This window comes from Rhodoferax lacus, assembly GCF_003415675.1.
Classification (GTDB): domain Bacteria; phylum Pseudomonadota; class Gammaproteobacteria; order Burkholderiales; family Burkholderiaceae_C; genus Allorhodoferax; species Allorhodoferax lacus.
On sequence record NZ_QFZK01000001.1, the window covers coordinates 1 to 55,870 of the forward strand.

Below are 55,870 nucleotides of genomic sequence, written 5' to 3' on the forward strand. Positions count from 1 at the left end.
GGCAAAAATACAGAAAGGGGAAGCTCCAGATGTAGACTTATCCACAATCGAGTAGCCAAAAATACCTTTAAACCGTGTGGCTCAAAATTCGACTGCAAACTGGCTCAGATTGACGCTGGAATCAACAAACCGGTTGGTGGCAATGGGCTTAGGGCTGCGTTGCTCACTCAAACCCAAGATCACATCCACGCTCACACCCAGCACCTGCGCCATCTGCGGCAGCAAATGCGCCGGTGCCTGGGCATCGGGTTGAATCGCCCCGGGATTTGAGAAGGGAAGCTTTCTCGAATTGGACTGCTGTCGGCTTTCGTGAAGTGTTTGTGCACTTGCAAGTTGATTGTCAAATCCGGTGCACGAGAAATGGGTGGCGGTGCGCATCTTGTGTATGATATTTTGAAAAGTAAAAAGCAGTACGAAACCTTTACTGGTTCGATCTGTACCCCAATCAACAGACGCACATCGGCGACTGTTGAGCTTCAAGCCCGAACATAAATCCATACCCCCTGCGAGTGTCGCGGCAGCAGCGCGTTGTGCGTTCCTGCTTGCGTAGCGCTTGCTGCCCATTCGTTTCATTTTCAGGTGTAGTCATGCGCAAATTAGTTGTTACTTCTTGGGCCCTCTGCGTGGCCTGGTTTTCTGTTCCAGCCGTAGCACAAACGGAGCTCGCCCAGTCCAAAAACTGCGTCAATTGCCATGCCAACGACAAGCAATTGGTGGGCCCTACTTACGTGTCCATTGCTGCCAGGTACAAAGGTGACAAGGAAGCCAGAGACCGTCTGGCAATCCATATTGCACAGGGCAGCTCCGGCATGTGGGGCAAGTACGCCATGCCGGCAAATCCGCAGGTCAGTGCGGAAGAAGCCAAGAAGTTGGCGGCCTGGGTGCTGGAACAGAAGTAGACGCAGGTGAGGCAGTTTGCTTTGCTAGCGGTAGGAGATGTCGGCGTTGTCGCCATCTCCGCCAGGTTGTCCGTCTTTGCCCAGCGACTTCAGGGAAAAGTCACCGCTGGCGTCTTGCAGGGTGTAGAGGTAAGCGCGTCCCCATGTGTCAAGAGGAACCTCTTTTTGCAGATAGGGGCCCTGCCATTTGGTCTCGTTGCCAGGTTTTACCGTCAAGGCGCTGAGCCCCACATCGTTGCCCGGATAGTGGCCCGTATCCAACCGGTAAGTGTCCAAGGCCTTGGCCAAGGCTTCAATTTGGGCGCGTGCGGCGCCTTGTTCCGATTTGCCAATTTGCGCAAAGTAGCGTGGCCCCACATAGGCGGCCAGCAGCCCGATGATGACCATCACCACCAGCAACTCCAAGAGGGTGAAGCCATTTCGTATGAGCCGGGTTTTTTGAGGGGTATGAATCGTCTTGTGCATGCTCATTTTTTCTTCTTGTTGGTATTGAACAGGCGGCTATGGTAAGCCGTGGCGTTGAAATGGTGAACCAGATCTTTGCTGGGGAACTTGGCTTGCCCAATGGCGGTCAGCGGTCTATTCTTTTTTTGGAAGCAGATCTTCCCGCACGCCGACAAGGCTCAAGCACATGGATCGGCATTGAGAAGCATGAATAATTCCACCCACACCCTGCTGCAGTTTTTCTATGTGCCGATGGGCCGCTGGCCATTGCGTGCCCATCTGATTCTTTCAATGCTTTTGTTGTTGTGCATGGCTGCGTTGGGTTGGAATGCAATACAGCTTGCTGAAAGGCACTTGCTTAGGTTGCGGGCAGAGCATGCGGACACACGCATGGCGTTGGGCGCCTTGCAAGACCGAGGCAGTGTTTCGGTACGGCCTGACTTTGTGCAGACCTTGCCCAGCACGCGCCAGGCCGATGATGTGCTACGTGACATGGGGCGCTATGCGCAGGATGCCGGCGTTCAAATCAACACGGTCGCCATCGACACGCAGGCGGCCACCGCTGCACAACTCGGGCGTGTGTATTTCACTATTGCTGCCGCCTCGCCCTACAAGTCTTTGAAGGCCTGGCTTGCGGATTTGCTCGGGCGCTATCCGGCGCTGGCTGTTGACTCACTTAGAGTCCAGGCGCAGCCCAATGATCCCATCCGGCAGGACGTTCATCTCAGCCTGGTTTGGTATGTCAAAGATTAGCGCTTGGCTTTTTCTTCTGATTTGAAGCCATGAAGCTCTCTCATCAAAGTTCACCGTATCGCTTGGCGCTGCTTGCAGCGGTGGCCTTGGGGTTGATGTGGCTCACCATCAGAACACCACCTGTTGGCAATGTGGTGCCAGCGGTTGAGCGTGCCGTGCAGGCAACGATGGCACCCGCAGGGACCACGTCTGCCGCCTTGCCCGAAGCTTTGGATCGGCCAGCGCTGGTGCCAAGCGATGTGGACCCGTTTATGCCGGAGGCGCCAAAGGCTTTGCCGCTTGCCAAGCCGCCGCAAGCGCCCCCTGCGCCTGTCATGGTGGTGGCGCAGCCACCGGCACCACCAGAGCCCCCCCCGCTGAATCTGGCGTTTGCCGGGCGCATGACAGCACCGGACGGCAGCAAGGTGGTCTATGTGACCATGGGCGAGACAGCGCTGGTACTGGCGCCGGGCCTTGAGTTGCCCAACGGCTACAAGGTCACGCAGATCAACGCGCGTAGCGTGGAGTTCAGCTACGCGGCCTTGAACCGAACAGCTCGGCTGGATATTCCACCGGCCCAGAAATACGAGACGAGATGAAGCAGCCTTGTCACCCATACCTTCCCAGCAGCCACTCCAGAAGGCTATTGCCACGCAGCTCTTTGGTGGCGACATTGCTGGTGACCATTTTGCTTTGGGGATGCGCAGAGCAGCGGCTGCGCGACGATGCAACGGCCAATATGCGGGACGGCAATTTTGAAGGTGCCATCCAGTCACTCAAGGATGGCTTGGCCCAATACCCAGAGAGTGCCACCTTGCGAGCGGGCCTGAGTTCGGCCAAGTCCGAGGCCATGGGGCGGCTGGTATCCGAGGCCACCCAGTTGCGCACCAGTGGCAAGTTTGACCAGGCGGACAAGGTGCTGGAGAGGGCGCTTGCCATGGACGCTGACAACCTCCGGCTGCTGGACCTGCGGGGTGACCTGAACTTGGCGCGCAAGCAGCGCAATGGCCTGGAAGAGGTGAACGCCTTGCTGGCGCAAGGCAAGAAGGAGCCGGCGCTACGCAGGCTGGATGGCCTGTTGCAGGCGACCCCCAAACAACCGGACCTGCTGGCCCTGCAAAGGCGCTTGCAGCAGGACCTGCGCTTTGAGGCAGGTAGTACGCAGGGTTTGGGTGAAACAAGGCCTATCACGCTGGACTTCAAGAATGCGCCACTTTCAGCGGTGTTGGACGCCATTACCCGCGGCAGCGGCGTGAACTTTGTGCTGGACAAGGATGTGCGTCTGGACAACCGGGCCACCGTCTATCTGCGCAACGCCCGGGTGGGGGACGCGATTGACCTGGTTACCGGGGCCAACCAATTGGCACGCAATATTGTGGACCCGCAAACTGTTTTTATCTATCCCAACACACCGGACAAAAAGCGGGAACACCAGGAGCAGGTGGTGCGGGTTTTCTACCTGAGCAGCAGCCAGGCCCAGACCACAGCGGCCTTGTTGCGCTCGATGTTGCATGTCAAAGACCCGTTTGTGGATGAGAGGGCCAATATGGTGGCCATTCGGGAGGCGCCCGAGGTGGTGGCGCTGGCCGAGCGTTTGGTGGCGCTCTATGACTTGGGCGAACCGGAGGTGATGCTGGAACTGGAGGTGATGGAGGTGAGCTCCACCATCCTCAACAACCTGGGGCTGGATTTCCCGAACAGCTTTACCTTTAACCCGTTGGCTGAAGTGGGGGCAGCCGGTTTGACGGTGAACAGCCTGGGCACCTTGAACGGGGACCGCATAGGCGTGAGCTTGCCCAACCTCGTGTTGAACCTGCGCCGCGAGGTGGGGGACACCAATATTTTGGCCAACCCCAGGATCCGCGCCAAAAACAAGGAGAAGGCCCGCATTCTGATTGGCGACAAGATACCCATCATTACCTCCACCAGCAGTGCCAGCGGCTTCGTAAGCCAAAGCGTGAATTACCAGGATGTGGGCTTAAAGCTGGATGTAGAGCCCGTCATTTCACCCGATGATGATGTGACCATCAAGCTGGCCCTGGAGGTCAGCACCCTGGGCAACCCGGTGAGCACGTCGACGGGGACGGTGGCCTACCAGATTGGCACCCGCAACGCGAACACGGTGCTGCGCCTGCGCGATGGCGAAACCCAGTTGCTGGCCGGGCTGGTGAACAAGCAGGACGTGTCCAATGCCCACCGCTTTCCGGGTCTGGGTGACTTGCCAATTGCAGGTCGCCTTTTTTCAAGCCAGCGCGACGATAAGTCACGCACGGAGCTGGTGTTGGCTGTGACACCGCGCATCTTGCGCAGTGCACCCAGGCCTGACATTGCACAGGCGCAGATGTGGGTGGGGAGTGAGCTGTACACACGCTTGCTCTTGCCACCCGAGCAGCGCAATCCCGTTGGAGCCAATCCTCCGGTTGCGGTGCAGGCTCCGGCCAAGGCAGTGGCCCCTGCTGTGGTGGCAGCCAGCGCGCCTGAGGGGCCTGTCATGGCTTCTTGGAAGGCGCCAGAGGTGGTGAAGGTGGGTGAGGATTTCAAGGTGAGCCTGGTTCTGGATAGCGGTGGCCTGCTACGCGGAGCTCCGTTGGAAATTGGCTTCTCCAGCGCCGAGGTGGAAGTGCTTGAGGTGTTGGAGGGTGACTTCTTTCGGCAAGGGGAGGGGGTGACCAGCTTTTCGCAGGCGGTGAATCCTGCGACGGGCCGCATTGGCGTAGGCATTTTGCGCAGCGACTCCAGCGGCGCGATGGGGCGCGCATCGGTGGTGGAACTGCGGCTAAGGGCGCGCTCTGCCGGGCCCGTGCAGCTGCAGGTCACCAGTCTGCAGCCCATCGGCATGGGCACTCCCGTGACTGTGGGCACTTTGCCGGTGCTGAAAATGCAGGTGCAATAGTGGGCAAATTCAAGCGATCCTACCAGCGGGGTTTCAATATGGTGGAGCTGCTGGCCGTCATGGCCATATTGGGTGTGCTGGCCGCCGCCGTGATGCCCTTGGGCGAGACACTGCTGGTGGCTCGCAAGGAGCACGAACTGCGGGCGGCGCTGAGGGTAATCCGCTCTGCACTGGATGAATACAAACGCACCGTTGGGCAAGACGTGTCTGTTGCAGGCAGCGGGTCTGGCTATCCTGCCAGTTTGCAGGTGCTTGTGATGGGAACACCAGACCCGCGCACGCAGAACAAAGGGCAGTTGCTGTACTTTCTGCGGACTGTGCCGCGCGACCCGTTTGCCGACCCCAAGTTGCCGCCTGAACAAACCTGGCAATTGCGTGCCTATGCCTCGCCCGCAGAGCGCCCTGAGCCTGGGGCTGATGTGTATGACGTGCATTCGACGTCCAAGGCCACGGCGCTGGATGGAAGTCTGTATGCGCAGTGGTAACCGTTCTTTTCGCGATATGGCGCATGGAGGCCGGGCTGGGCCAGCCAATGGCTTTACGCTGATTGAACTGCTGGTGGTGATGGCGGTGCTGGCGATCCTGGCCAGTCTGGTGGCGCCGCGCTATCTGGACCGGGTGGACACGGCCCGTGAGACCGTACTCAAGCACAACTTGGTGGGGCTGCGCAGCGCGATTGACCAGTTCTACAGGGACCAGTCCCGCTACCCGGAGACGCTCAACGAACTGGTGGAGCGCCGCTATATCCGTGAAGTGCCCAAAGACCCGGTCACCGGGCGTGCGGACACCTGGTTGGTGCTGCCACCCAAGGACGCTGCCAAGGGCGTCTTTGATGTGCACAGTGGCGCCACCGGCCGCGCGCGTGACGGGAGCGACTATGCGCAGTGGTAAGTCGGTGCAGCAGGGCTTTACTTATATTGCCGTACTGGCAGCCCTGGCCTTGTTGGCCCTGGCCAGCAGTGGCGTGATGCGCTATGTGTCACAGCAGGCCCAGCGTGAGCGGGAGCAAGACCTTTTGCAGACCGGACGGTACTTTGTGCAGGCCATTGGTGACTTCTATGCAGCGTCACCCGGCAGCGTCAAGAAATTGCCGCAAAAGCTGGAGGACCTGCTGGACGACAAGCGTCAGGTCGGCATTCGGCGCTACCTGCGGGAGGTATACCGCGACCCCACCACCGGCAAGCCCGATTGGGACCTGATTCGCGACGCGGACGGTGGCATACGGGGCGTGCGCAGCAGCAATGCGCAAGCACCGATACGGACTGGGCCTGTCGTGCTGGATACTTTGCCGGCGATTACTTTGCAAGCCGCTGCGCACTACAGTGACTGGGTCTTTGCGTTCTACCCGGCTCAGGCCACACAAAGCCCCGGAGCGCCAAAATGAGCGCAGCGGATCCTCTGTTTCGGGTTCGCTATTTGCGCATGGGTGATGCAGTGGTGCGCGACGAGGTTCTGCGCGGTACAGATGAAGCCGCACTGCGGGCGCGGTTGCAGCAAGCCGGGCAGATTGTGTTGCTGGTGCAGCCACAAAGAACCGTAGCAAGCGGTCTCTGGCCCCTTTGGCGCAAGCCCGGCATCCGTAGGGAGGCCTATGCACTGTTTTGTCGGGAGGTGCGCACCTTGTTGCGTGCGGGCATGACCGTGGTCGAAGCGGTGGACACCTTGTCTGCCAAAGGTGGCGGCCTGGCTGCCCAGCTATTGGCGGGCCTGCAAAAAGGCCAGGCGCTGTCCACTGCGCTGTCTGCACTTCCACAAACCCCGCCGGTACTGGTGGCTGCAGTGCGGGCGGGTGAGCGCACCAGCAATTTGCTTGAGGCCCTGGACGATTACCTGCGGTTTGACACGCTGATTGCCTCCCTGCGCAAAAAGATTGTCAGCGCAGCCATCTATCCGGCACTGGTGAGTGGGGTGGGGCTGGCCATATCGGTCTTCCTGTTGCTGGTGGTTATGCCCAATTTTGCAAGCATGTACGAGAGCGTGCGCAGCACCGGGTCTGGGGGCATCTCTGGGGGCGCTGCGTTCACCGTGGAAGTAACCCACTTTATTGGCAAGAATCGCGCGCTGGTGGTTGGAGCGTTGCTGACTGTGGTGGCGGTCTTGACTGTCTGGATTGCCAGTGGAACAGCCCGTGCGCATTGCCAGCGCTTGGCGCGCAGCGTGCCTTGGATTCGGACAAAGGTGGAAGACTTTCAGCTGGCCATGATGTACCAGGCCCTGGCACTGCTGATCAAAGGCGGTTATGCCATGACCGAGGCCATGCAGGTGGCGGCAGATTCCGCGCTGTCGCCGCACCTCAAGCAGGCGCTGCAGCAGGTATGCGCCCGTGTGGAGCAAGGTGGTCTGGTTTCGCAAGCACTGTCGCAAGCGGGCTTGTGCGACGAAGTGGGCAGAAGGCTGATGGGCGCGGCTGAGCGCAATGGCGAGTTCCACCTGGCTGCGGATGTGGTGTCGCGCCTGCATGGCGAACGGTTCGAGCTGTTTGTGGAACGCCTGACCCGCATCGTGGAGCCCTTGCTGTTGCTGGCAGTGGCGCTGCTGGTCGGCGGCATTGTGATACTCATGTACATGCCGGTGTTTGACATGGCAACCCAGTTGCTCTAAGCCATGGCAACTTCCCAGTCCAGTCAACCTCAACCATCCACGCCCGTGGCAACGACTTCGCTTTCCAGCGCGGTGCTGAACACAGCGCTGCTGCAGCTTCGTGGCAGCGCGGCCGCCTCCAACGTCGGTTTGGTGGGAGACCTATGGCAGCAACTGTTGGATGCTTTGAAAGTGAATGAAGCGGAGCTTTCATTGGCTTTGCTGGAACAGCATGGCGTGGCTGTTTTAGACGACAGCCAGTGGAGCCGGGCGCACGTCTTGAGAGACGGCAATGCACTGCACGTGGAGCGCATGGGATGTGTCGTTGTTGGTGTCGACGGCCGGACTTATCTGCTCACTCCTGATCCGTGGCACCCCAATGCGATAGCCGCCCTAAACCATAGCCGTTTGCAGGATGTGCAACTGGCTTTGGCCAAGGCGGGGCAATGGGAGCATGCCTTGATCGAGGCACGGGGGCTGGATATGAGCCCGCTCACGGGATCTGGGGGCGGGGACCCAACGCTTGCGTCGGCACAACCGACCAAGGTGCTTGAGCAAACCGATATCGTGCAGTTCGTGGATGACATCATCTTGCAGGCATACCAGGAAGGCGCCAGCGACATTCACTTTGAGACCCACAGGGCGGGCCTGGCCGTCAAGTACCGCTTGGACGGTGTCATGGCGCAAGGGGCACGCCTGAACAACCTGCAGCAGAGTGAAGAGGTGGTTTCGCGCATCAAGGTCATGGCCCAACTCGACATCACCGAGCGCAGGCGGCCACAGGATGGGCGCATCCATTGGAGCCGACCGGGGCTGGCGGCGTTGGACTTGCGCGTGTCGGTCATGCCCAGCATTTTTGGCGAGGATGTAGTGCTTAGATTGCTGGACAAGGCGCAGCTCAAGCAAAGCGCACCTGGCGATGCGCTGGCCGGTTCGGTTCATCCCGTAGCGGAGCAGAACCTGACATTGAACATGCTGGGTTTTGAGGGCGAGGAAGCAAGCCAGTTGCGTGAGCTGGCAGCGCGCCCACATGGCATGCTGCTCATTACCGGGCCCACAGGAAGCGGCAAGACAACCACGGTGTATGCGGCCATGTCCGAGGTCAACGATGGCCTGGAAAAGATTGTGACCATTGAAGACCCCGTGGAATACGAGTTGTCGGGTGTGTTGCAAATACCGGTCAACGAGCAAAAGGGCTTGACCTTTGCAACCGGTCTGCGCTCCATCTTGCGCCACGATCCCGACAAAATTTTGGTGGGCGAGATACGGGACGCAGAGACGGCACAGATTGCCGTGCAAAGTTCACTGACAGGGCACCTTGTGTTTACCACGGTGCATGCCAACAGCCTGTTTGATGTGCTTGGACGCTTTCAACACTTTGGTATTGAACCTTTTGCGCTCGCTTCGGCACTGAACGGTGTTGTGGTGCAGCGACTCATGCGCAAGCTCTGTCCGCATTGCCAGGATTTGCGTGCACCAACTGACGCGGAAGTGCAGAAGCTCAAGGCATTGGAACTGCAGGTGCCGACTCAGTTTCCTGTGGCAGTGGGCTGTGAGCAATGCAGGCACACGGGCTACCGGGGGCGTTTTGTGGTGGCAGAAGTCCATGTACTTACCGATGCCGTGCGTGATTTGATTGTGCGCCAGGCTTCGATGCTGGAGTTGCGTTCTGCTCTATATGCTAATTCTTCCGCGCGCCTGTTGGCGCGGTCTGTCGCGCACGTTGCAGCCGGGCACACAACTTTGGAGGAGGTGAGCCGTGTGGTCGGGCTGGTTTGAACGGGTGGACGTTTATATGGGCCGTGGATTGACGATGGTCCGGCGCAGTGGCACACCCGTGAAGGTCTTGGAGCACCCTATCACTTGGCCTTTGAAACGGGTATTGGCCGGTGTGCTGGAGCCTATTCCAGCTGGTGTGAAACCCGGGCTTTTTAAGAGGCGCATCCGGCTTCACATCACGCTTAGCACCAATGTGTGTGAGCTGATTTCCTTTGCGGTCCCACAGGGGGTGCGAAAGTATGGTGAATTGCAGCAGCTGGCGCAGGCCGCCGCAGCGCAGGCACTGGACAGTGCTGCCGACATAGTTGTTGCGACGGACCCATTCACCCCTGAGCTTGTGGCGAGCCTTGGTGTGCGCTTCTTGGAGGACTTGCATGCATGGGCAATGGGCTGCGGTGCAGTGGTGGCGTCATTGCAGCCGCTTTGGACAATTGCCAGCCACTGCGCTCTGGCCAGGCGGCCGCAGATTGAAGGTCTGGCATTGGTGGAGCCGGACGGTGTCACGCTGATTGCATGTCCTGCGGCCAATTGTGCTGTGGCTAACGGCCGTTCACTGAGTGGCATGGCGATTTCTTTGGAGCCTGGCGAAGAAGCCCGAGCATCGATACTGCGTTGGATGGTTAGCAATGGCTTGAAGGATGATGCCGTTCTGAGTTTGAAATTTGCATTGCATGGGACAGGCAAGGCCCAAGGTGGTATGCCACGGGTTTGGCCAGAGTATTGGAGTCGGCTTTGATCCCGGTGCGAATCAATTTCATACAAGACAGGCATTGGCGGCTGGTCTGGGCGGGTGCGTTGCTGCCAATTCTGGCCATGCTGGGTGTGCTCGGTTTGCAGTGGGTTGACGTGCGGCGAGAGATGGAAACGGAAGGGCGCGCCATTGCGACAGCACAGGCTGAGATGCAACGTCTGCGTGCGCCTGCGATTGCCAAGCCGGATCCGCGTTACGCAAGTGCCATGCAAGCTGCACAACAATTGCAGCTGGATCTGAACCCGGCATTTGCTGCTGTCGAGAACCTGAAAATTGCCGGCGTGCGGCTGACTGGTATGAGCTTGGACACCAAGGCAGACATTCTTCGGCTGGACTATGAGATGGACTCCCTGGCCCAGGCCACACAAGTCACAGAACAACTCAATGCGGGCTTTGAGTCAAAGCCCTGGAAGTTGGGCGGAGTGTCGGCTGCCCAGTCATCCCTTAAACCCGGGCCGGGTAATTTGGCATATACGCTGGGCGGCCAAACCCAGATTCAGCAAGGCCAAGTCTTCAAGGCGCATTGGAGTGTTCGTGTCAGTGTGATCGTGCAGTAGTCAGCGTAGCCAAGTGGGGCATGCCTGTTTTGATTTCACCTGACCGGCTGCCGGGCCACACCAAATGAAGGTGTCGAGAATCATGCCCATAGATCGGACACCGTATCGCTAAAACCTTCCCGGCTGTCCTTCAGCCACGTCTTTGCTTGTACCGCGGTCAGTGCTGGAAACGTCAAGCCGGCGAACGCCTGGGCGGCTGTCAGGGTCTTTTGCAGCGGCATGATTTGGGCAATCAAGGTGTGGTTGCGCTCTATCGTGACCGTCTCACCACGCTTGAAAAAACGGTCCAGAATTTCACGGGTATTTCTGGTCAACTCGGTAGCGCTAATGGTTGGCATAGCTCGGGCCTCTTTTCATTGCGTACAAGTGCGAATTCTATGCATTCGATGCACGTATGGGGCAGGGAGAACGCCAATACGATCCGCGAAGGCCGCTTGCCAATGAACGCTTAGCGGTGCCATTTGCTGGTGAAATAGCGGTATGACAAACCAGCCCTTTCAACTCCCCACCAGCGCAGTGGCCGACTACCAGCGCGACGGTGCCGTGGTGCTGCGCGGCGTGCTCAACGCGGCCCAGGTCGAACAACTGCAGCAGGGCATAGAACACAACCTGGCCCACCTCAGCCCGCTGGCCCAGGTCGCCAGCCAGGGCGATGACCCCGGCAAGTTCGTGGAAGACTTCTGCACTTGGCAAAGCAATCCAGACTACGAGGCGCTCATGCGCCACTCGGCCTTGCCTGCTGTGGCCAAGCAGCTGATGCAAAGCGAGACTGTGCGCATTTACCACGACCACTTGCTGGTCAAGGAACCCGGCACCCGCCAGGCCACACCCTGGCACCAGGACCAGCCCTACTACAACGTCAGTGGCCGCCAGAACGTGAGTCTATGGATCCCGGTGGATGCGGTGAGCCTGGAGAGTACGTTGCGCTTTGTGGCGGGGTCCCATGCAGGCACTTGGTACATGCCGCGCACCTTCCGCGACAACCAGGCCAAATGGTTTCCGGATGGCACGCTGGCCGAGTTGCCCGCCATCGACGCCAACCCCCAGCAATTTCAGCAACTGGCCTGGGCCTTGCAGCCCGGCGATGCGGTGGCTTTTCACATGCTCACGCTGCATGCCAGTGGCGGCGTCAGCCCCCAGCAACGCAGGCGTGTGTTCTCGGCGCGCTTTCTTGGTGATGACGCCCGCCACGCTGTGCGGCCCTGGCGCACCTCACCACCATTTGCGGGCTTGGACCAACGGCTGGCCGATGGGGCGGTGATGGAGGATGCGCTGTTTCCCCTGGTAGCGTGAGCCCAAGGCAGAGGAGGGCGGACCACCGCGTCAGTGCACAGGGTTCGGCACAAAACGTTCCAGCACATGGTCCGTCATGCCCTTGGCCAGCTCTTCCTCGCCAAAAAACACCATGCCCACCTGTTCATTGCGCAGCAACTGCGACTCTTCCTCGCTGTGCGTGCGCATGATGATTTCGATGCCAGGGTTCAGTGTCCTGGCGGTATCGGCCATTTGGCGCACATGCAGGGCGTCTGGGGTGGCAATCACCAGCATGGCGGCATTCGCAATATGGGCCTGGATCAGCACAGCTGGTTCGGCGGCGTTGCCGGAGACGGCGGCCCGGCCGCTCTTGCGCAGGTCTTCCACCACATCGCGGTTCTGTTCGGCCACCACATAGGGTATGCCGTTGGACTCCAGGGCCCGGGCAATGCGTTTGCCCACGCGGCCGTATCCCACCAGCACCACCTGGCCCTCCAGGTACTTGCGCTCGGTGGTGCCGGGCAACTCGGCATAGGGGTCCTGGCGCTGTTCCAACTGGCGCGCCAGGCTGGAGCGCCTGAGAATCCAGCGGCGCAGCGGCTCCACCGCGCGGAACAAAAAGGAGTTCAGCGCAATCGAGATCAGCACACCGGCCAGCACCAGGCTCATGCCCTCTTTGGGCAGCAGCCCCAGCGATACACCGAGGCCGCCCAGAATGATGGAGAACTCGCCGATTTGTCCCAGACCTGCGGCAATGGTCAGCGCTGTGTTCAGGGGGTAGCGCTGGAGCAGCACCAGGGCCAGCGACACTAGGGGGTTGCTCACGGTGACGATGGCCACCACGCCCAGCACCCGCAGCGGCTGGTCCAGCAGCACCATCGGGTCCACCGACATGCCCACGGACACGAAGAACAGCACCGAGAAGGCATCCCGCAGGGGCAGCGATTCCTGTGCTGCGCGGTGGCTGAATTCCGACTCCCGCATCACCGAGCCGGCAAAAAACGCACCCAGCGCAAACGAGACACTGAACAGGGCCGAGGCACCGTAGGCAATGCCGATGGCCGTGGCGATCACCGACAGCGTGAACAGCTCGCGCGAGCCGGTGCGCGACACCTGCCAAAACAGCCAGGGCAGCAGGCGCCGCCCGACGATCAGCATCAGCGCGATAAAGGCCGACACCTGCAACAGCGTTTGCCCCACGGTCATCCACAGCGGCTTTGCATTGCCAACCAGCGCAGCGGGCCCTCCGAGGGCTGTGGCCAGTGGCGGCAGCAGCACCAGCACCATGACGGTGGCCAGGTCCTGCACCACCAGCCAGCCCATGGCGATGCGCCCGCTCATGGTGTCCATCTGCCCGCGTGCCTCCAGTGACTTGAGCAGCACCACGGTGCTGGCACAGGCCAGTGCCAGGCCAAAGATGAGCATGCCGCCCACACTCCAGCCCCATTGCCAGGCCATGAACATGCCAAGCCCGGTGGTGACCGCCATTTGCACTACGGCCCCGGGAATGGCGATGCGCTTGACCGCCAGCAGGTCATCGGGCGAGAAATGCAGGCCCACGCCAAACATCAGCAGCATGATGCCGATCTCCGACAGCTGCGAGGCAATGCTGATATCGGCCACAAAGCCCGGCGTTGCCGGGCCAATCACCACCCCTGCGATGAGGTAGCCCACCAGCGCAGGTACCTTGATGCGTTCGGCCACAAACCCCAGTGCCAGGGCGACACAAAAACCGGCGGTCAGGGTGGTTATCAACGAGATGCTGTGATCCATGCAGGGCCTTGTGGGAACTTTCTTGTGATGATGGAAAGCCCATGTTACAGGCCCGGTGCGCAGCCGCAGCCCATGTGGGGCCACTTGTCGCTGCACGCAAGTGCAGTCCCGCTCCACAGTGTCAGCGCAGCGCCCAGTGCTTCAACAGCGAGTGCGCCACCGCATACGCCGGCGGCGCCAGAAATTTGGCATCAGGTGCGCCCGCCAGAGCCGCCAGCACCTCATCGCGCGTGACCCAAATTGCACCCTCCAGCTCATCGGTGGCAATGGTCAGCGCATCGCTGTCCACCTGCGCAATGCAGGCCAGCATCAGTTGCGCCGGAAAGGGCCAGGGCTGGCTGGTGACGTAGCGCACCTGGGTTGCGCGCACACCGGCTTCTTCGAACAGCTCACGGGCCACTGCTTCCTCCATGGTTTCACCCGGCTCCAGAAAGCCGGCCAGCGCCGAATAGCGGCCTTCGGGCCAGCTGGCCTGGCGCCCGACCAGGGCGCGGCCCGCGTGTTCGGCCACCATGATGACCACCGGGTCCACGCGCGGAAAGTGTTCGGCCGCGCAGCCGCCGCAACGCCTGCCCCAACCGGCTCTTTGCACGCTCGTAGGCGCACCACATTTGCCGCAAAACCGGTGCTTGCCGTGCCAGTCAATGAGGCTTCTGGCCGTGCCATAAATGGCCATCTCGGCCGGGCCCAGGGTGGCCAGCACCTGCATCACGCGGGGCGAGCGGAACAGGGGCGCCTCGATAGTCTGGTTTTCCAGCACAACGAAGCAGGGGGCTCCATCCACCAGGCCCAAAAGGATGGCGTCCGCGCGTGCGTCGGTGGCAGGGGCTGTGGACCAGTCCAGCGCGCCGTCTTCGGTCAGCACCGGGTCAAAGCCCTGCATGTGCAACCAGCGCGCGCCGTTGTGGCACAGCAGGTCCGCAAGGGCTTGCGGGTCGGCACGCAGGTGGTCGGCACGGTCCAGGGTGTTGCCGCTAAAGCCGGGCGTCTCAGGTGTCATGCGTTTGCCTTGTCTGGTGGTAGCTGCCTTTATAACGCCGACTGCAGCGCGCATTTCGTGTGGGGCAGCTTTGGAAATGCGTGTCACAGCAATGACATATGGGTGTGCCCCAATGGTACGGGCACAAGTGTCGCATTGGTCTTGGACAGAACCTCACCTTCTCAAAAAAATGAATACACCCTCTCCCCTGAAACGCCTTGCCCTGGTAATTGCAGTGGTCTCGGCCCTCAGCGCCTGCAGCGTCATGCACAGCAAGCCGGACGCGCAAGCAGCGGCTGCGTTTACCGTGGCTGTGATTGGCGACGTGCCCTATGGCACCTCACCCACAGATACCCGGCAAATGGTCTTGCATCCGCGTTTTGTGGCGGCCCTGAACGCCGACGCCGATGTGTCCTTGGTGGCGCACATTGGCGACATCCATGCGGGCAAGCAGTACTGCACCCAGGAATACAACACGGCCGTGTATGAGCAATGGACGGCGTTCAAGAAGCCACTCGTCTACACCCCTGGCGACAACGAGTGGGCCGACTGCCACAAGGCCAAGGAAGGTGGGGGCAGCTTCAACAAGGCCACGGGCGTGATTGACTACGTGGTGGATGCCAGCGGCAAGTTCGTGAACCATGCCAAGGGCAACCCGGTGGCCAACCTGGCGCTGGTGCGCGCCCAGTTTTTTGCCAAGCCCGGTCAGACCCTGGGCGCGCCCCTGCAGGCGCACAGCCAGGCAGTAGAGTTCAACCCGGCAAACCCGGCGGACAAGGCCTTTGTGGAAAACGTCTGGTGGGAAAAGTCCGGTGTGCTGTTCGTCACCCTGAACATCCCCGGCGGCTCCAACAACGGCACCGATCCCTGGTACGGTGCCCCGGCCATGGGCGCCGAGCAGCAGCAGGAAGTAACAGAGCGCACCGCCGCCACGCTGCGCTGGATTGATGCCGCCTACAACCGCGCCACGACGCAGGGCTATGTCGGCATGGTGCTGTTGACACAGGCGGACATGTGGGACGTGGACGACGCCGCCAGCGGCGCGGCGCACCTGAGCGGCTACAAGCCCTACCTGGACAAGATTGCCGAGGGAGCCAAGGCCTATGGCATGCCGGTGCTGATGGTGCAGGGCGACTCGCACACCTACCGCTCTGACAACCCGCTGGCCAAGGGTGCGCTGTGCGCCATTGAAGTTGAATCCGGCAAGCCCGCAGTGCCCTGCACGGACAGCCGTGCCGAGGCGATGATCACCGCGCGCAAGAGCCCGGTTGACGCCTACATGGCCCAGGCCCATGGCTACAAGGTGCCCAACTTTCACCGCATCGTGGTGCATGGCGAAACCCAGCCCCTGGAGTGGCTGAGCCTGCGCATCGACCCGGGGGCCAACGCAGCCCATGGCCTGGACGCCTTTGGCCCCTTCAGCTGGAAGCGCACGCAGCCTGCCCTGTAAGCGGCCGCGGGACCCGCGCTACAGCTGGGTGCGCAGCGTCCAGATTTCGGGGAACAGCACCACGTCCAGCATCTTGCGCAGGTAGCTCACGCCGCCTGTGCCACCCGAGCCGCGCTTGAAGCCGATGACGCGCTCCACCGTGGTGACATGGCGGAAGCGCCAGAGGCGAAAAGCGTCCTCCAGGTCGGTGAGCTCTTCGCCGAGTTGGTACAGATCCCAGTGCTGTTCGGGATTGCGGTAAACCTGCAGCCAGGCCTGCTCCACGTCAGCACTGGCCGCATAGGGCTGGGTCCAGTCGCGCTGCACATGGCTTGGGGGCACGGCAATGCCGCGCCGGGCCAGCAGCTTGAGTGCTTCGTCATATAGCGAGGGCGCCTCAAAGGCCGCCGTCACCAGCGCCAGGCGCTCCGGGCTGTGGGCATGGGGCTGCAGCATGGCCGCGTTTTTGTTGCCCAGCGAGAACTCGATGCAGCGGTACTGGTAGCTCTGGAAGCCGCTGCTGTGGCCCAGGTAGGGGCGTATGGCCGTGTACTCCGGTGGTGTCATGGTGGCCAGCACGTCCCAGGCGTGCACCAACTGCTCCATGATTTTGCTGACGCGCGCCAGCATCTTGAAGGCCGGTGCCATGCGGTCTTCTGCAATGTGCGCAATGGCGGCCTGCAGCTCGTGCAGCATCAGCTTCATCCACAGCTCGCTGGTCTGGTGCTGCACGATGAACAGCATCTCGTCATGCGCGGGCGAGAGCGGGTGTTGCGCGCTCAGGACCTGGTCAATGTGCAGGTAGTCGCCATAGCTCATGTCATTGCTGAAATCGAGCTGCGCCTTTTCTTGCGCGACGATGTCTTCGGGGGACAGGGCCTCACCCTGTGCGTTGTCTGACACGTTGTGTGGAACGGCGCCGGGGCTTGTATGCATCGGGCAGCCCGAGTGTGTATTGCTCATTCAGGTCACCGCATGTTTCTGGTTGAACTCGGGCCTTTGCCACTCAGCGCTTGCCAGCACCAGGCGCAACTGCTCCACCGCGTTCCACACGTCTTCGAAACCAATGTAGAGCGGGGTAAAGCCAAAGCGCAGGATGTCCTTGTGTACGCCGCCGTCACCGGCGCGGAAGTCACCAATCACGCCGCGGCCGATCAGGGCCTGCATGATGGCGAAGGCTCCGCTTCCGTGTTCTCGTGTCAAACAGACTTGGGAGCCGCGTTGTGCGTGTTCGCGCGGTGTGGCCAGCCCCAAGCCATAGCCCTGGCAACGCTCTTCCACCAGCGCGATAAAGAGATCGGTCAGTGCCAGCGATTTGGCACGCAGCGCCGCCATGCCGCCCAAACTTTCAGCTGCCTCAAAGCCATCCAGCCCGCACGCCAGCAGCGAGAGGCTGACCATGGGCTGGGTGCCGCACAGGTAGCGGGTGACACCGGGGGCGGGTTGGTAGTCGGGTGTGAAGGCAAAGGGCGCCGCGTGCCCCCACCAGCCCGAGAGCGGCTGCCAGAAGCGCTCGGCGTGCTGCGGGCTGACCCACAAGAAGGCCGGGGCACCAGGGCCGCCGTTCAGGTACTTGTAGCCGCAGCCCACAGCAAAGTCGGCACCGGCGCCCTGCAGATCCACTGGCACGGCGCCTGCGCTGTGGGCCAGGTCCCACACCACCAGGGCACCGGCCGCATGGGCCGCCGCCGTCACGGACGCCATGTCATGCATGGCGCCGGTGCGGTAGTTCACATGGGTGAGCATCAGGATGGCCAGCGCGCTGTCCAGGGCTGCGGTTATCTCTTCGGGCTCCACCAACTTGAGCGTGAAACCTTGAGCCTTGCACAGACCCTCGGCAATGTACAGGTCGGTGGGGAAGTTGCTGCGCTCGCTCATGATCACGCGGCGCGCGGGTGCGTCCTGCTTGGCGATGGCAATGGCCGCCGACAGCACCTTGTAGAGGTTGATGGAGGTGGTGTCGGTCACCACCGCCTGGTCGGGCCCGGCCCCAATCAGCGGGGCAATGCGGTTGCCCAGGCGCTGGGGCAGGGTGAACCAGCCGGCCGTGTTCCAGGACTTGATGAGGTCCTGCCCCCATTCCTGGGTGACCACCTCGGCTGCGCGCGCAGCGGCCGTTTTGGGCATGGCACCCAGCGAGTTGCCGTCCAGGTAAATGGTGCCGGGCGGAATGGAAAACAGGTCGCGCAAGGGGCGCAGCGGGTCTGTGGCGTCGCGCGCCTGGCATTCTTGGAGTGTGGTCATGGCAGTGTGTTCTCGGTGTCTTGGGCAGGGTGGTCGTGAGGCGCCGCAAAGGTAACACCGGGGAATTGACTGTGGTGTCGGTTAATTCCAACAGCAAAAGAAATCATTGCCAACCCATTGTTGCGGCGGCCCATAGCAGCCTGCGCAGGTTCGTACAACAATGCGCTTTTGTGCATTCAGATGGAGCCAGACACCATGACCACTCTCCAGACTTTCCGGGAAATTGCTGCGGACCCGGCAGCGGTGTTCGCCGCTATAGCAGCGCCGCAGCGGCTTGCACGGTGGTGGGGCCCTGACGGCTTTCGCAACACTTTTGAGACCTGTGACTTCAAACCCGGCGGTACCTGGCAATTCACCATGCATGGGCCGGACGGCAGCAGCTACCCCAACCTGTCACGGTTTGCGGAAATCGAGCCGGGGCGCAGGGTGGTGATCGACCATGTGTGCGAGCCGCTGTTTCGGCTGACCGTGGAGCTGGTTCCCATAGGCACAGGTACGCTGGTGAGATGGACGCAGGTGTTTGACAACCCGGAAGTGGCCGCAGCCGTTCGCCACATAGTGGAGCCATCCAATGAGCAAAATCTGGCGCGGCTGGCTGCGGAGGTGGCCGCAGGCTACGCGGATTCTGCTGGGCCTTTTTACCTCCGCAGTGCGCTTACAGGTCCGTGAGCTGCGCCATCCCGTGCCTGCGTCTGGCCTTGTTACAAGCTTCGCTGCCTTCGGCAAATTCCCGGCAGGGCGAGGGGCGCCATTCGTAGATGCCGCAGCCAATCTTGTCACCCAGCTTGCCGCTGAGCGCGGCGCAGCGCGGCGGCTGGTGGTCGGTGCCGCGCATGCGGGCAATACGGGCGTTGACCTCCACGGCCAGACCACCTGGCACGCTGCCCCCATGTTCCTGCAGTTCCTCCACCGAGAAGTCCACGCGGAAGCAGGCACAGCAGGCGCCGCAACTGGTGCAGGCGCTCACCGGGAACCCTGCGTGCAGCGCGCAGCAGTGCACATTTGCTTGAACCGGCAGCGCATGGCGTTCATACCAGCGCGTGGCACACGGCTTCGATGTTGTTGCCTTCCGGGTCTATGACAAAGGCGCCGTAGTAGCCGGCGTGGTACTCGGGGCGCAGCCCGGGCTTGCCGTTGTCGCGCCCACCCTGGGCCATGGCCGCTGCATAAAAGGCGTCGACTGCAGCGCGGTCAGGCGCCGCCCAGCACAGGTGGCAGCCGGTGCTCACCGCATGGCCGCCATAGGGGGAGGGGCCGTCCACAAACCAGCTGTCGATCTTGTGGCCGCGCGGGTTGGCGGCGTCGGGCGTGCCATAGCCCAGCATGTTGCTGCCGCCGTAGTTGGCTTCCACCAACAGCACATAACCCAAGGGCGCCAGGGCGGCGCTGTAGAAAGACTTGGTCTTCTCGATATCGCTCACGCGAAAGGTCATGTGGTCGATCATGGCGCAGCCCTTCGTGAAATTACAGCTTGCCCAGCAGCAGGTACTCCATGAGCGCCTTCTGCACGTGCATCCTATTTTCGGCCTCGTCCCAGACCACGCTTTGCGGTCCGTCAATGACTTCGGCTTCCACTTCTTCGCCACGGTGGGCGGGCAGGCAGTGCATGAAGAGGGCATCGGGGGCGGCCACCGCCATCATCTTGCGGTCCACGCACCAGGCTGCGAAGGCCTTGCGGCGCACTTCGTTTTCTGCCTCGTAGCCCATGCTGGTCCACACATCGGTGGTAACCAGGTCGGCGCCATTGCAGGCTTCCATGGGGTCGCTATAGGTCTTGTAGCTGCTGGATCCGACCGAGAGCGGGGCTGCGGCGGTGACCTCGTTGACCTCGTAGCCGCTGGGCGTGCTCACGCGCAGGTGAAAGCCCAAGAGGGCGGCGGCCTGCAGCCAGGTGTTGGCCATGTTGTTGCCATCACCCACCCAGGCCACCGTCTTGCCCTCGATGGGGCCACGGTGCTCAATGTAGGTGAAGATGTCGGCCAGGATCTGGCAGGGGTGGAACTCGTTGGTCAGGCCGTTGATCACCGGTACGCGTGAATGTTCTGCAAAGCGCTCCAGTTTGCTTTGCTCGTAGGTGCGGATCATCACGATGTCGGTCATGCGGCTGATGACCTTGGCGCTGTCTTCAATCGGTTCGGAGCGGCCCAACTGGCTGTCGCCGGTGGTGAGGTGCACCACGCTGCCGCCGAGCTGGTACATGCCGGCCTCGAAGCTCACGCGCGTGCGGGTGGAGGCCTTCTCGAAAATCATGGCCAGGGTGCGGTCCACCAGCGGCTGGTGGCGTACAAAGGTCTTGAACTTCTGCTTGATGAAGGCGGCGCGCTGCAGCAGGTAGCCGTATTCCTCGGTGCTGAAATCGCTGAACTGCAGGTAGTGGCGCAAGGGGGGTGCGCCTTGGGGCAGGGTGCTGGCCACCACTTTTTTGGCTTTGCTCATGCGGCTTCCTTCAACAAGTCAGAGATCAGGGGGCAGAGGATGGCGGCGATTTCATCGGCCTCGGCCGTGCTCAGGATAAGGGACGGCACCAGGCGCACCACGCTGTCGGCGGTGACGCTGATCAGCAGGCCCGCATCCACCGCGCGCTGCACCAGGGCGCCGCAGGGTTTTGAGAGGTCCACACCCAGCATCAGGCCCTGGCCGCGGATTTCCTTTACGGCACCACTGGCCAGTTCGGCTTCCAGGCCTTTGGCCAAGGCGGCCTTGAGGTGTGCACCCACGCGGGCGGCGTTTTCCAGCAGGCCCTGTTCTTCCATGATGCGTATGGTTTCCACACCGGCGCGCATGGCCAGCGGGTTGCCGCCAAAGGTGCTGCCGTGGTTGCCGGGCTGAAATATCGTGGCGGCCCTGGGGCCCACGACCACCGCGCCCACCGGCACGCCCGAGCCCAGGCCCTTGGCCAGCGGCATCACGTCGGGCTTGATGCCCGCCCACTGGTGGGCAAACCACTTGCCGGTGCGGCCCATGCCGCACTGCACCTCGTCAATCATCAGCAGCCAGTCTTGCTCATCGCACAGGGCGCGCACATCGCGCAGGTAATCCATGTGCATGGGGTTGACGCCGCCTTCGCCCTGGATGGCCTCAAAGAACACGGCCACCACATTCGGGTTGTTGGCAGTGGCGGCCTTCAGGTCCGCAATGTTGTTGATGGGCACGCGGATAAAGCCTTCCACCAGCGGGCCAAAACCGGCCTGCACCTTGGGGTTGCCGGTGGCGCTGAGTGTGGCAATTGAGCGGCCATGGAAGGCTTTTTCATAGACCACAATTTCAGGGCGCTCAATGCCCTTGTCATGGCCGAACTTGCGTGCCAGCTTGAGTGCCGCCTCATTGGCTTCCAGCCCGGTGGAGCAGAAGAACACATTGGTCAGGCCCGAGCGCTCCACCAGCAGCTTGGCCAGCTCTTCCTGCAGGGGGATGTGGTAATAGTTGGAGGTGTGGATCAGTTTGGTGACCTGGTCCTGCAGGGCGGCTACCAGCTTGGGGTGGTTGTGGCCCACGGTGTTGACCGCGATGCCGCCCAGCGCGTCCAGGTACTCTCGTCCGTTGGTGTCCCAGACCCGGCAACCCTGGCCATGCGACAAGGCAATGGGCAGACGGCCGTAGGTGTTCATCACGTGGGGTGAACTGGGCACAGAAGAGACAGGGACGCTGGACATGCATGCACTCCGGATGGATAAAAAAAGAATCGGCCCAACGCAGAATTGCAGCTTGGGCCGTTGAGCCGTGATTTTAGGCGCATCTGCACGGGGCTTTGTTGGGGCGATTGTGGTGCCGTTTGGGGTGCCCGCAAGCACCACCACGGTGCCCATTGTTTTGGCAGTCTGTGTCAACTTGAAGACAGGCGAGGAGGTAGAATTCTTGTGCGCTGCAACACTTGCAATCTCCCGCCCAAGGCGCTGCGCATTTATGACCACTATGGATTCTTCCTCCGCCAAAAAACTCTACATCCTGGGTGTGACCAAGCAGGGCAAGACCTTTCGCCCCAGTGATTGGGCAGAGCGTCTGGCGGGTGTGATGAGCCAATTTCGCCCGGGCGGCTCGCGCCCTGGCAGCCACATCGCCTATTCACCCTGGTGTGTGCCAACGTCCATAGGCAATGTGAAGTGCGTCATCGTGCACCATGAGCTGCGCGACCACAACGTGATGGCCTGGGACTTCTGTGTGCACTTTGCACAGGACAATGATCTGCAGGTCAGTGACACGCGCCCGCATCCGCCAGAAAAGCCAACGGCAGCCTAGACACAGCGCTCGGGGTGGCCTGCTGCCTGTGTTCCTGCAAAACCTTTCGCCCACAAAAAAGCCGTCCTAAGACGGCTTTTTAGCTTTGCTGACAGCGCACCCGTTACAAACGGCGGACCTGTGAAGGTCCGGGCGTGTGCCTAAGTGATTAGGCGGCGAGGGCCAAGGCTTTCACCTTGGTTGCCAGACGGCTCTTGTCGCGAGCGGCCTTGTTCTTGTGGAAGATGCCCTTGTCGGCCACGGTGTCAACCACGGCTTGCATCTTGGCAAACAGCTCAGCGGACTTGGTCTTGTCACCAGCCAGAACTGCTTTTTCCACGTTCTTCACCGCAGTGCGGTATTTGGAACGCAACGAGGTGTTCGCTGCGTTGATTTTGACGTCCTGACGGACGCGCTTGCGGCCCGACGCCAGGCGCGGGTTCTTTTTCTTGGGTTTTCCAGATGCCATAATATGTGTTCCTTGTGTCGTAGGATGTTGTCAGCAAAGCCCACGATTGTAGCAGCAGCTACACTCGGCCCGGTGAGCCTACTCAAATCCGCATCCACAGTCTCCCTTTTGACCCTCTTGTCGCGCATAACCGGACTGGTGCGCGAGCTGCTGGTGGCCTCCACCTTTGGCGCCAGCGCCATGACCGACGCCTTCAATGTGGCGTTTCGCATCCCCAACCTGTTCAGGCGCCTTTTTGCCGAAGGTGCCTTCAGCCAGGCCTTTGTGCCGGTGCTGGCGGCCAGCAAGGCCCAGCATGGGGACGAGGCCACGCACCAGTTGATTGACCATGTGGCCACGCTGCTGGCCTGGACTCTGCTGGCAACCTGCGTGCTGGGCGTGCTGGCAGCGCCGCTGCTGGTGTGGGTGATGGCCAGCGGTCTGAAGCAAAACCCGCAGGGCTATGACGCAGCCGTCTTCATGACCCGCTTCATGTTTCCCTACATCGGCTTCATGTCGCTGGTGGCCCTGGCTGCGGGCGTGCTCAATACATGGAAGCGTTTTGCCGTGTCGGCGGCCACGCCGGTGCTTCTGAACATTGCCATGATCAGCGCGGCCTGGCTGCTGGCGCCCTGGTTCAAGTCCCAGGGCATAGAGCCTATTTACGCCATGGGCGTGGGCGTTGTGGTGGGCGGCATGCTGCAGCTGGGTGTGCAGATTCCCGCACTCAAGCGCCTGGGTCTGCTGCCCCATATTGCCCTGAACCGCGAAGGCATACGCGCTGCCATTGCCGACCCCGGCACCCGGCGCATCGGCAAACTGATGATGCCCGCGCTGCTGGGCGTGAGCGTGGCGCAGATCTCGCTGCTGATCAACACGCAGATCGCCTCGCACCTGCCCACCGGCAGCGTCAGCTGGCTGACCTATGCGGACCGGTTGATGGAGTTCCCCACCGCCATGCTGGGCGTGGCCCTGGGTGTGGTGCTGATGCCCCAGCTGGCAGCGGCCCGTGCGGCGGGTGACCCGGCCCGGTACTCGGCCTATCTGGACTGGGGCCTGCGCATCGTGGTGGTGCTGTCGGTGCCGTCTGCCATTGGCCTCTTGCTGTATGCCAAGCCTATCGTGGCTGTGCTGTACCACAACGGAGCTTTTAGCGCGGCCGATGTGGCCCAGACCACCACAGCCCTGATGGGCTACGCCGCAGGTCTGGTGGGGTTGGTGGCCATCAAGGTGCTGGCACCCGGCTACTACGCCAACCAGGATATCAAGACGCCGGTGCGCATTGCCGTGCTGATTCTGGTGCTGACACAGCTGATGAACATGGTGCTGGTGCCGATCTTCCAGGTGGCGGGCCTGTCGCTGTCGATTGGTCTGGCCGCGATGGTGAATGCTGCTTTGTTGTTGACGGGGCTGATCCGGCGCGGTACCTTCAAGCCAGAGCCGGGTTGGGGCCGCTTTTTGTTGCAGGTGCTGGCCGGCAGTGCCTTGCTGGCGGTGTACTTGCTGTGGGTTTTGCAGTCGTTTGACTGGATTGCCTTGCAGAGCGAAAGCCTCAAGCGTGTGGGCTTGCTGGCGCTCACACTGGGGGGCGCTGCGCTGGTGTACCTGGGCGCCGTGTGGGCTGCGGGCCTGAACCCGCGGCAGTTTTTGCGCCGGTAAGGGCTTTTGAAGTTGCGACGAAAAAGGCGGTACATGGTTGGGCGAATGGTTGGGCAAACGCGAGGGCAAACATGGCTATGAACCTGTCATACGATGTGCCGACACCACTGGATTACTTTGCCTCCCTGGTGCAGAGTGATGGAAACTTTGCTTTGTTCGAGGCCGCCGTCAGCCTGGGGCAGGACGAATACCCCGAGCTTGATGTGCAGGCCGTGCTGGGCGATGTGGACCGGCTGCTGGAACGCATACGCCGCCGCCTGCCAGCCGACGCCGGTCCCCTGCAAAAGCTGCGCCTGCTGAACCAGTTCTTCTTCAAGGACCTGGCCTTTGGCGGCAACCTCAACAACTACTACGACCCCGACAACAGCTTTGTGCACGCCGTGCTGCGCACGCGCCGCGGCATTCCGATTTCCCTGGCGCTGCTGTGGATGGAGCTGGCGCAGGGCCTGAACCTGTCGGTCAGCGGCATTGGCTTTCCGGGGCACTTCATGCTCAAGGTCAACCTGCCCATGGGGCAGGCGGTGATTGACCCCATGACGGGCCAGTCGCTCAGCCGCGAAGAACTCTCGGAGCGGCTGGAGCCCTACCGCAGGCCCAGCAGCTTGATGGACGATATGGATACGCCCTTGGGCCTGTACCTGCAGAGCGCGCCACCGCGCGACATCATCGCGCGCATGCTGCACAACCTGAAGGAAATCTACCGCACCCAGGAAGACTGGCCGCGCATGCTGGCCGTGCAGGAGCGTCTGATCGTGCTGCTGCCCGAGGCCTGGCCCGAGTACCGCGACCGCGGACTGGCGCACGCCGAGATGGGCAACACCGAGCAGGCGCTGGCCGACCTGGAGTGCTACCTGGTGCACACCGAAGACCTAGTGGACGTGAACGCGATTGCCGACCGGGTGGATGAGCTACGACGCGAGGGTGATTGAAACCTCTGTGCGGAAAGGTGGCCTTGCTCCGATTTGTACTTCAGGCGCCTGTCGTTTGTGACGGTGTGCCGCCCGTCCCGAACTGGTGCCAGGCCCGGCGCAGCTGCGTATCCGAACTGAAGCCTGCCATCTCTGCGGCCTGCGTCACATTGCGCCCGCTGCGCAGCGCCTGCTGGGCCACGGCCAGGCGGATTTGCCGCAGATAAGCCAGTGGCGCCACACCCGCGTGATCCACAAACAGGCGCGTCAGATGCCGCGGCGAGGTGTGTGCAAGGGCAGCCATGTTGGTCAGATTCCAGTCCTGTGCAGGCGCCTGGCTGATGGCGTCCTGCACCCGGTGCAGGGCCGGGTGCAAGTGGTTGCGGTGGGCCAGAAAGGGCGACAGCTCCGGGTCCTGCGGGCCGCGCCGCATAGCCACCACCATGGTCTGCGCCACTTGCGCTGCAACCGCCGGGCCGCACACCTGGCTGATGCGGTGCAGGATCAAATCCACCCCGGTGGTCACGCCGGCGCTGCTGAAGACCGGCGCATCGTCCACAAACACCCGGTTGCTCACCACCTGGCAGGCGGGTGCGGCGGCCTGCAGTTCGCCCAGATGGTGGTGGTGCGTGGTGGCAGAGCGGCCATGGAGCAGGCCCGCATGGGCCGCCAGCACCGCACCGGCGCAAATGGTCAGCAGCTCCAACTGCCCGGTTTTGAGTGCCATGGGAGACAGCCAGCGCAGGGCGCTCTGGCTGGCGGCTGAATCCACCGCCACGTGATCACCCGGCTGGCCCACCAGGACCAGCCAGGTGGGCCGGGAGAAGGCCGCAGGCAAGGGCTCCAGGCCACTCACCGTTACGCCCACCGAGCTGACGGTCTCGGGCAGCGGGCTGACAAAGCGCAAGTGAAAGGGCTGCCCTTTGCCCTGTTCTGCCATCGCCCGGTTGGCCATGCGCAGGGCTTCGGCGGGCCCAGCCCAATCCAGGATCAGGCTGTCGGGCAGCAGCAGGAACACCACGTCCCAGACGGGCTGGTCGGCTTGCGGATCTGCTTTCCTCTCCTGCTTCACCTTCATGTCCACTTGCCGGTCAGCTTGTCCAACAGCCCGGCCTGCAGCACGCGCCGGGTGGAGGCCGGGTTGTTCTGCAGCTTGCCCGCCGGACGCCGCGGCCGCTGCAGCAGTTCGCCGCCACAGTTGGGGCACAGGCCGTGCAACAGCGTGTCGGCGCAGTCTGCGCAGAAAGTGCATTCAAAGGTGCAGATGCGTGCCTGTTGCGAATCAGGTGGCAAATCCTTGTCGCAGCATTCGCAACCGGGTCTGAGTTCCAGCATGGTGTTCTCCTGACGGAATCTGTTGCTGCTTAAGAGACCGCAGCCAGCGCCTGCTCCACCGTGCACACGCGTGCAAAGCGGCCGTCCAGCACGGTGGCGGTGCGGGTCTTGATGTCGGCTGCGCTCAGGGTCTGACCATCGGGCTGGGTCATGTCAAAGGTGAGGGTGGCATCCAGCACATAGTCCACCTCCCAGCCCAGGTCCGAGGCGTGGCGGGCCGTGGTTTCGCAGCACTGCTCGGTGCGTATGCCGCTCACCAGCAGCTTGTGGATGCGGTTCTCGGTCAGCCAGACCGACAGGCCCGTGCCCACCAGGGCGCTGTGGCGGTGCTTGGTGAAGGTGGCGGCGGCTGCAAAGTCAGCCAGGCCCTGCAGTGGCCGGACAAAGCCCGATGCCACTGCAAACGGATTGCCCGCCTCTTCAGGGCCGTCGCTGTGGAAGATGCGCACGATCGGCAGGCCCCGGGCTTGGGCGCCCGCAATCAGCGCGTTTTGCTGCAGCAGGTAGCTGCTGGCCAGGGGCTCATTCCAGCTGGGGCGCTGGCGAAAGGATTCCTGGGCGTCGATCACCAAAAGACATGTGTGCATGGCCTGTTCCCGGTTCGGGTTTCAAGTGGATAAGCCATGATTCTGCAGGGCATGGTGCTTTGCCGCTACACACAGACCGACAAGTGCCGGTCATTTTCGGACAAGATGACAAGGCCCCGTGCAGGGGCCTTGTGCCTCAGGACACGACGACGGCTGCCGTATCGCCCTTGGCCGTGATGCGGCCAATGGTGTACACGCGCTCACCGGCTGCAGCCAGGGTGGCGGCGCAGGCTTCTGCGGAAGCCGCGTCCACCACCACCACCATGCCGATGCCGTTGTTGAAGGTGCGGTTCATCTCGATGTCGTCGATGCCGGCAGTCTTTTGCAGCCAGGCAAAGAGCTCGGTCTGGGGCCAGCTGCCCTTGACCAGGTGCGCGGCCATGCCCTCGGGCAGCACGCGGGGGATGTTCTCCAGCAGGCCGCCGCCGGTGATGTGGGCCAGGGCCTTGATGCCGCTGCTGGCGTCAGCCGACAGCGGGTGGGCGGCCAAGGCGGCCAGCACGTTTTTCACGTACAGGCGGGTGGGCTCCATCAGGGCCTGTTTGAAGGGTTTGCCATCCAGCGTGGCGGGGGCTTGAGAGCCTGCGCGCTCAATGCACTTGCGCACCAGGCTGAAGCCGTTGGAGTGCACGCCGCTGCTGGCCAGGCCCAGCACCACGTCGCCGGGAGCGACCGAGGCGCCGGTGAGGATTTTGGATTTTTCCACCGCGCCCACGGCAAAGCCGGCCAGGTCGTATTCACCCGAGGGGTACATACCGGGCATCTCGGCGGTTTCGCCGCCGATCAGGGCGCAGCCGGAGAGCTCGCAGCCTTTGGCAATGCCGCCCACCACGGCAGCAGCGGTGTCCACATCGAGCTTGCCGCAGGCAAAGTAGTCCAGGAAGAACAGGGGCTCGGCACCCTGCACCAGCACGTCGTTGACGCTCATGGCCACCAGGTCGATGCCCACGGTGTCGTGCATATTCCACTCAAAGGCCAGCTTGAGCTTGGTGCCCACACCATCGGTGCCGCTGACCAGCACAGGCTCCTTGTAGCGCTTGGGCACTTCAAACAGGGCGCCAAAGCCGCCAATACCGGCCAGCACGCCTTCGCGCATGGTCTTCTTGGCCAGAGGCTTGATGCGTTCCACCAGGGCGTCTCCGGCGTCAATATCAACACCGGCATCTTTGTAGGAAAGGGGGGTAGGGGAATTAGATTGGGTCATGGAAAGTGGCTGGGGGCTTTTGCAAGGGTCAAGCCCGATAGAATTTGCCCTTGATTTTAAGGGTTTCAAACTCCTCGCCTGTATGCAATTCACCCCCACCCAAAAAACTTTAGCCGCCTGGGGTGCCATTGCGGCTGCGTTTTTGCTCGCGCTGTGGCTGCTGGCACCTGTGTTGGCTCCCTTTGTGGTGGCCGCGGTACTGGCCTATGCGCTCACCCCGGTGGTGGACTGGCTGGACGATGTGGGGCGGGGCCGCGTGCCGCGTGTGCTGGCTGTTCTGGTGGTGGAACTGCTGTTTGTCATCGCCGTGCTGGCCCTGGTGCTGCTGGTGATACCTATTCTGGCCAAAGAGTTGCCTTTGATCCGCGACCAGTTGCCGGTGCTGCTGGAGCGTGCGGTGGCGCTGGTGCAGCCCCTGCTCACGCAGTGGGGCTTTGAGGTGGCACTGGACATGGAAAGTGTGCGGGGCTTTGTCAAAGCCTACCTGGACACCAATTTCCAGGATGCGCTGGGTTCCGTACTGTCCTCATTGAAGATTGGCGGCAGCGTGGCCTTCTCGCTGATTGGCAACCTGGTGCTGATCCCGGTGGTGCTGTTTTACCTGCTGATGGAATGGGATGGCCTGGTGCAGCAGCTGCGGCAGCTGATTCCGCCTGCGCTGCGGCCTGCGTCAGACCACTTTGTGCGCGATGCCGATGCCGTACTGGGCCAATACCTGCGCGGGCAGATGCTGGTGATGCTGTTGCTGGCCGTCTACTACAGCGTGGGCCTCAAGCTGTTCGGGTTGGACCTGGCCCTGCCGATTGGCGTGTTCACCGGCCTGGCCGTGTTCGTGCCCTACCTGGGCTTCGGGCTGGGGTTGGCCCTGGCCACCTTCGCCGGCCTGCTGCAATTCACCGCCGCCTCGGGTTTCAGCCATACCGTGTTGATGCTGGTGGTGGTGTTTGGCGTGGGCCAGTTGTTGGAGAGTTTTGTGCTCACGCCCAAGCTGGTGGGCGAGCGCATAGGCCTGCACCCTTTGGCTGTGATTTTTTCGCTGATGGCTTTTGGCCAGCTGTTCGGTTTTCTGGGCGTGCTGGTTGCGCTGCCGGTAAGCGCTGTATTGTTGGTGGCCATACGCCGCGTGCGCACGGGCTACCTGGCCAGCCATCTCTACAAGGGCTGAGGCAATGCCCATGAAACAGATCGCCCTGGACATCGGCCTGTCCGCCGGACCCACGGTGGCCAACTTTTGTGCCGGCCCCAATGCGGCCGCCTTGCAGCATCTGGCGCTGTGGCTGGGCGACAAAACCCAGGCGCAGACGCGCTCGCCAGTGCCCACCTACTACTGGGGGCCGGGCGGCAGCGGAAAGACCCATTTGCTCAAGGCCGCCCGCGAGGGCCTGCGCGAGCAGGGCGCACGTGTGGGCTGGTTGGATGCCTCGGTGCACAACGCGCCCGACTATGCGGATGACTGGGCTGCCGTGCTGTTGGACGATGTGCATCTCTACACCGCCGCACAGCAGCAGGTGGCCTTCAACTGGTTTGTGAACGCCCACGCCCTGCAGCGCCCGGTGATGGCAGCCGGTGAATACGCACCGGTGGAACTCAAGCTGCGCGACGATTTGCGCACCCGCCTGGGCTGGGGCCATGTCTTTGGCCTGCAGTTGCTCAGCGAGCCCGAGCGCCGCGCCGTGCTGCGCCAGGCCGCGGACGACCGCGGCGTCTTTTTGGGCGATGAAGTCATGGACTTCATGCTGACCCGCTTTTCCCGCGACCTGGGCCACCTGATGGAACTGCTGGAGCTGCTGGACGGCTACAGCCTGCAAAGCAAGCGCGCCATCACCATACCCATGATCAAATCCATGATGGAGAACCAATGACCAAGAAGAAGCTGGCCCTGTTTGACCTGGACCACACCCTGATTCCGTTTGACTCGGACTACAGCTGGGGTGAGTTCACCATAGGCCTGGGCTGGAACGAGGCCGGGGAATTCAAGCGCCAGAATGACGCTTTCTACGCCCAGTACAAGGCCGGCACCCTGGACATCCACGCCTACTGCCGCTTTGCCACCTCGGCGGTGTGCCGCCAGGGCGAAGAAAAATCCCGTGCAGCGCATGCCCAGTACATGCAGCAGGTGGTGTTGCCCGGCATCCGCGCCAATGCGCTGGCCCTGGTGCGCCAGCACCAGGAAGCGGGCGACACAGTGGTCATCATCACCGCCACCAACGAGTTTGTGACGCGCCCGATTGCCGCCGCTTTTGGCGTGCCCGAGCTCTTGGCCATCGAACTGGAGCGCGACGAGCGTGAGGGCGGTACCGGCTGGTACACCGGCGAAATCCGCGGCGTGCCGTCCTTCCGCGAAGGCAAGGTCACCCGCATGGAGCAGTGGATGGCCGAGCGCGGCCTGGACTGGGGCACCGTGCACACCACTTTTTATTCCGACTCCATCAACGACGTGCCGCTGCTGGAAAAAGCCGACGTGGCCGTGGCAACCAACCCGGACGAGCGCTTGCGCCTGATGGCTACCGAGCGCCAATGGCGCATACTCGACCTGTTTGCCTGAAAGCAGGCAGGAAACCCTAGGAAGACAGACTTGATCAAGACATTCATCGACAAACTGCTGGGCAAGGCAGGCGTAGCCAAGCGCACAGCCGGCCCCAAGTTTGGAAAGCGCGTGGAAGTGCCCGCCAGCACCCACGGCATAGATCCCAGCCTGGTGGACGAACGCGCCGCCAATGTGGTGCGCACCCTCAAGAGCGCGGGCTTTGAGGCCTACATCGTGGGTGGCGCCGTGCGTGACCTGCTGCTGGGCCTGCGACCCAAAGACTTTGACGTGGCCACCAACGCCACGCCCGAGCAGGTCAAGGGCCTGTTCCGCCGGGCCTTCATCATCGGGCGGCGCTTTCGCATCGTCCACGTGGTGTACGGGCGGGGCCGCGAGAACGAGGTGATCGAAGTCTCCACCTTCCGCGCCTACCTGGACAATGCCGCGGCCGAACAGGTGGCGGGCAACGAGAAGACCAGCAAGAGCGAACTGGCCGGCATGCACCACGCGGTGGACTCCACCGGTCGCGTTCTGCGCGACAACGTCTGGGGCCCGCAGGAAGAAGACGCAGTGCGCCGCGACTTCACCATCAACGCGATGTACTACGACCCCGAGACGCAGATCGTGGTGGACTACCACAATGGCCTGAAAGACGCCAAGAACCACACCCTGCGCATGATTGGCGACGCCGCCACACGCTACCGGGAAGACCCGGTGCGTATCATCCGCGCCGTGCGCTTCTCGGCCAAGCTCAATGCCCTGGGCTTCAAGATGGACGCCAAGACCTCGGGTCCGCTGATCAAGTCGCAAGCCCTGCTGGCCGACGTGCCGCAAAGCCGTCTGTTTGACGAGATGCTCAAGCTGCTGCAAACCGGCCACGCCCTGGCGTCGATTGCACAGCTGAAGTCCCTGAATATGCACACCGGCATCTACCCGCTGCTGGACGTGGTGGTGGAGCGCGCCGACCAGCCCTTTGTGAACGCCGCCCTGAAAGACACCGACCGCCGCGTGGGCGAGGGCAAGCCTGTGGCACCCAGCTTCCTGCTGGCCTGCGTGCTCTGGGCCGATGTGCGTGACGGCTGGGCCCGCCGCATGGCCGACCACCAGCACAGCCACCCGGCGCTGCAGGATGCGATAGAAGACGTGTTCAACGCCCGCATTGGTGATGTGTCGGGCCGTGGCCGCCTGGCCGGTGACATGCGCGAGATCTGGCTCTTGCAGCCGCGCTTTGAAAAGCGCGTAGGCAGCACGCCCTTTGGCATGGTGGACCAGCCGCGCTTTCGCGCCGCCTTCGACTTCATGCGCCTGCGTGCCGATGCCGGTGAAATTGAAGAAGTGCTGGCCGATTGGTGGCAGGAATTCAGCATGGCCGACGACAACCTGCGCCAGGACATGATCGACCAGGTGCGCGCCGAACAGCAGGCCCGCCCCAAGGCGCCACGTGTGCACCGCGCGCCTGCCCCGGTGCGTGACCAGCCCCCGCGTGACGCGGCAACGCCCGCGCCCGGTCCGCAAACCGATACCCAGCCTTCCACCGAAGAAGGCAGCACCGCCCCGCGCAAGCGCCGCCGCAAACGCCGCCCCAGTGGTGGTGGTGGCGGCGGTGAAGCAGCGCCCACGGGCGGCAGCGATTACTGACCTCGGCCATAGGGAGTTGTGATGCGGGAGCCTGTGATTGCCTACATCGGCCTGGGTGCCAATCTGGGCGACCCGCGCACTGCGGTGTTGTGCGCCATCGATGCCATCGCCGACCTGGACGGCCTGGCTCTTACTGCCCAGTCTTCCCTGTATGGCAGCGCCCCTGTGGATGCCGGCGGCGCAGATTACGTCAACGCCGTGGTGCAGGTGACCACCCGGCTCAAACCCCATGCCCTGCTGGCGCAACTCCAGGGCATTGAAAATGCGGCCGGGCGCAGCCGCCCGTTTCGCAATGCACCGCGCACCCTAGATCTGGATGTACTGCTCTACGCCCAACTGGTGTTGAACGACGCCGACCTGGTGCTGCCGCACCCGCGCATGTGGCAACGCGCCTTTGTGCTACAGCCCCTGGCCGAGCTTGCGCCCGATCTGGTGAGTGCCGAACAGTTGCAGGCCGTGGCCGAGCAGTCGGTGTGGGTGTTGTGAGGCCTTTGCGGTGAAGCGCCTGCCGCCGCTGAATGCGCTCAAGGCCTTTGCCGTGGCCGCGCGTGAGGGCAGCTTCACCCATGCGGGTGAGGTGCTGCACGTCACGCAGGGTGCCATCAGCCGCCAGGTCAAGCAGTTGGAGACCGCCCTGGGCGTGCCTCTGTTTGTGCGTGTGCACCAGGCCGTGGAACTCACGCCCGCCGGGCGGGAGTTGGCTGACACCCTGGGCCGCCTGTTTGCAGAGATGGAGGTGGCCGTCAACCGCGCCGCCGGTCAGCACCGCCCGGAAGTGCTGACGGTGAATGCGCCGCCCACCTTCGCCACACGTTGGCTGGCGCCGCGCCTCTCCGACTTCCGCGCGCGCTTTCCGCATATTGACCTGTCCATCACTACCGACCGCATCACCACCCTGCGGGAAGCCCGTTCGCTGGACTGCATGGTGGTCTTCGACACCCAGGCCTGGCCGCGCACCCCCTGCGAGCCGGTGATGAAGGAGCGCCACGTGATGGTCAGCAGCCCGTCCTTGTGGCGCGCCAGCAAGCCGCCAGCCCTGCCAGGTGCCACGCTACTGCATGTGCTGGACGGCGGACAGCGCCTGCCGGTGTGGGAGCAGTGGATTGCCCAGCATGGGCCACTGGCACTCGATGTGCGGCCCGGCCTGACCTTCAGCACCCTGGACCAGGCCATTAGCGCCGCCATTGCCGGGGCCGGCGTGGTCATCGTGGACGAGGCCATGGTGGTGCGCGAGCTGCAGTCGGGTGAGCTGATACGCCACAACACGCTGTATGTGGAAGGCCCGTTTGCCTACTGGTTTGTGGTGCCCAGCAGTGAGCCTACCACCCCCGCGCGGGTGCATGACTTCAAGACCTGGCTGATGCAGAAAGCCTTGCCGGATTAGTGCGCTGCCGTGCTGCGCCCCGAGCTCAGCACATTCACCAGCACCGCCGACACAATCACCGCGCCGCCCAGCAGGCTCTGTCCCGAGACGGCCTCGCCAAACAGGGCGTAGACCCACAGGGGGGCCAACGGAATTTCCAGCATGCACACCAGCGAGGCCAGCACCGCCTTGATGCGGCGCACGCCCAGCAGGTACAGGCCAAAGCCCACGCCCACGTTGAGCACGCCATACAGCCACAGCCAGAGCAGGTCGTGCGTGCTGGTGCCTTCAAAAGTGGCAAAGGGGGCCATGGCCAGCGCGGCTACAAAGGCACCCACATAGGTCACTTTCACCATCTCGGCCTGGGGGTAGCGCTTGATGCCGATGGTGATGAGCGCAAACAGCAATGTGGCCAGCAGACTCAGGGCTGCCCCCATGAGGTTGTGCAGCGAGTTTTGACCCCACACGATCAGGCCCATGCCCAGCACCACGGTGGCAGTGCACAGCAGGTCGATGCGCTGCACCACCGTTCCCAGCAGCAGGGCCGAGAGCAGCAGGGTCATGATGGGAAAGGCGCTGTAGATAAACACCACGTCGGCCACGGGCGCGTAAAAGAAGGCGGCAATAAAGCACACCATGGCGCCCGAACCCGCCAGGGACATCCAGAACTCCGGCCAGGTCAGGCGCCACAGGCTGCCCAGGTCCTGGCGTTTGGCCAGCAGGGCTTGCGCGGCCAGCACCGACAGGCCGCCCAGGGCAGAGCGCCAGAACAGCGTGGTGAACACATCGGTGCTGACCACGCGCGGGAACAACCCCGCCGTGCTCCACGACAAGGCCGCCAGCGCAATCAGTGCAATGCCCGCCCAGAGATTGGCGCGGGCGCCTGCCTGGTTCACGCAGCCAGGGCTTGCGGCGCTTCTGCGGCAGCTTTGGCGCGGTGGGCCAGCACCTCGTCGAGCCAGTCCACGCGCATCTCCGGCACGGCGGTGATCAGCTTCTGGGTGTAGGGGTGCTCGGGGTTGTCAAAAATCTTGTCGGTCTGGTCGAAGGCCACGAACTTGCCCTGCAACATCACGGCCGTACGGTGCGCAATGCGGTGCACCACGTCCAGGTCATGGGTGATGAGGATGTAGCTCAGGTTGAGCTCGCGCTGCAGCTTGCGTAGCAGGGTCAGAATTTCTTCAGCCACCAGTGGGTCCAGGGCCGAGGTGGGCTCGTCCAGGATGATCATGTCGGGCCGTGCGGCCAGGGCCCGTGCAATGCAGACGCGCTGTTTTTGCCCGCCTGACAACTGGCCGGGGCGGCGGTCCAAAAACTCCAGCGGCAGTTCCACCAGGCGCATCAGTTCACGGGCGCGCTCCTGCATTTCCTTGCGGCCCACGCCGAAGTAGAACTGCACCGGGCGGCCTATGATTTCCATCAGGCTCTGGCGCGGGTTGATGGCCACATCGGGGATCTGGTAGACCAGCTGGATGCGCTGCTTGAGCTCCTTGCTGCGCTCCTTGAGGCTGCGCGGCAGGGCCTTGCCCTGGAAGATGATTTCTCCGCTGCGGGGGGGCAGCAGGCCGGTGACAATGCGCGCCAGCGTGGACTTGCCCGACCCCGACTCGCCCACCACCGCCACCGTCTCGCCCAGCTTCACGTCCAGCGACACGCCCTTGACCACATGGAAGGCGCCGTAATAGGCGTGGCAGTCCTTGATGGACAGCACCGTGGTGTCTTCCTTGACCGTATCCTGGGCTGCGCGCTCGCTGGCTGCTGCGCCACGCACGGCCACCAGGCGGGCGGTGTAGTCCTGTTTGGCGTTGTGCAGAATCTGTGCGGTTTCGCCTTCTTCGACTTCCTTGCCATGGCGCAGCACCTTGATGCGGTCGGCCACCTGGGCTACCACGGCCAGGTCGTGGGTGATATAGATGGCTGCGGTGTTGTACTGCTTGATCAGGGACTTGAGCAGGATCAGCACCTCGATCTGCGTGGTCACGTCCAGCGCGGTGGTGGGCTCGTCGAGCACCAGCACATCGGGGCGGCAGGACATGGCCATGGCCGCCATGGCGCGCTGCAACTGGCCGCCAGAAGCCTGGTGCGGGTAGCGTGCGCCAAAGTTCTCGGGGTCGGGCAGGTCGAGTGCCTTGAAGAGCTGGCGCGCCCAGGCTTCGGCCTCGGTGCGGCTCATCAGCTTGTGGATCAACGGGGCTTCGCAGACCTGGTCCATCAGCGTGTGGGCCGGGTTGAAGGCAGCGGTGGCGCTTTGGGCAATGTAGGCAATGCGCTTGCCGCGCATGCCGCGGCGGCCGTCCGCGTTGAGTGCGCGGATGTTCACGCCACCCAGCAGGATTTCACCCAGGGCAATGTGCACACCGGCACGGGCGTAGCACATGCTCGACAGGCCAATGGTGGACTTGCCCGCGCCCGACTCGCCAATCAGGCCTAGCACCTGGCCCTTGTTGACACGCACGTCCACGTTGTCGACGATGGCGCTGCCGCTCATGCTCTCCAGCCGCAGGCCCTTGATTTCCAGAATCAGTTGATCGCTCATGGTGGGATCCCTTTCAGAGTTCGGCCTGCGCGCCGGAGGGGCGGGCGTCAATGGACAGCATCCAGTCCACCACCAGGTTCACCGAGACGGTGAGCAGGGCAATGGCGGTGGCCGGGTAGATGGGCGCCATCATCCCGAAGTTGATGGCCGCAGCGTTCTCGCGCACCATGCCACCCAGGTCGGCGTAGGGAGGCTGGATACCCAGGCCCAGGAAGGACAGGCCGGCGATGAACAGGAAGTTGAAGCAGAAGCGCAGTCCGAACTCGGAGATCAGCGGGGCCCAGGCATTGGGCAAAATTTCGCGGCGGATGATCCACCACAGGCCTTCACCGCGCAGGCGGGCGGCTTCCACATACTCCATCACGGTAAGGTTCATGCCCAGGGCGCGCGCCAGGCGGAACACGCGGGTGGAGTCCAGCACAGCGATGGTGAGGATCAGCACCGGAATGCTGGAGCCGAACACGCCCAGGATGATCAGCGCGAAGATCAGTCCGGGAATGGACAGCATCACATCCACCAGACGCGAGAAGAATATATCCACCCAGCCGCCCAGAACCGCGGCCACAAAGCCCAGCACGATGCCGATCAGGAAAGACAGCAGGGTGATGGCCAGGGCCACGCCAATCGTCATGCGCGCGCCGTACATGATGCGGGTGAGCATGTCGCGGCCGATCTGGTCGGCGCCCAGCAGCATTTTCATGGAGGGCTCATCCCAGGTGCCGCCCACGTTGGCGGACTGCCCGTAGGGCGCCAGCCAGGGCGTGAAGATGGAGACGAAGATAAAGATGGACACCACAGTCAGGCCGAACCAGGCCGAGAGGGTGGGTTTGTTGCCAAAGATTTTCATGGGGTTTTCCTTCTTCTTAGCGTTTGTGGCGCAAACGGGGATTGACCAGAATGACCAGGATGTCGGCCAGGGTGTTGAGCATCACAAACACCATGGCAAACACCAGACCGCAAGCCTGGATGACGGGCACGTCGCGCTTGGACACCGCATCCACCATCAACTGGCCGAGACCCGGGTACACAAACACCGCCTCGATCACCACCACGCCCACCACCAGGTAGGCCAGGTTGAGCGCAATCACCGTGATGATGGGTGCGGCCGCGTTGGGCAGGGCGTGGCGCACGATGACGCGGCCGCGTTTGGCACCCTTCAGGAAAGCCATTTCAATATACGGCGTGGACATGACCGACAGCACCGAGCTGCGCGTCATCCGCAGCATGTGCGCGGCCACCAGCAGGGTGAGTGTGATGGCCGGTAGCGTGGTCTGGTAAACACGCTCGGAAAACGGCATGCCTGCAAACACGGTGGAGAGCGAGGGGAACCAGTCGACCTCCACGGCAAAGAAGATGATCAGCAGATAAGCAATAAAAAACTCGGGCAACGAGATCGCCGTGAGCGTGATGATGTTGGCCAGTTTGTCGGACAGCTTGCCTTCGTTGATGGCCGAAAAAATACCCAGGCCCACGGCCACGGGAATGGCAATCATGGCGGCGTAGCCGGCCAGAAAAAGCGTGTTGCCCAGGCGCGGCAGGATTTCATCGACGATGACACGCTTGTTGGTCAAGGCCACGCCCAGGTCGCCATGCAGGGCACCGCTGAGCCAGTTGAAATAGCGCAGGTAGGCGGGGACGTCCAGGCCCAGTTCCTTGCGGAAGATCACCAGGGCTTCTGGCGTGGCGCCCTGACCCAGCACCGCCGAGGCAACGTCGCCGGGCAGGATCTGGGTACAGACAAAAATCAGGACGGAGACAGCAAATAGCGTCAGCACTCCCAGCAGGAGCCGGTTCAATATCAGTTTGGCCATGGCATGTTCTTATTTGTGAATTGACTCAACTGACAACGGGTTTGCGCAGCTTGCAAACCTGTACATCAGCACCTGGTACACATCAAAAAAAGCGGGGAGAGCTATAAGGCCCGACCCGCTTTTAATTCTTCGTCTACCTTGACAAAACCCATGCAATTTCCAGACCCGGACAACCCATATGGTCGCCCGGATATAAAAATGCGTCGGCTGTCAAAGCCCTGCTTGTTACGCGAACCAACCCTTTTCCGCAATGCGGTCATCGGCCATGTCGTAACGGCCAGAGATCGTCAGACCTTGCAGCTTGGTGCTGCAGGCGTCCAAGTAGTCTTGCACGGCGAAGCACACCATGCCGGAGTTCTGCGCAATCAGTTCCTGGCAACGCGCGTACATCGCGCCGCGCTTCTTCTGGTCCATTTCGACACGGGCTGCAACCAGGGTCTTTGTGAACTCGGGGTTGTCAAAGTGGGTGTCGTTCCAGGGGTTCTTGGTGCCACCGAAGAAGGTGCTGGTGAGCTGGTTGTCGATGGTGGGACGGTTGCCCCAGTACACCGCGCAGAAGGGTGACTTCAGCCAGACGTTGTCCCAGTAGCCGTCGCCGGAGACGCGCTTCAGATCGAGGGTGATGCCGGCCTTGGACAGCGATTCCTGGTAGATCTGGCCGGAGTCCGTTGCACCGGAGAAGGCACCTTCAGAGACTTGCAGTTCGACGGGGCCGCTCAGACCCGATTTCTTGTAGTGGAACTTGGCCTTTTCCGGATCGTAGGCGATCTGCTTTTGCTTGGTGTCGTAGTACTTCATCTTGGTGCCGACGGTGTGGTCGTTACCGATGGAAGCATAGCCAGAGAACACGTTGTCAACGATCTGCTTGCGGTCAATGCCGTACTTCAGGGCCAGCATCAGGTCCTTGTTGGCGAAGGGCTGCTTGTCGGTGTGGGCCACAAAGGCAAAGCGGTTGCCCATGCCGGGTGTGCGCGACAGGCGCAGGTTCTTGTTCTTGGCCAGCAGCGCTGCGGTCTTGGGGTCCACGCGGTTGATGATGTCGACCTGGCCGGTGACCAGGGCCTGGGTGCGCGCAGCGGCGTCGCCGATGTAGCGCAGTTCCACGCGGTCAAAATTGCCGCGGTTGGGCTTCCAGTAGTTGCCGGGCTTCTTCTTGAAGGTGGCGCGCACGCCGGGCTGGAATTCTTCCAGCACATAGGCGCCGGTGCCATCAGGCTTGCTGAAATCGGTGGTGCCGTTGGGCACGACGATGATGTGGTAGTCGGAGAGGTTGAAGGGCAAGTCGAGGTTGCCATTGCTCATGGTGATGCCAACCTGGGTGGCGCTGAGCTTTTTGATGTCAGAGATGTCAGCCAGCAACGACTTGGCAGGCGACTTTGTCTCACCGCGGTGCAGGTTCAGGGAGTAGATGACGTCATCTGCGTCCAGCGTTTTGCCGGAAGTGAAAGTGATGCCCTTGCGTACATTGAAGATCCATTCGGTAGCACCGGGCTTGACTTCCCAGCTCTCGAACAGTTCGCCGGTGGCGTCGCCGTTGTCAGCCACTTCAACCAGGTTGTTCCAGAGCATCAGGCTCATGGAGATGGGGATGGAGTCCGCATAGGTACGTGGATCCAGGCTGTCAGAAGGCGAGCCGCCTTCCATGCCGATGCGCAAAGTGCCGCCCTTTTTCGGTGCGCCTGCTGCCAGGGCTGGCATGGATCCGAAAGCTGCGGAGAGTCCGACTGCGGACGCTCCGAGAACCATTTGACGACGGTCCAGGATGATGCCCGATTCCGTTTTATTTTCGATCATTGCCATGTTTGTAGATCTCCAATCAAATCAAGTAAAGGTATCCGGAGCCATCATCCGCGATGGTCTTGGCCCCGGAAAATTTGAGAGCAACTAGTGTTTAGCCCCATGAACATAGTATTGCAATTCGTTCGGCAATATTCATCAACGTATTCCCTTAGCGCGCATTTTTTTTGGCTGGCAAGCGGTATTTTTTCGTATTGATTTTTCGGGCCTGGTCGCGTTGATGTTCAAGCACGTCGCATGCAGTGAATAAACTTGTTCACGCTCTGCTAGGACCCATAAAACCACCACTTTTGTCGCGATTCAGAGCAGGTTTCGCCGGATTTTGTGGTCCCAGTCCCGGCTCCAGACCAGCACGTCATTCTCAAAGGCCTCAAGGCGTCCCGTGACATGCCAATGGGTCTTGCTGGCGGTCATGGCGGAGCGGGTTTCGGTACGTACTTTCCAGTCGCCGCGTTCGCGTTCTTCGGTCCAATGGCACTCCTGACGGGCGCTCAAAGGGTCGTTGGGCAGGATGCTGTAGCTCTCGCGGCCGCACGCCCATAGTGCAAGGCCGTGCTCCGCAATGGTGCTGCGGCCAAAGTCATCGACGATGGTGAGCCGTGTTTCACCCGTGGCCTGGTCGCGGGTGAGCTCGCGTTTGTTGAATGGCTTGCTGTGTTCCACCAGTTTGACCGGCGCTGCGGCTTCGCTGGGGGCAAAGACGGGCGCCTTCTCGTTGCGGCGGGCGGCGCGCACGGGCAGGTCGATGAAACTGGCGGCGGTGTGGACGGTGAGCATGACCGGTTCGGGCGACGGCCAGATCATGGGCCAGTAACTGGTGGAGAGGGACACGCGCAACTTGTGCCCTTTGGGCAGGGTTGCTGCTACATCGTCCAGCGGAATGCGCACGGTGTAGGTCTTGCCCACTTCCAGCGCTTGCGGTTTTTCGTGGCCGTTGCGGTGGCAGAGGTTGAAAACCGCATAGCTGATGCGCGATACCGCGCCGTCCGGCCAGACCATGTTCAGGCGCACCGCCACATTGGCCACGGGCTTGTCGGAACTGAACTTGAGGGTGAACGTGGGCGCGCCCACCAGGTCCATGTCTTTGCCCAGCGGCACGCTATCGAATGTGAGCGAGCCCGAGTCGTCATGGCGCTGGTCGCCAGCGAACTCCGGCCCCAGCCAGATGATGCAGTACTCGCCACCATCACCGCCCACGCTTTGCAGGCTGTTGTGGGTTTGCTTGCCGGCTTTGCCTTTGGCGGTGGACAGGCCCTCGGCATTCAGATGCCAACGCTGCACCTCGCCCTTGTCAAACGGCCACTGGATGTCGCTGACCCAGCGGCCCGCGATGTGGCTGATGGAGCCACCCGGGCGGGACGGCTCCATGATGTAGGTTCGAAAGGCCGGGTCCTTTTGCACGCCTGTGTTCTCGCCTTTAAGCCACTGGTCCCACCAGCGCAGGGCCTCCTGCAAGAAGCCGATGCGCGGCTCCGGCACGGCAAAGTGCGGATACTTGTGGGCCCAGGGGCCGATGATGCCTTTGGCAGGTGACTTCAGGTTGCCCACCAGCCGCGGCACGGCGTTGGTGTAGGCATCGTTCCAGCCGCCAACGGCCAGCACGGCGGCTTGAATGGCGGAGTAGTCCTCATTGACCGAGCCGTGTTTCCAGTAGGCGTCGCGGTGCGGGTGTTGCAGCCAGTCAATGGCCAACAGCGGCTCGGCCTCCAGGCGCTGCAGCCACATGTCGCGCCAGCGCTCGCCCACCAGCAGAGGGTCCGGCGCGCGTGAGGAGTAGGCAAACATGGTGGCCGACCAGCCCAGGTTTTCATTGAGCAGACAACCACCCTTGTAGTGGATGTCGTCGGTATAGCGATCATCGGTGGAGCACAGGGTGATGATGGCCTTGAGCCCCTCGGGCCGCATGGCCGCCACCTGCAAGCTGTTGAAGCCGCCCCACGATATGCCCATCATGCCGATGTTGCCGCTGCACCAGGGCTGCTGGCGCAACCAGGCAATCACCGCGCAGGCGTCGTCGAGTTCCACCTGCGTGTATTCGTCCAGCATCACCCCATCGGAATCCCCGCTGCCGCGCATGTCCACGCGCACACAGGCATAGCCGTGGCCGGCAATATACGGGTGGGTAAGGGCGTCACGTATATGCGTGCCGTCGCGTTTGCGGTAGGGCAGGTATTCGAGGATGGCCGGCACCGGGTGCTTGCCGGCATCCTTGGGTAGCCAGATGCGTGCGGCGAGTTGCGTGCCATCGGGCAGGGTGATGAAGGTGTTGGATATTTCCTGGACCTTGCGGGGGAATGATTTCACAGTTTTCATCGTGTTGCTTTCACAAGTAGTTCCAATACCAGATGCAGACTATGTCACGCCGCCGCCAGCTGGGTGGGTGCGCAGTGACCGGGGGGCCCAATTCATTGCACGCCAACATCGCCTGCAGACGCAGGACGGCATGGCGCTCGACGCCGGTAGGTAAAGGAGGAGCCCGAAGGGCGGGGGACACGGACGGCGTTGAGTGCCATGGCGGCCTGCGTCCAGAAGTGCCTGATGTCCCCCAGTGCCCAGACATACCTACGTCACACCATATGCGGCGTATGCGTCATATCCAGATGCAGCGCGTTACCCACATACGGGTGCGCCAAGGCAACCGCTTCATTCAATTCCACACCCAGCCCCGGCTCGGTGGGCGGAATGATGTAGCCGCTCTCCCAGCGGATCGGCTTCTTCAACAGCTCGCCATAAAAACCGCCACCGTCATAAATGGTTTCCAGAATCAGGAAGTTGGGCGTGCTGGTAGATACCTGAATGGCCGCCGCCCAGGTGATGGGGCCGCAATAGATGTGCGGCGCAATCTGCGCGTGCACAGCCTCGGCCATGGAGGCAATCTTCTTGGCCTCGGTAATGCCACCCACACGCGCCAGGTTCATTTGCAAAATGCTGGCCGCGCCTTCTTCCAGTACACGCTGGAACTCCCACTTGGTGGTGAGACGCTCACCGGCAGCAATGGGGATGGAGGTAGCACGCGCCACCTTGGCCATTTCTTTTTGGTTGTCCGGCGGAATGGGTTCTTCAAACCACAGCGGATCGTATTTTTCCAGGCGCTTGGCCAGCCGGATGGCGCCCGATGCGGTCATCTGCCCGTGGGTGCCAAACAGCAAGTCGGCCTTGTTGCCCACGGCTTCGCGCAGCAATTTGCAAAAGCGCTCTGAGCGGTCCAGGTCTTCCAGCGACAACTGGTGGCCGTCGTACACGGTGTAGGCGCCGGCCGGGTCGAACTTGACCGCATTGAAACCCATCTCCACATATTCGGCCGCGCGCACGGCGGCGAGTTCCGGGTCGGCATAGACGTTGGTCTTGTCACCCGGCTTGGGGTAGATGTAGGTGTAGCTGCGCAGCTTCTCGTGCACCTGGCCGCCCAGCAGTTTGTAGACAGGCTTGTTGAGCTCCTTGCCCTTGATGTCCCAGCAGGCCATGTCAATGGCGCTCAGAATGCCCATCATGGAAGTGTCGGGCCGCTGGATGAAGCCGCCGCCATAGACGCTGCGCCATATTTTTTCGGTATCAAACGGGTCCTGCCCCACCACGTAGCGCTCCACCACATCGCGCGCCATTTTTTCGACGATGTGCGGGTGGTAGGGCAGGTTATATATTTCCCCCACGCCTTCCACGCCGGTGTCGGTGATCAGCTTGATGAACACGTAATAGCGTCCGCCAAAGCCGGGGGGCGGGTTGCCTACGGTGAAGGTCTTGATGTCTTTGATTTTCATGTTTGTCTCCAGGTTTTGCCGCCGGGCCGCCCCAAGGCAAAACGCTCCCCCTCGGGGGGCAGCGCAGCACACGGAGTGGCAAGCGTGGGGGTTAATCTTTAGAGTCCGTTGATGATTTTGTATTCCAGGAAATCCTGCAGGCCAAAGCGGCCCCACTCGCGTCCGTTACCCGACTGCTTGTAGCCGCCAAAAGGGTTGCAGTACTCGTTGCCGCTGGCATTGACCGACACATTGCCCGCACGCAGGCGCTTGGCCACACGCCGGGCTTTCACCTTGTCGTTGGTGCTGAGGTACGCAGCCAGGCCGAAGGGCGTGTCGTTGGCAATGCGGATGGCGTCTTCTTCGTCCTCAAAGGGAATCAGGCACAGCACGGGGCCGAAGATCTCCTGGCGCGCAATCGGCATGTCATTGGTGACATCGGCAAAGATGGTGGGTTTCACGAAATAGCCGGCATCAAACCCATCCGGGCGCCCGGGGCCGCCCACTACCAGCCGCGCACCGCAGTGCATGCCGATGTCGATAAAACGGTTCACGGTTTCGAACTGGCGCTTCATGGCCAGCGGGCCTATGCCATCGCCTTTTTCAGTGGGCTGGATCACGCGCACGTTGGCACCGGCTTTTGTGGCAGCGGCCACGGCCTGCGCGTACACCGACTTTTCAATCAGCATGCGGGTGGGCGCGTTGCAGCTCTGGCCGGTGTTGTTCATGCAGCGCTTCACGCCGCGCGCAACCGAGGCATCCACATCGCAGTCGGCAAAGATGATGTTGGGCGACTTGCCACCCAACTCCTGCACCACGCGCTTGACCGTGTCGGCCGCAGCCTTGGCCACGGCAATGCCTGCGCCCGTGGACCCGGTGAAGGACACCAGGTCCACCTCGGGGTGGGCGCTCAGGGCGGCACCCACCACCGGGCCATCGCCGTAAACCATGTTGAAGACGCCCGGCGCATAGCCGGCCTCATCCATGTATTCGCCCACCAACTTGGCCGAGAGCGGCGCGAATTCGCTGGGCTTGAGCACCACCGTGCAACCGGCCAGCAGGGCCGGTGCCAGCTTGGCCACCACCTGGTTCATGGGCCAGTTCCAGGGCGTGATCAGCACGCACACGCCAATGGCTTCGCACAACAAGTCACCCTTGCCGCTCTTCACTTCAAACGGATAGTCCTTGGCCGCTTCCAGCGTGGCCTTGATGTGGCCAGGGCCGCACTCGGCCTGCGAGTCATAGGCCAGATCCCAGGGCGCACCCATCTCGGTGCTGATGGCCTGGGCCATTTCGGTGTAACGGCGCTCAAATATGCCTTGCAGCTTGTGCAGCATTTCAGTGCGGTAGGCCAGGGTGGTCTGGCTGTAGGCATCAAAGGCGCGGCGGGCGGCCATGACAGCGCGGTCGGCATCCAGCGCGCCACCCATGGCCACAGTGCCCACGGATTGCTCGGTGGCCGGATTGATGATGGGGTGGGGCGTGCCGGGCTGCAGCGGCTCGCACCAGGCACCATCGATATAGAAGTTGCAAGTGGTCATGGGTGTCTCCAAAAGGGAATGGCGCGGCGGTTGTGCAGGCTGCGCTTATTCGGCCAGCAGTTCAGTGGGGTAGCCAGGTGCGCGCAGTTCCAGGTCGCAGGCTTTTTCCAGCATGCGCACCACCTCGGGGGACTGCGCGTTGCCGCCCATGAGGCCGCGCGCACGGCGGAAGATTTGCTGCGCCATGCTGCCCAATTCGAGTGGCACGCCCAGCTTTTCGGCAATGCCGTTGACCAACCCTAAGTCCTTGCAGGCCAGGTCCATGGTGAACTTGACGTTGTAGCTGCCCGAGAGCACCAGCTTCGACTCGGTCTCGTGCACAAAGCTGTTGCCCGAACTTGCGCGGATAGCGCGGTAGGTGGCGTCCGGGTCCACACCAAATTTGGCCGGCAGCATCATGGCTTCTCCGGCTGCAATCAGGTGGATGAAGGCCAGCATATTGGTCACCACTTTGACTACCGAGGCATTGCCCATCTTGCCCATGTAGATGATTTCGCCGCCTATGGTTTTGAGCACGTCTTCGACCTGTTTGAAGGTGTCTTCCTCACCGCCCACCAGCACGGTGATCTCGCCCGAGTTGGCCAGGTGCACGCCACCGGTGACGGGGCATTCCAACACCTTGATGCCTTTGGCTTTGGCCACGTCGCTCAGGCGCAGCAGGTCGTCCATGTCGGTGGTGCTCATCTCGATCCAGATGCCACCTGCTTTGAGGTTGTCGAACACGCCGTTCTTGCCTTCTACGACTTGGCGGGAAACTGCCGGGGAGGGGAGAACGGTGATGACGATGTCAGCGTCCTGGCAGGCGCCGGCTGTGGTGTCGGACCAGGTTGCTCCGGCTTGAAGCAGTTTTGTCGCCAGGTTTTTGTTGAGGTCGTTGACGGTGACGGGGTGGCCGGCTTTGACGAGGCTGTTGCACAGGCCTTCGCCGAGGCTGCCAAGGCCGATGAAGCCGATTTTTTGTTTGGTCATTGTTGGTCCTTTATGTGGTGATGAATAGGGTTTGTTGGCTGTCGTTGCAAGCCGGGTCTCGGCCCGGCGGCCGACTCACTTTCTCTTGCCTCGCCAAGAGAAAGTAAGCAAAGAGAAGGCGAGCCAAAGACCGTGCCCCTTCGGGGTACCCTGCGCTGCTCGCGTTGTGCGGGGTCTGGCTAAACTCGGCTATCGCCTCAAACAACGCCAGCCCTGATCCGCCCAACGCTGCGCTGCTCGGCACGGCCTCAATGGCGGTGGGGATCGGACTACCGCTCGCGTCAGCATCCGCTCCGGCGCGCGTGTCTTCGGTCTTGGTATTGGGCTTGGGCTTGGTATTGCTCCCCCACGCCCGTGTGCGCGTGCCGAGGAGCGCAGCAGCAGGCGGAAAAAGCGGGCCGCTTGTTTGAGGCGATAGCCGAGTTTGCGGCCAGCCCGCCTGTTGCGAGCACCGCAGGTTGCCCGTAGCGCAGCGGAGGGACACGCGCACCCGGGTCGCCTTTTCTTTGGTTCGTTTCTTTTGGCGAAGCAAAAGAAATGAACTCGGCCGCCGGGCCGAGACCCGGCCTGCCACGAAAGCAAAAGCAGATAACAAAGAGAGGCTGGTCCGCCAAGCAAAGCCAGAGCAAAACATCAAGCGTTGTCCTGCAAAATCATCTCCGAAGCCTTCTCCGCCACCATCATCACCGGCCCATTCGTATTGCCAGACGTGACAGAAGGAAACACCGAAGCATCGACAACGCGCAAAGAGGCAATGCCATGCACCCGCAAGCGCGCATCCACCACCGAAGCAGCCGGATCCACCCCCATCGCACAGGTGCAAGACGCGTGGTACACAGAGCCTGCGCGCGCCCGGAAGTCCTTCAATATATCCGCATCCGACTGCACCGAGACCCCCGGCAAATGCTCGCTTTGCAACACATCGCACAAGGGCTTGCTGTTGGCAATGCTGCGCACCATGCGTGAGCCTTCCACGATGTCGCGCAGGTCGTGCTCGGTCGTCAAAAAGTGGGTTTCAATCTTGGGTTTGTCCAAGGGGTTGGACGAGGTGATGGTCACACTGCCGCGGCTGGTGGGCACGCAGGTGTTGAAGGAAATCAGAAAGGCCGAGAACGGATCGGGGTTGGTGATCTTGAAGCGCCCGGGGACGATGGTGGCCGCGCTGTAGCTGATGGGGTTGAAGTACAGATGCAGATTGGGCCGCTCCAGGCCCGGGCGGCTGCGCACAAAGGCGCCAGCCTGGTTCACGCTCATGCCCAGCGGGCCTTTGCGGGTGAAGAGGTAGCGCACACCCGCCCACAGCTTGCCATACCAGGGGTAGAGCTTGTCGTTGAGCGTGGGTACGCGCGACTTGAAGAAGTAGGACACGCACAGATGGTCCTGCAGGCCCTGGCCCACACGCGGCGCATGCAGCACCAGGGGCACGCCCACGCGCGCCAAATGTTCGCTGTCGCCAATGCCGGAGAGTTGCAAGAGTTGGGGCGAGTTGATGGCGCCACCCGACAGAATGACTTCCTTGGCCGCGGTAAAGGTCTGCAGTGCGCCGTTCACCAGGCACTCCACACCCACGGCCTTTTTGTTCTCCAGCAGCACGCGGGTGGCGTGGGCCCGGGTTTTGAGCGTCAGGTTGCTGCGCTTCAGTGCCGGGCGCAAAAAGGCGTTGGAGCTGGACTCGCGCACGCCACCGCGAATCGTCATCTGCCACAGGCCAAAACCTTCTTTCAGCTCGCCATTGAAATCTTCGGTGCGGGCATAGCCCAGGTTCTTGCCGGCTTGCAAAAAACGCTCGCACAAGGGGTGCACCTGGTCCTTGAAATCGCTCACGCGCAACTCGCCACCGGCACCGTGGTGGTCGGAGGCGCCAAAGATGTGGTCTTCGTGTTTCTTGAAGTAGGGCAGCACATCTTTCCAGGCCCAGCCGGTGTTTCCTGCGGCGGCCCAGTCGTCGTAGTCGCCCTGCTGGCCGCGGATGTAGACCATGGCATTGAGCGAGCTGCTGCCGCCCAGCACCTTGCCACGTGGCCAGAAGGAGGCGCGCTGGTTCAGGGCCGGGTCGGGTTGGGTGGTGTACATCCAGTTGTATGTGGGGTCGGCAAAGGTCAGGCCGTAGCCCAGGGGCACCTGAATCAAGGGGCTGCGGTCGGATCCGCCAGCCTCCAGCAGCAGCACCCGGTCTTTGCCGCTGGCAGACAGGCGGTTGGCCAGCACACAGCCGGCTGAGCCTGCGCCCACGATGATGTAGTCGAATGCGTTCATAGAGTGGGGCAATCAGTTCGGTGCGGTCGTAGCATGGGCGGCAATTGCGCATACTATGACCTGAATTGCATGCCATCAATGCAGCCGGTTTGAGTAATTGCACATTTGAGGGACTAGACACCGTTGCCCGCCGACAACCTGATCACCACCGCCTGCTTCCAGGACACCCGCAAACCACGCTACCTGGCCATTGCCGATGAACTGGCCCAAGCCATTCTGAACGGCCAGTTGCCCACCGGTGAGCGCCTGCCGCCGCAGCGCAAGCTGGCGCAGCGCCTGTCAGTGACAGCTGGCACGGTCAGCCATGCCTATGCCCTTCTGGAGCAGCGTGGCCTGGCCACGGCGCGCGTGGGCGACGGCACCTATGTGCACGCACCGTCGCAGACGCCCAAGGTGGCGGACAGTGCCACACCGGTGGACCTGGCCCACAACGTGGCCATCCCCACGCAAGACGGGGCTGCCTTGGCCAGCTACCTGCAGCGCCTGGCACTGGACGAACGGGCGCTGGGCGAGGTACTGAGCTACCAGCCCGAGCTGGGTCACATGCGCCACCGCCAGGCGGGCGCCCAATGGCTGCGGCGCTTTGGCACCACGGGGGATGCCAACCGGGTGATGGTGACGCATGGTGCGCAGCATGGCCTCTCGTGCGTCCTGCGCACGCTGGCTCGCCCTGGGGATGCGGTGCTGACCGAGTCGCTCAGCTACGCGGGCTTGCAGGCGCAGGCGCGCCTCATGCGCTTGCAGTTGGTGGGCATTGAGATGGATGCCGAGGGCATGCTGCCCGACGCGCTGGACCATGCCGCCCGCCATATTGATGCCAAGCTGCTGTACTGCTCGCCCAGCCTGCACAACCCCAGCAACGCCAGCATGTCCATGCGCAGGCGCGAGCTCATTGCCCAGGTGGCGCGGCGCCACAACCTGCTCTTGGTTGAGGACGCGGTGCATGCCGCCGCCCAGGCGCAGCCGTTGCCAGCCCTTTCCACGCTGCTGCCTGAGCAGTCGTTTCTGTTGTCGAGCTTTTCCAAGGTGGCCGGGCCGGGTCTGCGTGTGGGGTATGTAGAGGCTGCGCCGCAATGGCTTAGCAAGCTGGCGGCCAGCATGCGGGCTGATTGCTGGATGGTGGCGCCGCTGATGCCCGACATCGTGAGCGACTGGATAGAGAGCGGTGTGGCCGAGCAACTGATTGCCGCGCAACGTGCTGCCATCGCTCAGCGCCTGGCCTTGGCACTGCCGCTGCTGCAGAGCCTGGACTATTGCAGCGACCCCGAGTCACCACTCATCTGGTTGCCCTTGCCTGAACCCTGGCGCGCCGGTCCGTTTTCTGCCGCCCTGCGCCAGGCCGGAGTCCTGGTGCGCACAGCCGACCACTTCGCCGTGGGCCGCGCGCCTGCGCCACATGCGGTGCGCATCAGCCTGAATGCGGCGAAGTCGGGTGCCGAGGTTGAAACCGGGCTGCGCACGCTGGTGGGCGTGCTGCGGGGCTTGCCCACGGCACAACCCTGACGCGCTACAGAAGCTCCAGGGACACTCCGTATTCCAGCGCCGCGTCCAGCACGGTGCCGAGCTGGTCGTGGGCGTAGGTACTGAACACATAGATGTCAAACGCGTCCGTGTCCAGGCGGTGCAGCATGCTGGGCACGTGGTGGGTGCCGGTGAGCGCCACGTCGCCGATGGGAAAGGTGGACTCACGCAGGTCCAGTGCGAAAAGCTTGCCCAGGGTGCTGCGGCACTGCGCGCCGGTGATGCGGATGCGGCAGCGCGCCTGGCTGAGGTCGGTGACTGCACCGGTGTCCGCGCCAATGCTGGTGCGCAAGAGGGCTGTGCGGTCGGTGGCATCGTCGCCCACCAAGACAAACTCTTCCGGGCCGGTGCGCATCAAGAGGCCCAGCTCGGTCTGCACGGACTTGCCGGTGTGCACGGGCAGGGTGCTGCCGAAGACGGAGGACATGCTTTGCAGCAGGCCGGGCAGGCCGCTGATCCAGGTGCTGATGAGCGTGACGCTGGGCAGCATGCTGGCCGAAAGTTGCACGCCTACCTGGCCGGCCTGGTTGGGGCGTGGGCCTGTCGAGTGACCCTCGAAGGGAGAGCGCACATGCGCGCTGGGAAGTGTTGGTTCAACCACGGTAACGGTTTCCTTCTGGATCGAGGAAGCAGGGTTCTACCACCTTGAGTTTGTATTGGCGCCCATGCACTGGCGAGGCAGCTACCACGGTCTGGCCGACGCGGGTGGTTCCCCCTTGCAGCAGGCCCAGGGCAATCGCCTTGCCCATGGATTTGCTGTAGGTGGTGCTCGTGATGTGGCCGCGACCATGCCCCTTGATCTCGTCATCGGCAAAGAACAGGATGGCGCCGTTGTTGGGCGGCTCGTTGGCGTCCAGCGCCTCCAGGCCCACCAGCGTGGGGCGGTTGGGCCGCTGCAGCACTTCGCTGTGGCGCAGGGCGTCGCCCCAGAAGGGTTTGAGCTGGCTGGCCATCTTGCCTGCACCCACATCGTCCAGGGTGGTGCGGCCATCCATCTCCGAGCCCACCACATGGCCTTTTTCGATGCGCAGCGAACCCAGTGCTTCCAGGCCGTAGCTGCCCAGCTTCCAGGGCTTGCCCATCTCCATCAGATGGTCCCAGACCGCGCGGCCATGGTGGGTGGGCGTGTAGACCTCGTAGGCCATCTCACCCGAGAAGGTCAGGCGGATGATGCGCACCTTCACGCCGGCCATGGCACCTTCCAGCATGGCATCCACCACGCCCATGAAGGGAAAGGACTCGTTGTCGAAGTTGATGCTGGGGAAGGCCGCACGCATGACCTCGCGCACCGGCCGCCCGGCTACGCTCATGGCAGCCCACTGGTCGGAAATGGAGGCCACAGTCACCCGCAGCTCCGGCCACACCACCTGCAGCAAGAACTCCAGATGGCTCATGACGCGGGCCGCTTGGGCCGTGGTGGTGGTCATGAAGAATTCGGTCTCGCTGATGCGGCTGGTGGTGCCGTCGTCCATGACGATGCCGTCTTCGCGCAGCATGAAGCCGTAGCGGGCTTTGCCGATACCCAGCTTGGCAAAGCCGTTCACATACACGCGGTTCAGGAACTCGGCCGCATCTGGCCCCTGCACATCAATTTTGCCCAGGGTGGATACATCGGCCATGCCAACACCTTCGCGCACGATGTCCATCTCGGCCTTGTAGGCCTCGGACAGGTTGGCGCCATGGGTCTGGTACCACAGCGGGCGCATCCAGTAGCCGGCCTCCATCATCTGGCCGCCGTTGTCCAGATGCCAGTCGTGCATGGCGGTGCGGCGTACCGGCGCCAGGTGGCTGCGCACGCTGCGCCCGGCAATCGTGCCGATGGTGGCCGGCGTGTAGGGTGGGCGGAAGGTCGTGGTGCCCACATCTGCAATCGCCATACCGCGCTTGCTGGCCATCAGGGCTAAGGCGTTCAGGTTGGAGGTCTTGCCCTGGTCGGTGCCCATGCCCTGGGTGGTGTAGCGCTTGAGGTGCTCCACCGACTGGTAGCCCTCCAGATGCGCCAGGGCCACATCGTCGGTGGCCACATCGTTCTGGAAATCAATAAAACTCTTGTCCACAGGCTTGGCTGTGGCAATGGGCGGGATGCTGGTGAAGGCCATGTAGGCGTCGCTGGAATCCGGCGCGCGCGGGGCGTCGCCGCTGATGGCTTTGCCACAGACCTGTGCTGCCTGGCGCGCCGCTTCCCAGCCGCTCTGGATGGCCGCCGTCATGGTCTGCGTGCCCAGCATGCTGCCTGCGCCAAAGTGCGCCACGTCAAAGCCGCCCGGCACAAAGCTGCACAGCTCGGGCTTGTAGACCGGGCGTATGCCGCGGTGCGAGGTCAGATGCACGGACGGCGTCCAGCCGCCGGACATGGCCAGCAGGTCTACCGTTTGGCTGGCTTGGGTCTGGCCGAGCGCGCCGGTGGCAATGTCGTAGGAAGCCAGTGCGCACTGGTTCACGCGCGCGGCACCCGTGGCCTGCACCACTGCCGTGGCGGTGCGCACATCAATTCCTGCGGCCCGGGCGCTTTCCACCAGGCCGGTATTGACCTGCTTGCGCAAGTCAGCCAGCGTGACCTGGGCCCCGGCCTTGGCCAGCGCCATGGCATCGGCGTAGGCGGCGTCGTTGTTGGTGTTGAAGACGGCCTGCTTGCCAGCCATCACCGCATAGCGGTTGGCATAGGTGCCCACCGCACTGCTGAGCATCACGCCCGGCCTGTCGTTGCCCGCAAATAGCAGCGGACGCTCCAGTGCGCCGCAGGCCATGACCACGCTTTTGCAGCGCAGGATGTGCAGGCGCTGGCGTGGCACGCCGCGCGCCGCGTCGGCTACGCCGGGGGCGCTGCGCTCCATCACGCCCACGGTGTTGCCGTCGAACAGGCCGAAGCCGGTGGCGCGGTTCATCAGGGTGACCTTGCTGTGGGACTGCAGTTCGTCCAGGGTGCTCTTGAGCCACTGTGCTTCCGGGCTGTTGATGGCGTGGTTCAAGAGTGAACCGCCGTATTCAAAATCCTGCTCCACCAGCGTCACATCCAATCCGGCGCGGGCGGCTCCCAATGCGGCTGTCAAGCCTGCGGGGCCGGAGCCAACCACCAGCACATCGGGGAATCCATGGTGCCAGTCGTAGCGGTCCGGGTCGGGCAACTCGGTCGCTTTGCCCAGGCCGGCCGCCTTGCGGATGAAGTGCTCAAAAAACATCCAGCCCTTGAGCGAGGGCATGAAGGTCTTGTAATAAAAGCCCGCCACAAAAATGGAAGACAGCTTGTTGTTCACCGCCATCAGATCGAACGCGACGGAGGGCCAGGCGTTTTGCGTGCGGGCCACCACGCTGCTGTGGGTTTCTATGACCGTGGCCGCAATATTCGGTTCTGTTGTTGCGCCACTGCCCAGCGTCAGCAGGGCATTGGGTTCTTCCACGCCGGCTGCCACGATGCCGCGTGGGCGGTGGTATTTGAAGGAGCGCGCTACCAGGTGCTTGCCATGCGCCAGCAGCGTGGCGGCCACGGTGTCGCCTGCGTAGCCAGTGAGGCTTTGGCCGTCGAAGGAGATGGTGACTGGCTGGCTGCGGTCTATGCGGCCGCCCTGCGCCGTGCGGAATGCGCCGGCTTGTGTGGGGTTGCTCATGCGGTGGCTTTCTTGCCTGCGGCCGGGCCGGTGGTGGGGGCGGGGCTAGTGGCGCCCAGGGGGCGGTTGCGTGCGGGCATGACTTCGAGGATGTCGTGGGTGATGGTGTTGCGTTTGACTACCAGCCAGCGGCGGCAGGCGAGGGTGTGTTGCCAGAATTCATAGTGCTCGCCCTTGGGGTTGTTGCGGGTGTAGACGGCTTCTACCCAGCCTGCGTGGTTTTCTTTTTCCAGTCCGGGGTAGGTTTTGGTGGCGTCGCCGAAGTAGCTGAATTCTTCGTGGTCGCGCTCGCCGCAGTTTGGGCAGGTGATTCTTAGCATATTGCTTTGTTTGTGATGTTGGTGGTTGCGTGGCAAGCCGGGTCTCGGCCCGGCGGCCGACTCACTTTCTCTTGCTTCGCCAAGAGAAAGTGAGCAATGAGAAGGCGAGCCAAAGTCCGTGCCGCTGCGCGGTACCCTGCGCTGCTCGCGTTGGGCGGGGTCTGGCTAAACTCGCTTCGCTCAAACAACGCCAGCCCTGATCCGCCCAACGCTGCGCTGCTCGGCACGGCCTCAATGGCGTGGGGGAGCGGACTACCGCTCGCTCCAGCATTCGCTCCGGCGCGCGTGTCTTCGGTATTGGTATTGGGCTTGGTATTGCTTCCCCACGCCCGTGTGGCTGCGCCGAGCAGCGCAGCGGAGCGCGGAAAAAGCGGGACGCTTGTTTGAGCCCGTAGGGCGAGTTTGCGGACCGCCCGCGCGGAGTGAGCAGCGCAGGTTGCCCCGTAGCGCAGCGAAGGGGTCGCAGACACCAGGGTCGCCTTTTCTTTGGTTCGTTTCTTTTGGCGAAGCAAAAGAAATGAACTCGGCCGCCGGGCCGAGACCCGGCTTGCCACGAAAGAAAAACCATCAAACAAAGAGGACATCACTGCAAGTGGTTATAAGGCCCATACCCCGCCTCATCGATATACCGCCCCTTCTCAAACCGATCCATCGTGAATCCGGCGTTATAGGCATGCGGCGAGTCGTTGGCAATCGTGTGCGCAAAACACCAGCCAGAAGCGGGAGTGGCTTTAAACCCGCCATAACACCACCCCCCATTCAAATACAAACCAGGCACAGGCGTCGTCGTAATAATGGGCGACCCATCCGGCGTCATATCCATAATCCCGCCCCAGCTACGCAACAAGCGCAGCCGCGCCGCAAACGGCACCATACTCACCAGGCCCTGCATGGTCTCACCCCAGTTGGCCAGGTTGCCGCGCTGCGCATACGAGTTGTAGCGGTCAATATGTCCGCCAAAGACGAGGCCGCCCTTGTCGGATTGCGAGACGTAAAAGTAGGTGGCACTCCACACCACCACGTGGTTCACCACCGGCTTGATGGACTCGCTCACAAAGGCCTGCAGCACATGGCTTTCAATCGGTAGTTTCAATCCGGCTTTTTGCGCCAGCACCGAGGTATGGCCCGCCACCGCAATGCCGACCTTGCCTGCGCTGATGTTGCCGCGGTTGGTCTTCACCCCCACAATCCTCTCGCCGGACCAGATGTAGTCCTGCACTTCGCAGTTCTGGATGATGTCCACACCCATCTGGTCGGCCGCGCGGGCATAGCCCCAGGCCACGGCGTCGTGGCGGGCGGTGCCGGCGTCGGGCTGCAGCATGCCGCCGTAAATCGGGAAGCGCGCTTGTGGCGAGTAGTCCAGGTAGGGCGCCTCCTTCATCATCTCCTCGCGCGTGAGAATTTCGGCGTTGATCCCGTTCAGGCGCATGGTGTTGGCGCGGCGCACCACGCCGTCCAGAGCCGCCTGCGAGCAGGCAGTGAACAGGTAGCCGCGCGGCGAGAACATGACGTTGTAGTTCAGGTCTTCGGACATGCCGCGCCACAGCTCCATGCTGTGCTCATAAAACGGCGTGTTCTC

54 protein-coding genes and 1 pseudogene (1 of these 55 cut by a window edge) are annotated in these 55,870 nt (G+C 62.4%); 24 read left to right on the top strand and 31 right to left on the bottom strand.

Annotation, left to right across the window (positions count from 1 at the left end; genetic code table 11):
- Window positions 1–81 precede the first annotated feature (81 nt).
- Window positions 82–564 carry a hypothetical protein gene (locus DIC66_RS22825; protein ID WP_158558810.1) on the bottom strand — a complete coding sequence of 161 codons (483 nt, stop codon included), beginning with the start codon at window positions 562–564 and terminating at the stop codon, window positions 82–84.
- Between the two features lie 23 nt (window positions 565–587).
- Here DIC66_RS22825 and DIC66_RS00005 point away from each other — a divergent pair, with 23 nt between their 5' ends.
- Window positions 588–899, top strand: a complete 312-nt coding sequence (locus DIC66_RS00005) for a c-type cytochrome (RefSeq protein WP_117172826.1) — start codon at window positions 588–590, stop codon at window positions 897–899.
- A gap of 24 nt (window positions 900–923) precedes the next feature.
- Here DIC66_RS00005 and gspG read toward each other — a convergent pair whose 3' ends face one another.
- Window positions 924–1,370 carry a type II secretion system major pseudopilin GspG gene (gspG, locus tag DIC66_RS00010; RefSeq protein WP_420820466.1) on the bottom strand — a complete coding sequence of 149 codons (447 nt, stop codon included), beginning with the start codon at window positions 1,368–1,370 and terminating at the stop codon, window positions 924–926.
- A 93-nt stretch (window positions 1,371–1,463) separates the two neighbouring features.
- Here gspG and DIC66_RS00015 point away from each other — a divergent pair, with 93 nt between their 5' ends.
- From DIC66_RS00015 to DIC66_RS00060, 10 genes are all read left to right on the top strand, one after another.
- Window positions 1,464–2,096 carry a GspMb/PilO family protein gene (locus DIC66_RS00015; protein ID WP_117172828.1) on the top strand — a complete coding sequence of 211 codons (633 nt, stop codon included), beginning with the start codon at window positions 1,464–1,466 and terminating at the stop codon, window positions 2,094–2,096.
- A 29-nt stretch (window positions 2,097–2,125) separates the two neighbouring features.
- Entirely contained in the window at window positions 2,126–2,674 is a 549-nt protein-coding gene (locus DIC66_RS00020; protein WP_147321206.1) for a hypothetical protein, read from the top strand.
- 80 nt (window positions 2,675–2,754) lie between these two features.
- A complete protein-coding gene (locus DIC66_RS00025; protein WP_147321207.1) occupies window positions 2,755–4,968 on the top strand; it encodes a general secretion pathway protein GspD in 2,214 nt (737 codons plus the stop codon).
- Complete coding sequence (locus DIC66_RS00030) at window positions 4,968–5,453, top strand: type II secretion system protein (protein WP_233505729.1); 486 nt, start codon at window positions 4,968–4,970, stop codon at window positions 5,451–5,453. The genes DIC66_RS00025 and DIC66_RS00030 overlap by 1 nt, the downstream gene beginning before the upstream one ends.
- Window positions 5,440–5,859 (top strand): type II secretion system protein, encoded by a 420-nt coding sequence (locus DIC66_RS00035; RefSeq protein WP_233505730.1) that lies wholly within the window; start codon window positions 5,440–5,442, stop codon window positions 5,857–5,859. The genes DIC66_RS00030 and DIC66_RS00035 overlap by 14 nt, the downstream gene beginning before the upstream one ends.
- Window positions 5,846–6,352: a type II secretion system protein gene (locus tag DIC66_RS00040; protein WP_117172838.1), complete on the top strand. Its 507-nt coding sequence runs from the start codon at window positions 5,846–5,848 to the stop codon at window positions 6,350–6,352. The genes DIC66_RS00035 and DIC66_RS00040 overlap by 14 nt, the downstream gene beginning before the upstream one ends.
- Window positions 6,349–7,569, top strand: a complete 1,221-nt coding sequence (locus DIC66_RS00045; RefSeq protein ID WP_117172840.1) for a type II secretion system F family protein — start codon at window positions 6,349–6,351, stop codon at window positions 7,567–7,569. The genes DIC66_RS00040 and DIC66_RS00045 overlap by 4 nt, the downstream gene beginning before the upstream one ends.
- Window positions 7,570–7,572: 3 nt before the next feature.
- Window positions 7,573–9,327 carry a GspE/PulE family protein gene (locus DIC66_RS00050; RefSeq protein WP_117172842.1) on the top strand — a complete coding sequence of 585 codons (1,755 nt, stop codon included), beginning with the start codon at window positions 7,573–7,575 and terminating at the stop codon, window positions 9,325–9,327.
- Between the two features lie 58 nt (window positions 9,328–9,385).
- Window positions 9,386–10,063: a hypothetical protein gene (locus DIC66_RS00055; protein ID WP_147321208.1), complete on the top strand. Its 678-nt coding sequence runs from the start codon at window positions 9,386–9,388 to the stop codon at window positions 10,061–10,063.
- Between the two features lie 77 nt (window positions 10,064–10,140).
- Complete coding sequence (locus tag DIC66_RS00060) at window positions 10,141–10,635, top strand: hypothetical protein (RefSeq protein ID WP_147321209.1); 495 nt, start codon at window positions 10,141–10,143, stop codon at window positions 10,633–10,635.
- 80 nt (window positions 10,636–10,715) lie between these two features.
- Here DIC66_RS00060 and DIC66_RS00065 read toward each other — a convergent pair whose 3' ends face one another.
- Window positions 10,716–10,973, bottom strand: coding sequence for a type II toxin-antitoxin system Phd/YefM family antitoxin (locus DIC66_RS00065; protein ID WP_117172848.1), 258 nt, complete (start codon window positions 10,971–10,973; stop codon window positions 10,716–10,718).
- 142 nt (window positions 10,974–11,115) lie between these two features.
- Between DIC66_RS00065 and DIC66_RS00070 the strand changes: the two genes are divergently transcribed.
- Window positions 11,116–11,928, top strand: coding sequence for a phytanoyl-CoA dioxygenase family protein (locus DIC66_RS00070; RefSeq protein WP_117172849.1), 813 nt, complete (start codon window positions 11,116–11,118; stop codon window positions 11,926–11,928).
- Between the two features lie 30 nt (window positions 11,929–11,958).
- On the opposite strand, the gene DIC66_RS00075 is transcribed toward DIC66_RS00070, so the two are convergent.
- Window positions 11,959–13,662, bottom strand: a complete 1,704-nt coding sequence (locus DIC66_RS00075) for a cation:proton antiporter (protein WP_117172851.1) — start codon at window positions 13,660–13,662, stop codon at window positions 11,959–11,961.
- 121 nt (window positions 13,663–13,783) lie between these two features.
- Complete coding sequence (gene nudC, locus DIC66_RS00080) at window positions 13,784–14,662, bottom strand: NAD(+) diphosphatase (protein WP_117172853.1); 879 nt, start codon at window positions 14,660–14,662, stop codon at window positions 13,784–13,786.
- Window positions 14,663–14,831: 169 nt separating this feature from the next.
- On the opposite strand from nudC, the gene DIC66_RS00085 reads away from it, so the two are divergent.
- On the top strand, window positions 14,832–16,091 hold the full coding sequence (locus DIC66_RS00085; RefSeq protein ID WP_117172855.1) for a hypothetical protein: 1,260 nt from the start codon (window positions 14,832–14,834) through the stop codon (window positions 16,089–16,091).
- An 18-nt stretch (window positions 16,092–16,109) separates the two neighbouring features.
- Here DIC66_RS00085 and kynA read toward each other — a convergent pair whose 3' ends face one another.
- Together kynA and kynU are read right to left on the bottom strand one after the other, a co-directional pair.
- The gene (gene kynA / locus DIC66_RS00090) at window positions 16,110–17,006 is read right to left on the bottom strand and encodes a tryptophan 2,3-dioxygenase (protein ID WP_420820474.1); all 897 of its coding nucleotides are present in this window, start codon (window positions 17,004–17,006) and stop codon (window positions 16,110–16,112) included.
- Window positions 17,007–17,033: 27 nt separating this feature from the next.
- Window positions 17,034–18,314 (bottom strand): kynureninase, encoded by a 1,281-nt coding sequence (gene kynU, locus DIC66_RS00095; protein ID WP_117172859.1) that lies wholly within the window; start codon window positions 18,312–18,314, stop codon window positions 17,034–17,036.
- Between the two features lie 195 nt (window positions 18,315–18,509).
- On the opposite strand from kynU, the gene DIC66_RS00100 reads away from it, so the two are divergent.
- Window positions 18,510–18,983, top strand: a complete 474-nt coding sequence (locus DIC66_RS00100; RefSeq protein WP_233505731.1) for an SRPBCC domain-containing protein — start codon at window positions 18,510–18,512, stop codon at window positions 18,981–18,983.
- Here the strand turns inward: DIC66_RS00100 and DIC66_RS00105 are convergent.
- From DIC66_RS00105 to DIC66_RS00120, 4 genes are all read right to left on the bottom strand, one after another.
- Window positions 18,970–19,281, bottom strand: a complete 312-nt coding sequence (locus DIC66_RS00105; RefSeq protein WP_117174054.1) for a YkgJ family cysteine cluster protein — start codon at window positions 19,279–19,281, stop codon at window positions 18,970–18,972. The two genes, DIC66_RS00100 and DIC66_RS00105, sit on opposite strands and share 14 nt — an antisense overlap.
- A gap of 61 nt (window positions 19,282–19,342) precedes the next feature.
- Window positions 19,343–19,759: a VOC family protein gene (locus DIC66_RS00110; protein ID WP_117172863.1), complete on the bottom strand. Its 417-nt coding sequence runs from the start codon at window positions 19,757–19,759 to the stop codon at window positions 19,343–19,345.
- A gap of 19 nt (window positions 19,760–19,778) precedes the next feature.
- The gene (gene argF, locus DIC66_RS00115; protein WP_117172865.1) at window positions 19,779–20,750 is read right to left on the bottom strand and encodes an ornithine carbamoyltransferase; all 972 of its coding nucleotides are present in this window, start codon (window positions 20,748–20,750) and stop codon (window positions 19,779–19,781) included.
- Window positions 20,747–21,967, bottom strand: a complete 1,221-nt coding sequence (locus tag DIC66_RS00120) for an aspartate aminotransferase family protein (protein WP_117172867.1) — start codon at window positions 21,965–21,967, stop codon at window positions 20,747–20,749. Before DIC66_RS00120 ends, argF begins: the two co-directional genes overlap by 4 nt.
- 259 nt (window positions 21,968–22,226) lie before the next feature.
- Here DIC66_RS00120 and DIC66_RS00125 point away from each other — a divergent pair, with 259 nt between their 5' ends.
- Window positions 22,227–22,550 (top strand): DUF3579 domain-containing protein, encoded by a 324-nt coding sequence (locus tag DIC66_RS00125; protein ID WP_117174056.1) that lies wholly within the window; start codon window positions 22,227–22,229, stop codon window positions 22,548–22,550.
- A 148-nt stretch (window positions 22,551–22,698) separates the two neighbouring features.
- Here DIC66_RS00125 and rpsT read toward each other — a convergent pair whose 3' ends face one another.
- The gene (rpsT, locus tag DIC66_RS00130; protein ID WP_117172869.1) at window positions 22,699–22,998 is read right to left on the bottom strand and encodes a 30S ribosomal protein S20; all 300 of its coding nucleotides are present in this window, start codon (window positions 22,996–22,998) and stop codon (window positions 22,699–22,701) included.
- 72 nt (window positions 22,999–23,070) lie between these two features.
- Here rpsT and murJ point away from each other — a divergent pair, with 72 nt between their 5' ends.
- Both murJ and DIC66_RS00140 read left to right on the top strand, forming a co-directional pair.
- A complete protein-coding gene (gene murJ / locus DIC66_RS00135) occupies window positions 23,071–24,636 on the top strand; it encodes a murein biosynthesis integral membrane protein MurJ (RefSeq protein ID WP_117172871.1) in 1,566 nt (521 codons plus the stop codon).
- Between the two features lie 77 nt (window positions 24,637–24,713).
- Complete coding sequence (locus DIC66_RS00140) at window positions 24,714–25,565, top strand: SirB1 family protein (RefSeq protein ID WP_117172873.1); 852 nt, start codon at window positions 24,714–24,716, stop codon at window positions 25,563–25,565.
- Window positions 25,566–25,605: 40 nt separating this feature from the next.
- Here DIC66_RS00140 and DIC66_RS00145 read toward each other — a convergent pair whose 3' ends face one another.
- The 4 genes from DIC66_RS00145 to purM form a co-directional block, all read right to left on the bottom strand.
- Entirely contained in the window at window positions 25,606–26,622 is a 1,017-nt protein-coding gene (locus DIC66_RS00145; protein WP_117172875.1) for a GlxA family transcriptional regulator, read from the bottom strand.
- Complete coding sequence (locus DIC66_RS00150) at window positions 26,619–26,879, bottom strand: DUF1272 domain-containing protein (RefSeq protein ID WP_117172877.1); 261 nt, start codon at window positions 26,877–26,879, stop codon at window positions 26,619–26,621. The genes DIC66_RS00145 and DIC66_RS00150 overlap by 4 nt, the downstream gene beginning before the upstream one ends.
- 29 nt (window positions 26,880–26,908) lie before the next feature.
- Window positions 26,909–27,466 (bottom strand): isochorismatase family protein, encoded by a 558-nt coding sequence (locus DIC66_RS00155; protein WP_117172879.1) that lies wholly within the window; start codon window positions 27,464–27,466, stop codon window positions 26,909–26,911.
- Window positions 27,467–27,602: 136 nt separating this feature from the next.
- Window positions 27,603–28,670: a phosphoribosylformylglycinamidine cyclo-ligase gene (purM, locus tag DIC66_RS00160; protein ID WP_117172881.1), complete on the bottom strand. Its 1,068-nt coding sequence runs from the start codon at window positions 28,668–28,670 to the stop codon at window positions 27,603–27,605.
- Window positions 28,671–28,752: 82 nt separating this feature from the next.
- On the opposite strand from purM, the gene DIC66_RS00165 reads away from it, so the two are divergent.
- From DIC66_RS00165 to DIC66_RS00190, 6 genes are read left to right on the top strand one after another with little or no spacing between them, the layout of a single operon-like run.
- Window positions 28,753–29,835: an AI-2E family transporter gene (locus DIC66_RS00165; protein WP_117172883.1), complete on the top strand. Its 1,083-nt coding sequence runs from the start codon at window positions 28,753–28,755 to the stop codon at window positions 29,833–29,835.
- Window positions 29,836–29,845: 10 nt separating this feature from the next.
- Window positions 29,846–30,532, top strand: a complete 687-nt coding sequence (gene hda / locus DIC66_RS00170; RefSeq protein ID WP_117174058.1) for a DnaA regulatory inactivator Hda — start codon at window positions 29,846–29,848, stop codon at window positions 30,530–30,532.
- Window positions 30,529–31,215: a histidinol-phosphatase gene (locus DIC66_RS00175; RefSeq protein WP_117172885.1), complete on the top strand. Its 687-nt coding sequence runs from the start codon at window positions 30,529–30,531 to the stop codon at window positions 31,213–31,215. Before hda ends, DIC66_RS00175 begins: the two co-directional genes overlap by 4 nt.
- A gap of 30 nt (window positions 31,216–31,245) precedes the next feature.
- On the top strand, window positions 31,246–32,835 hold the full coding sequence (pcnB, locus tag DIC66_RS00180; protein WP_117172887.1) for a polynucleotide adenylyltransferase PcnB: 1,590 nt from the start codon (window positions 31,246–31,248) through the stop codon (window positions 32,833–32,835).
- Between the two features lie 21 nt (window positions 32,836–32,856).
- A complete protein-coding gene (gene folK, locus DIC66_RS00185) occupies window positions 32,857–33,321 on the top strand; it encodes a 2-amino-4-hydroxy-6-hydroxymethyldihydropteridine diphosphokinase (RefSeq protein ID WP_117172889.1) in 465 nt (154 codons plus the stop codon).
- A gap of 10 nt (window positions 33,322–33,331) precedes the next feature.
- Window positions 33,332–34,219, top strand: a complete 888-nt coding sequence (locus tag DIC66_RS00190) for a LysR substrate-binding domain-containing protein (RefSeq protein ID WP_158558811.1) — start codon at window positions 33,332–33,334, stop codon at window positions 34,217–34,219.
- On the opposite strand, the gene DIC66_RS00195 is transcribed toward DIC66_RS00190, so the two are convergent.
- The 11 genes and pseudogenes from DIC66_RS00195 to DIC66_RS00250 form a co-directional block, all read right to left on the bottom strand.
- A complete protein-coding gene (locus DIC66_RS00195) occupies window positions 34,216–35,094 on the bottom strand; it encodes a DMT family transporter (protein WP_117172893.1) in 879 nt (292 codons plus the stop codon). The two genes, DIC66_RS00190 and DIC66_RS00195, sit on opposite strands and share 4 nt — an antisense overlap.
- Window positions 35,091–36,734, bottom strand: a complete 1,644-nt coding sequence (locus DIC66_RS00200) for an ABC transporter ATP-binding protein (RefSeq protein ID WP_117172895.1) — start codon at window positions 36,732–36,734, stop codon at window positions 35,091–35,093. The genes DIC66_RS00195 and DIC66_RS00200 overlap by 4 nt, the downstream gene beginning before the upstream one ends.
- A gap of 13 nt (window positions 36,735–36,747) precedes the next feature.
- Window positions 36,748–37,581 (bottom strand): ABC transporter permease, encoded by an 834-nt coding sequence (locus DIC66_RS00205; RefSeq protein ID WP_117172897.1) that lies wholly within the window; start codon window positions 37,579–37,581, stop codon window positions 36,748–36,750.
- Between the two features lie 16 nt (window positions 37,582–37,597).
- Window positions 37,598–38,545: an ABC transporter permease gene (locus tag DIC66_RS00210; protein WP_117172899.1), complete on the bottom strand. Its 948-nt coding sequence runs from the start codon at window positions 38,543–38,545 to the stop codon at window positions 37,598–37,600.
- A gap of 225 nt (window positions 38,546–38,770) precedes the next feature.
- Window positions 38,771–40,345 (bottom strand): ABC transporter substrate-binding protein, encoded by a 1,575-nt coding sequence (locus DIC66_RS00215; protein ID WP_117172901.1) that lies wholly within the window; start codon window positions 40,343–40,345, stop codon window positions 38,771–38,773.
- A 297-nt stretch (window positions 40,346–40,642) separates the two neighbouring features.
- Window positions 40,643–42,655 carry a CocE/NonD family hydrolase gene (locus tag DIC66_RS00220; protein WP_117172903.1) on the bottom strand — a complete coding sequence of 671 codons (2,013 nt, stop codon included), beginning with the start codon at window positions 42,653–42,655 and terminating at the stop codon, window positions 40,643–40,645.
- 254 nt (window positions 42,656–42,909) lie between these two features.
- Entirely contained in the window at window positions 42,910–44,100 is a 1,191-nt protein-coding gene (locus tag DIC66_RS00225; protein WP_117172905.1) for a mandelate racemase/muconate lactonizing enzyme family protein, read from the bottom strand.
- 98 nt (window positions 44,101–44,198) lie between these two features.
- On the bottom strand, window positions 44,199–45,620 hold the full coding sequence (locus tag DIC66_RS00235) for an aldehyde dehydrogenase family protein (protein WP_117172907.1): 1,422 nt from the start codon (window positions 45,618–45,620) through the stop codon (window positions 44,199–44,201).
- A gap of 45 nt (window positions 45,621–45,665) precedes the next feature.
- Entirely contained in the window at window positions 45,666–46,103 is a 438-nt protein-coding gene (locus DIC66_RS23680; protein WP_338052473.1) for an NAD-binding protein, read from the bottom strand.
- Between the two features lie 6 nt (window positions 46,104–46,109).
- Window positions 46,110–46,598: pseudogene (locus DIC66_RS23685) on the bottom strand (NAD(P)-dependent oxidoreductase); the annotation flags it as partial.
- 624 nt (window positions 46,599–47,222) lie between these two features.
- On the bottom strand, window positions 47,223–48,845 hold the full coding sequence (locus DIC66_RS00250; protein ID WP_117172913.1) for a GMC family oxidoreductase: 1,623 nt from the start codon (window positions 48,843–48,845) through the stop codon (window positions 47,223–47,225).
- Between the two features lie 123 nt (window positions 48,846–48,968).
- Between DIC66_RS00250 and DIC66_RS00255 the strand changes: the two genes are divergently transcribed.
- Window positions 48,969–50,348 (top strand): aminotransferase-like domain-containing protein, encoded by a 1,380-nt coding sequence (locus DIC66_RS00255; protein ID WP_117172915.1) that lies wholly within the window; start codon window positions 48,969–48,971, stop codon window positions 50,346–50,348.
- Between the two features lie 4 nt (window positions 50,349–50,352).
- On the opposite strand, the gene DIC66_RS00260 is transcribed toward DIC66_RS00255, so the two are convergent.
- The 4 genes from DIC66_RS00260 to DIC66_RS00275 all read right to left on the bottom strand — a co-directional run.
- Entirely contained in the window at window positions 50,353–50,967 is a 615-nt protein-coding gene (locus DIC66_RS00260) for a sarcosine oxidase subunit gamma (protein ID WP_147321210.1), read from the bottom strand.
- On the bottom strand, window positions 50,960–53,971 hold the full coding sequence (locus DIC66_RS00265) for a sarcosine oxidase subunit alpha family protein (protein WP_117172919.1): 3,012 nt from the start codon (window positions 53,969–53,971) through the stop codon (window positions 50,960–50,962). The genes DIC66_RS00260 and DIC66_RS00265 overlap by 8 nt, the downstream gene beginning before the upstream one ends.
- A complete protein-coding gene (locus DIC66_RS00270; protein ID WP_117172921.1) occupies window positions 53,968–54,291 on the bottom strand; it encodes a sarcosine oxidase subunit delta in 324 nt (107 codons plus the stop codon). The genes DIC66_RS00265 and DIC66_RS00270 overlap by 4 nt, the downstream gene beginning before the upstream one ends.
- A gap of 583 nt (window positions 54,292–54,874) precedes the next feature.
- Window positions 54,875–55,870: the 3' portion of a sarcosine oxidase subunit beta family protein gene (locus DIC66_RS00275; RefSeq protein ID WP_117172923.1), read on the bottom strand. Its footprint extends 282 nt past the window's final position; the window shows 996 of its 1,278 coding nt (coding positions 283–1,278); its start codon lies beyond the right edge, outside the window — the gene reads right to left on this strand; the stop codon is at window positions 54,875–54,877.

Excerpts from the sequence above, each read along its gene's own strand:
- DIC66_RS22825 (WP_158558810.1), bottom strand. The coding sequence starts at position 564 with ATGGGCAGCAAGCGCTACGCAAGCAGGAACGCACAACGCGCTGCTGCC.
- DIC66_RS00005 (WP_117172826.1), top strand. The coding sequence starts at position 588 with ATGCGCAAATTAGTTGTTACTTCTTGGGCCCTCTGCGTGGCCTGGTTT.
- gspG (WP_420820466.1), bottom strand. The coding sequence starts at position 1,370 with ATGAGCATGCACAAGACGATTCATACCCCTCAAAAAACCCGGCTCATA.
- DIC66_RS00015 (WP_117172828.1), top strand. The coding sequence starts at position 1,464 with ATGGCGGTCAGCGGTCTATTCTTTTTTTGGAAGCAGATCTTCCCGCAC.
- DIC66_RS00020 (WP_147321206.1), top strand. The coding sequence starts at position 2,126 with ATGAAGCTCTCTCATCAAAGTTCACCGTATCGCTTGGCGCTGCTTGCA.
- DIC66_RS00035 (WP_233505730.1), top strand. The coding sequence starts at position 5,440 with ATGCGCAGTGGTAACCGTTCTTTTCGCGATATGGCGCATGGAGGCCGG.
- DIC66_RS00040 (WP_117172838.1), top strand. The coding sequence starts at position 5,846 with ATGCGCAGTGGTAAGTCGGTGCAGCAGGGCTTTACTTATATTGCCGTA.
- DIC66_RS00045 (WP_117172840.1), top strand. The coding sequence starts at position 6,349 with ATGAGCGCAGCGGATCCTCTGTTTCGGGTTCGCTATTTGCGCATGGGT.
- DIC66_RS00050 (WP_117172842.1), top strand. The coding sequence starts at position 7,573 with ATGGCAACTTCCCAGTCCAGTCAACCTCAACCATCCACGCCCGTGGCA.
- DIC66_RS00060 (WP_147321209.1), top strand. The coding sequence starts at position 10,141 with ATGCTGGGTGTGCTCGGTTTGCAGTGGGTTGACGTGCGGCGAGAGATG.
- DIC66_RS00065 (WP_117172848.1), bottom strand. The coding sequence starts at position 10,973 with ATGCCAACCATTAGCGCTACCGAGTTGACCAGAAATACCCGTGAAATT.
- DIC66_RS00070 (WP_117172849.1), top strand. The coding sequence starts at position 11,116 with ATGACAAACCAGCCCTTTCAACTCCCCACCAGCGCAGTGGCCGACTAC.
- DIC66_RS00075 (WP_117172851.1), bottom strand. The coding sequence starts at position 13,662 with ATGGATCACAGCATCTCGTTGATAACCACCCTGACCGCCGGTTTTTGT.
- nudC (WP_117172853.1), bottom strand. The coding sequence starts at position 14,662 with ATGACACCTGAGACGCCCGGCTTTAGCGGCAACACCCTGGACCGTGCC.
- DIC66_RS00085 (WP_117172855.1), top strand. The coding sequence starts at position 14,832 with ATGAATACACCCTCTCCCCTGAAACGCCTTGCCCTGGTAATTGCAGTG.
- kynA (WP_420820474.1), bottom strand. The coding sequence starts at position 17,006 with ATGCATACAAGCCCCGGCGCCGTTCCACACAACGTGTCAGACAACGCA.
- kynU (WP_117172859.1), bottom strand. The coding sequence starts at position 18,314 with ATGACCACACTCCAAGAATGCCAGGCGCGCGACGCCACAGACCCGCTG.
- DIC66_RS00100 (WP_233505731.1), top strand. The coding sequence starts at position 18,510 with ATGACCACTCTCCAGACTTTCCGGGAAATTGCTGCGGACCCGGCAGCG.
- DIC66_RS00110 (WP_117172863.1), bottom strand. The coding sequence starts at position 19,759 with ATGATCGACCACATGACCTTTCGCGTGAGCGATATCGAGAAGACCAAG.
- argF (WP_117172865.1), bottom strand. The coding sequence starts at position 20,750 with ATGAGCAAAGCCAAAAAAGTGGTGGCCAGCACCCTGCCCCAAGGCGCA.
- DIC66_RS00120 (WP_117172867.1), bottom strand. The coding sequence starts at position 21,967 with ATGTCCAGCGTCCCTGTCTCTTCTGTGCCCAGTTCACCCCACGTGATG.
- DIC66_RS00125 (WP_117174056.1), top strand. The coding sequence starts at position 22,227 with ATGGATTCTTCCTCCGCCAAAAAACTCTACATCCTGGGTGTGACCAAG.
- rpsT (WP_117172869.1), bottom strand. The coding sequence starts at position 22,998 with ATGGCATCTGGAAAACCCAAGAAAAAGAACCCGCGCCTGGCGTCGGGC.
- DIC66_RS00140 (WP_117172873.1), top strand. The coding sequence starts at position 24,714 with ATGAACCTGTCATACGATGTGCCGACACCACTGGATTACTTTGCCTCC.
- DIC66_RS00145 (WP_117172875.1), bottom strand. The coding sequence starts at position 26,622 with ATGAAGGTGAAGCAGGAGAGGAAAGCAGATCCGCAAGCCGACCAGCCC.
- DIC66_RS00150 (WP_117172877.1), bottom strand. The coding sequence starts at position 26,879 with ATGCTGGAACTCAGACCCGGTTGCGAATGCTGCGACAAGGATTTGCCA.
- DIC66_RS00155 (WP_117172879.1), bottom strand. The coding sequence starts at position 27,466 with ATGCACACATGTCTTTTGGTGATCGACGCCCAGGAATCCTTTCGCCAG.
- purM (WP_117172881.1), bottom strand. The coding sequence starts at position 28,670 with ATGACCCAATCTAATTCCCCTACCCCCCTTTCCTACAAAGATGCCGGT.
- DIC66_RS00165 (WP_117172883.1), top strand. The coding sequence starts at position 28,753 with ATGCAATTCACCCCCACCCAAAAAACTTTAGCCGCCTGGGGTGCCATT.
- hda (WP_117174058.1), top strand. The coding sequence starts at position 29,846 with ATGAAACAGATCGCCCTGGACATCGGCCTGTCCGCCGGACCCACGGTG.
- DIC66_RS00175 (WP_117172885.1), top strand. The coding sequence starts at position 30,529 with ATGACCAAGAAGAAGCTGGCCCTGTTTGACCTGGACCACACCCTGATT.
- folK (WP_117172889.1), top strand. The coding sequence starts at position 32,857 with ATGCGGGAGCCTGTGATTGCCTACATCGGCCTGGGTGCCAATCTGGGC.
- DIC66_RS00200 (WP_117172895.1), bottom strand. The coding sequence starts at position 36,734 with ATGAGCGATCAACTGATTCTGGAAATCAAGGGCCTGCGGCTGGAGAGC.
- DIC66_RS00205 (WP_117172897.1), bottom strand. The coding sequence starts at position 37,581 with ATGAAAATCTTTGGCAACAAACCCACCCTCTCGGCCTGGTTCGGCCTG.
- DIC66_RS00210 (WP_117172899.1), bottom strand. The coding sequence starts at position 38,545 with ATGGCCAAACTGATATTGAACCGGCTCCTGCTGGGAGTGCTGACGCTA.
- DIC66_RS00215 (WP_117172901.1), bottom strand. The coding sequence starts at position 40,345 with ATGGCAATGATCGAAAATAAAACGGAATCGGGCATCATCCTGGACCGT.
- DIC66_RS00220 (WP_117172903.1), bottom strand. The coding sequence starts at position 42,655 with ATGAAAACTGTGAAATCATTCCCCCGCAAGGTCCAGGAAATATCCAAC.
- DIC66_RS00225 (WP_117172905.1), bottom strand. The coding sequence starts at position 44,100 with ATGAAAATCAAAGACATCAAGACCTTCACCGTAGGCAACCCGCCCCCC.
- DIC66_RS00235 (WP_117172907.1), bottom strand. The coding sequence starts at position 45,620 with ATGACCACTTGCAACTTCTATATCGATGGTGCCTGGTGCGAGCCGCTG.
- DIC66_RS23680 (WP_338052473.1), bottom strand. The coding sequence starts at position 46,103 with ATGGGCAAGATGGGCAATGCCTCGGTAGTCAAAGTGGTGACCAATATG.
- DIC66_RS00250 (WP_117172913.1), bottom strand. The coding sequence starts at position 48,845 with ATGAACGCATTCGACTACATCATCGTGGGCGCAGGCTCAGCCGGCTGT.
- DIC66_RS00265 (WP_117172919.1), bottom strand. The coding sequence starts at position 53,971 with ATGAGCAACCCCACACAAGCCGGCGCATTCCGCACGGCGCAGGGCGGC.
- DIC66_RS00270 (WP_117172921.1), bottom strand. The coding sequence starts at position 54,291 with ATGCTAAGAATCACCTGCCCAAACTGCGGCGAGCGCGACCACGAAGAA.